The sequence below is a fragment of the Amycolatopsis sp. NPDC059235 genome, assembly GCF_042754125.1.
In the GTDB taxonomy this organism is placed as follows: domain Bacteria; phylum Actinomycetota; class Actinomycetes; order Mycobacteriales; family Pseudonocardiaceae; genus Amycolatopsis; species Amycolatopsis albidoflava.
Genome location: NZ_JBHZAG010000011.1, coordinates 55406 through 110634, shown reverse-complemented (window position 1 = coordinate 110634; position 55229 = coordinate 55406). Strand labels below are relative to the sequence as shown.

At 68.5% G+C, this 55229-nt stretch carries 54 protein-coding genes and 1 tRNA gene (2 of these 55 running past the window's edge); 17 read left to right on the top strand and 38 right to left on the bottom strand.

The genetic code is table 11. From position 1 onward, the window contains the following. Nucleotides 1-1235, bottom strand: the 5' portion of a protein-coding gene (locus tag ACFXI3_RS10730; RefSeq protein WP_344287645.1) for an MFS transporter. It extends 880 nt beyond the left edge of the window; the window shows 1235 of its 2115 coding nt (coding positions 1-1235); its start codon is at nucleotides 1233-1235; its stop codon lies off the left edge, out of view. A gap of 38 nt (nucleotides 1236-1273) precedes the next feature. Continuing rightward, entirely contained in the window at nucleotides 1274-1762 is a 489-nt protein-coding gene (locus ACFXI3_RS10725) for a MarR family winged helix-turn-helix transcriptional regulator (RefSeq protein WP_378399375.1), read from the bottom strand. A gap of 344 nt (nucleotides 1763-2106) precedes the next feature. Here ACFXI3_RS10725 and ACFXI3_RS10720 point away from each other — a divergent pair, with 344 nt between their 5' ends. Together ACFXI3_RS10720 and ACFXI3_RS10715 are read left to right on the top strand one after the other, a co-directional pair. Continuing rightward, nucleotides 2107-3285 (top strand): globin domain-containing protein, encoded by a 1179-nt coding sequence (locus tag ACFXI3_RS10720; RefSeq protein WP_378399391.1) that lies wholly within the window; start codon nucleotides 2107-2109, stop codon nucleotides 3283-3285. 35 nt (nucleotides 3286-3320) lie between these two features. After that, the gene (locus tag ACFXI3_RS10715; protein ID WP_378399374.1) at nucleotides 3321-4028 is read left to right on the top strand and encodes a dienelactone hydrolase family protein; all 708 of its coding nucleotides are present in this window, start codon (nucleotides 3321-3323) and stop codon (nucleotides 4026-4028) included. Here the strand turns inward: ACFXI3_RS10715 and ACFXI3_RS10710 are convergent. Then, a complete protein-coding gene (locus tag ACFXI3_RS10710) occupies nucleotides 4007-4705 on the bottom strand; it encodes a hypothetical protein (protein WP_344287566.1) in 699 nt (232 codons plus the stop codon). The genes ACFXI3_RS10715 and ACFXI3_RS10710 overlap by 22 nt on opposite strands. 135 nt (nucleotides 4706-4840) lie before the next feature. On the opposite strand from ACFXI3_RS10710, the gene ACFXI3_RS10705 reads away from it, so the two are divergent. Together ACFXI3_RS10705 and ACFXI3_RS10700 are read left to right on the top strand one after the other, a co-directional pair. Beyond that, on the top strand, nucleotides 4841-5899 hold the full coding sequence (locus ACFXI3_RS10705) for a histidine kinase (RefSeq protein ID WP_378399373.1): 1059 nt from the start codon (nucleotides 4841-4843) through the stop codon (nucleotides 5897-5899). Further along, nucleotides 5892-6551, top strand: coding sequence for a response regulator (locus ACFXI3_RS10700; protein ID WP_378399372.1), 660 nt, complete (start codon nucleotides 5892-5894; stop codon nucleotides 6549-6551). The genes ACFXI3_RS10705 and ACFXI3_RS10700 overlap by 8 nt, the downstream gene beginning before the upstream one ends. Here ACFXI3_RS10700 and ACFXI3_RS10695 read toward each other — a convergent pair. After that, entirely contained in the window at nucleotides 6548-7480 is a 933-nt protein-coding gene (locus ACFXI3_RS10695; protein ID WP_378399371.1) for an SDR family oxidoreductase, read from the bottom strand. The genes ACFXI3_RS10700 and ACFXI3_RS10695 overlap by 4 nt on opposite strands. An 82-nt stretch (nucleotides 7481-7562) precedes the next feature. Here ACFXI3_RS10695 and ACFXI3_RS10690 point away from each other — a divergent pair, with 82 nt between their 5' ends. Next, nucleotides 7563-8138, top strand: a complete 576-nt coding sequence (locus tag ACFXI3_RS10690; RefSeq protein ID WP_378399370.1) for a TetR family transcriptional regulator — start codon at nucleotides 7563-7565, stop codon at nucleotides 8136-8138. A 286-nt stretch (nucleotides 8139-8424) separates the two neighbouring features. Here the strand turns inward: ACFXI3_RS10690 and ACFXI3_RS10685 are convergent, their stop codons facing one another. From ACFXI3_RS10685 to ACFXI3_RS10655, 7 genes are all read right to left on the bottom strand, one after another. Continuing rightward, nucleotides 8425-8859, bottom strand: a complete 435-nt coding sequence (locus ACFXI3_RS10685) for a heat shock protein transcriptional repressor HspR (protein ID WP_116199398.1) — start codon at nucleotides 8857-8859, stop codon at nucleotides 8425-8427. Between the two features lie 5 nt (nucleotides 8860-8864). Next, on the bottom strand, nucleotides 8865-10049 hold the full coding sequence (gene dnaJ, locus ACFXI3_RS10680; RefSeq protein WP_378399369.1) for a molecular chaperone DnaJ: 1185 nt from the start codon (nucleotides 10047-10049) through the stop codon (nucleotides 8865-8867). 33 nt (nucleotides 10050-10082) lie between these two features. Then, nucleotides 10083-10781 (bottom strand): nucleotide exchange factor GrpE, encoded by a 699-nt coding sequence (grpE, locus tag ACFXI3_RS10675; RefSeq protein ID WP_344287579.1) that lies wholly within the window; start codon nucleotides 10779-10781, stop codon nucleotides 10083-10085. Beyond that, nucleotides 10778-12652 carry a molecular chaperone DnaK gene (gene dnaK / locus ACFXI3_RS10670; protein ID WP_378399368.1) on the bottom strand — a complete coding sequence of 625 codons (1875 nt, stop codon included), beginning with the start codon at nucleotides 12650-12652 and terminating at the stop codon, nucleotides 10778-10780. The genes grpE and dnaK overlap by 4 nt, the downstream gene beginning before the upstream one ends. Nucleotides 12653-12839: 187 nt before the next feature. Next, nucleotides 12840-14246, bottom strand: a complete 1407-nt coding sequence (locus ACFXI3_RS10665; RefSeq protein ID WP_378399367.1) for an alpha/beta hydrolase — start codon at nucleotides 14244-14246, stop codon at nucleotides 12840-12842. Beyond that, complete coding sequence (locus ACFXI3_RS10660) at nucleotides 14243-14461, bottom strand: hypothetical protein (protein WP_378399366.1); 219 nt, start codon at nucleotides 14459-14461, stop codon at nucleotides 14243-14245. The genes ACFXI3_RS10665 and ACFXI3_RS10660 overlap by 4 nt, the downstream gene beginning before the upstream one ends. Before the next feature lie 19 nt (nucleotides 14462-14480). After that, a complete protein-coding gene (locus tag ACFXI3_RS10655) occupies nucleotides 14481-15257 on the bottom strand; it encodes a DUF4097 family beta strand repeat-containing protein (protein ID WP_378399365.1) in 777 nt (258 codons plus the stop codon). A 162-nt stretch (nucleotides 15258-15419) separates the two neighbouring features. Here ACFXI3_RS10655 and ACFXI3_RS10650 point away from each other — a divergent pair, with 162 nt between their 5' ends. Further along, complete coding sequence (locus ACFXI3_RS10650) at nucleotides 15420-15959, top strand: YbhB/YbcL family Raf kinase inhibitor-like protein (RefSeq protein ID WP_378399364.1); 540 nt, start codon at nucleotides 15420-15422, stop codon at nucleotides 15957-15959. Nucleotides 15960-15967: 8 nt separating this feature from the next. Next, complete coding sequence (locus ACFXI3_RS10645; protein WP_378399363.1) at nucleotides 15968-16483, top strand: NUDIX hydrolase; 516 nt, start codon at nucleotides 15968-15970, stop codon at nucleotides 16481-16483. Here ACFXI3_RS10645 and ACFXI3_RS10640 read toward each other — a convergent pair. The 7 genes from ACFXI3_RS10640 to ACFXI3_RS10610 form a co-directional block, all read right to left on the bottom strand. Next, nucleotides 16435-17397: an alpha/beta hydrolase family protein gene (locus ACFXI3_RS10640; RefSeq protein WP_378399362.1), complete on the bottom strand. Its 963-nt coding sequence runs from the start codon at nucleotides 17395-17397 to the stop codon at nucleotides 16435-16437. The two genes, ACFXI3_RS10645 and ACFXI3_RS10640, sit on opposite strands and share 49 nt — an antisense overlap. Before the next feature lie 202 nt (nucleotides 17398-17599). Beyond that, on the bottom strand, nucleotides 17600-18580 hold the full coding sequence (locus tag ACFXI3_RS10635; RefSeq protein WP_378399361.1) for an ABC transporter permease subunit: 981 nt from the start codon (nucleotides 18578-18580) through the stop codon (nucleotides 17600-17602). Then, nucleotides 18577-19461, bottom strand: a complete 885-nt coding sequence (locus ACFXI3_RS10630) for an ABC transporter ATP-binding protein (protein ID WP_378399360.1) — start codon at nucleotides 19459-19461, stop codon at nucleotides 18577-18579. Before ACFXI3_RS10630 ends, ACFXI3_RS10635 begins: the two co-directional genes overlap by 4 nt. Beyond that, nucleotides 19458-19862, bottom strand: a complete 405-nt coding sequence (locus ACFXI3_RS10625; protein ID WP_378399359.1) for a GntR family transcriptional regulator — start codon at nucleotides 19860-19862, stop codon at nucleotides 19458-19460. Before ACFXI3_RS10625 ends, ACFXI3_RS10630 begins: the two co-directional genes overlap by 4 nt. Before the next feature lie 55 nt (nucleotides 19863-19917). Next, nucleotides 19918-20346, bottom strand: coding sequence for a GNAT family N-acetyltransferase (locus ACFXI3_RS10620; protein ID WP_377871228.1), 429 nt, complete (start codon nucleotides 20344-20346; stop codon nucleotides 19918-19920). 22 nt (nucleotides 20347-20368) lie between these two features. Next, entirely contained in the window at nucleotides 20369-20929 is a 561-nt protein-coding gene (locus ACFXI3_RS10615) for a TetR family transcriptional regulator (RefSeq protein WP_344287595.1), read from the bottom strand. Next, nucleotides 20926-21252, bottom strand: a complete 327-nt coding sequence (locus ACFXI3_RS10610) for an SMR family transporter (RefSeq protein ID WP_344287597.1) — start codon at nucleotides 21250-21252, stop codon at nucleotides 20926-20928. Before ACFXI3_RS10610 ends, ACFXI3_RS10615 begins: the two co-directional genes overlap by 4 nt. Before the next feature lie 169 nt (nucleotides 21253-21421). On the opposite strand from ACFXI3_RS10610, the gene ACFXI3_RS10605 reads away from it, so the two are divergent. After that, nucleotides 21422-23713 carry a (Fe-S)-binding protein gene (locus tag ACFXI3_RS10605; RefSeq protein WP_378399358.1) on the top strand — a complete coding sequence of 764 codons (2292 nt, stop codon included), beginning with the start codon at nucleotides 21422-21424 and terminating at the stop codon, nucleotides 23711-23713. Between the two features lie 79 nt (nucleotides 23714-23792). Next, nucleotides 23793-24785 carry a cation diffusion facilitator family transporter gene (locus ACFXI3_RS10600; RefSeq protein WP_378399357.1) on the top strand — a complete coding sequence of 331 codons (993 nt, stop codon included), beginning with the start codon at nucleotides 23793-23795 and terminating at the stop codon, nucleotides 24783-24785. Here ACFXI3_RS10600 and ACFXI3_RS10595 read toward each other — a convergent pair. The 4 genes from ACFXI3_RS10595 to ACFXI3_RS10580 all read right to left on the bottom strand — a co-directional run bounded on the left by ACFXI3_RS10595 (nucleotide 24779) and on the right by ACFXI3_RS10580 (nucleotide 32827). After that, on the bottom strand, nucleotides 24779-25189 hold the full coding sequence (locus tag ACFXI3_RS10595) for a CAP domain-containing protein (protein WP_378399356.1): 411 nt from the start codon (nucleotides 25187-25189) through the stop codon (nucleotides 24779-24781). The genes ACFXI3_RS10600 and ACFXI3_RS10595 overlap by 7 nt on opposite strands. A gap of 376 nt (nucleotides 25190-25565) precedes the next feature. Beyond that, nucleotides 25566-28157: a rifamycin-inactivating phosphotransferase gene (gene rph, locus ACFXI3_RS10590; protein WP_378399355.1), complete on the bottom strand. Its 2592-nt coding sequence runs from the start codon at nucleotides 28155-28157 to the stop codon at nucleotides 25566-25568. A 140-nt stretch (nucleotides 28158-28297) separates the two neighbouring features. After that, complete coding sequence (locus tag ACFXI3_RS10585) at nucleotides 28298-32293, bottom strand: hypothetical protein (protein ID WP_378399354.1); 3996 nt, start codon at nucleotides 32291-32293, stop codon at nucleotides 28298-28300. A 63-nt stretch (nucleotides 32294-32356) separates the two neighbouring features. Then, nucleotides 32357-32827 (bottom strand): MarR family transcriptional regulator, encoded by a 471-nt coding sequence (locus ACFXI3_RS10580; RefSeq protein ID WP_344287606.1) that lies wholly within the window; start codon nucleotides 32825-32827, stop codon nucleotides 32357-32359. A 71-nt stretch (nucleotides 32828-32898) separates the two neighbouring features. Here ACFXI3_RS10580 and ACFXI3_RS10575 point away from each other — a divergent pair, with 71 nt between their 5' ends. Next, on the top strand, nucleotides 32899-34095 hold the full coding sequence (locus ACFXI3_RS10575; RefSeq protein WP_378399353.1) for an FAD-dependent oxidoreductase: 1197 nt from the start codon (nucleotides 32899-32901) through the stop codon (nucleotides 34093-34095). Here ACFXI3_RS10575 and dcd read toward each other — a convergent pair. Both dcd and ACFXI3_RS10565 read right to left on the bottom strand, forming a co-directional pair. Further along, nucleotides 34092-34673: a dCTP deaminase gene (dcd, locus tag ACFXI3_RS10570; protein WP_344287610.1), complete on the bottom strand. Its 582-nt coding sequence runs from the start codon at nucleotides 34671-34673 to the stop codon at nucleotides 34092-34094. The genes ACFXI3_RS10575 and dcd overlap by 4 nt on opposite strands. Continuing rightward, the gene (locus ACFXI3_RS10565) at nucleotides 34660-35868 is read right to left on the bottom strand and encodes an oxygenase MpaB family protein (RefSeq protein WP_378399352.1); all 1209 of its coding nucleotides are present in this window, start codon (nucleotides 35866-35868) and stop codon (nucleotides 34660-34662) included. The genes dcd and ACFXI3_RS10565 overlap by 14 nt, the downstream gene beginning before the upstream one ends. 109 nt (nucleotides 35869-35977) lie before the next feature. Here ACFXI3_RS10565 and ACFXI3_RS10560 point away from each other — a divergent pair. Next, nucleotides 35978-36048 (top strand) — tRNA-Gly (locus ACFXI3_RS10560). A 56-nt stretch (nucleotides 36049-36104) separates the two neighbouring features. On the opposite strand, the gene ACFXI3_RS10555 is transcribed toward ACFXI3_RS10560, so the two are convergent. The 4 genes from ACFXI3_RS10555 to ACFXI3_RS10540 are packed head-to-tail and all read right to left on the bottom strand — an operon-like array spanning nucleotide 36105 to nucleotide 39510. Next, nucleotides 36105-36611 (bottom strand): hypothetical protein, encoded by a 507-nt coding sequence (locus tag ACFXI3_RS10555; protein WP_378399351.1) that lies wholly within the window; start codon nucleotides 36609-36611, stop codon nucleotides 36105-36107. Between the two features lie 37 nt (nucleotides 36612-36648). Then, on the bottom strand, nucleotides 36649-38169 hold the full coding sequence (locus tag ACFXI3_RS10550) for an amino acid permease (protein WP_378399350.1): 1521 nt from the start codon (nucleotides 38167-38169) through the stop codon (nucleotides 36649-36651). A gap of 19 nt (nucleotides 38170-38188) precedes the next feature. Then, on the bottom strand, nucleotides 38189-38839 hold the full coding sequence (locus tag ACFXI3_RS10545; RefSeq protein ID WP_378399349.1) for a hypothetical protein: 651 nt from the start codon (nucleotides 38837-38839) through the stop codon (nucleotides 38189-38191). 2 nt (nucleotides 38840-38841) lie between these two features. Then, nucleotides 38842-39510 (bottom strand): hypothetical protein, encoded by a 669-nt coding sequence (locus tag ACFXI3_RS10540; protein ID WP_378399348.1) that lies wholly within the window; start codon nucleotides 39508-39510, stop codon nucleotides 38842-38844. Between the two features lie 114 nt (nucleotides 39511-39624). Between ACFXI3_RS10540 and ACFXI3_RS10535 the strand changes: the two genes are divergently transcribed. Together ACFXI3_RS10535 and ACFXI3_RS10530 are read left to right on the top strand one after the other, a co-directional pair. Then, nucleotides 39625-40002: a nitroreductase family deazaflavin-dependent oxidoreductase gene (locus ACFXI3_RS10535; protein ID WP_378399347.1), complete on the top strand. Its 378-nt coding sequence runs from the start codon at nucleotides 39625-39627 to the stop codon at nucleotides 40000-40002. 8 nt (nucleotides 40003-40010) lie between these two features. Beyond that, nucleotides 40011-40541 carry a GNAT family protein gene (locus tag ACFXI3_RS10530; protein ID WP_344287622.1) on the top strand — a complete coding sequence of 177 codons (531 nt, stop codon included), beginning with the start codon at nucleotides 40011-40013 and terminating at the stop codon, nucleotides 40539-40541. A 1-nt stretch (nucleotide 40542) separates the two neighbouring features. On the opposite strand, the gene ACFXI3_RS10525 is transcribed toward ACFXI3_RS10530, so the two are convergent. The 4 genes from ACFXI3_RS10525 to mug form a co-directional block, all read right to left on the bottom strand. Next, a complete protein-coding gene (locus ACFXI3_RS10525; RefSeq protein ID WP_009085047.1) occupies nucleotides 40543-40818 on the bottom strand; it encodes a GlsB/YeaQ/YmgE family stress response membrane protein in 276 nt (91 codons plus the stop codon). A 158-nt stretch (nucleotides 40819-40976) separates the two neighbouring features. After that, entirely contained in the window at nucleotides 40977-42821 is a 1845-nt protein-coding gene (locus ACFXI3_RS10520) for an acyl-CoA dehydrogenase (RefSeq protein WP_378399346.1), read from the bottom strand. Between the two features lie 157 nt (nucleotides 42822-42978). Beyond that, complete coding sequence (locus tag ACFXI3_RS10515; protein WP_344287626.1) at nucleotides 42979-43767, bottom strand: response regulator transcription factor; 789 nt, start codon at nucleotides 43765-43767, stop codon at nucleotides 42979-42981. A 245-nt stretch (nucleotides 43768-44012) separates the two neighbouring features. Beyond that, a complete protein-coding gene (gene mug / locus ACFXI3_RS10510) occupies nucleotides 44013-44591 on the bottom strand; it encodes a G/U mismatch-specific DNA glycosylase (protein ID WP_378399345.1) in 579 nt (192 codons plus the stop codon). Nucleotides 44592-44619: 28 nt separating this feature from the next. Here mug and ACFXI3_RS10505 point away from each other — a divergent pair, with 28 nt between their 5' ends. After that, nucleotides 44620-45258, top strand: a complete 639-nt coding sequence (locus ACFXI3_RS10505; RefSeq protein WP_378399344.1) for a class I SAM-dependent methyltransferase — start codon at nucleotides 44620-44622, stop codon at nucleotides 45256-45258. A gap of 183 nt (nucleotides 45259-45441) precedes the next feature. Here ACFXI3_RS10505 and ACFXI3_RS10500 read toward each other — a convergent pair whose 3' ends face one another. Beyond that, nucleotides 45442-46083, bottom strand: a complete 642-nt coding sequence (locus tag ACFXI3_RS10500) for a VanZ family protein (protein WP_370932969.1) — start codon at nucleotides 46081-46083, stop codon at nucleotides 45442-45444. Between the two features lie 103 nt (nucleotides 46084-46186). After that, on the bottom strand, nucleotides 46187-46312 hold the full coding sequence (locus ACFXI3_RS10495) for a hypothetical protein (protein WP_344287632.1): 126 nt from the start codon (nucleotides 46310-46312) through the stop codon (nucleotides 46187-46189). A 169-nt stretch (nucleotides 46313-46481) separates the two neighbouring features. Between ACFXI3_RS10495 and ACFXI3_RS10490 the strand changes: the two genes are divergently transcribed. Both ACFXI3_RS10490 and ACFXI3_RS10485 read left to right on the top strand, forming a co-directional pair. Then, the gene (locus ACFXI3_RS10490; protein WP_378399343.1) at nucleotides 46482-48170 is read left to right on the top strand and encodes a bifunctional metallophosphatase/5'-nucleotidase; all 1689 of its coding nucleotides are present in this window, start codon (nucleotides 46482-46484) and stop codon (nucleotides 48168-48170) included. Between the two features lie 106 nt (nucleotides 48171-48276). Next, the gene (locus ACFXI3_RS10485; RefSeq protein ID WP_370932965.1) at nucleotides 48277-48618 is read left to right on the top strand and encodes an MmcQ/YjbR family DNA-binding protein; all 342 of its coding nucleotides are present in this window, start codon (nucleotides 48277-48279) and stop codon (nucleotides 48616-48618) included. Here the strand turns inward: ACFXI3_RS10485 and ACFXI3_RS10480 are convergent. Genes ACFXI3_RS10480 through ACFXI3_RS10470 form a run of 3 tightly spaced genes read right to left on the bottom strand, consistent with a single transcriptional unit; the run spans nucleotide 48608 to nucleotide 52667 of the window. Next, nucleotides 48608-50446: a VanW family protein gene (locus ACFXI3_RS10480; RefSeq protein WP_378399342.1), complete on the bottom strand. Its 1839-nt coding sequence runs from the start codon at nucleotides 50444-50446 to the stop codon at nucleotides 48608-48610. The genes ACFXI3_RS10485 and ACFXI3_RS10480 overlap by 11 nt on opposite strands. 24 nt (nucleotides 50447-50470) lie before the next feature. After that, nucleotides 50471-50803, bottom strand: coding sequence for a co-chaperone GroES (locus tag ACFXI3_RS10475; protein ID WP_116199430.1), 333 nt, complete (start codon nucleotides 50801-50803; stop codon nucleotides 50471-50473). Nucleotide 50804: 1 nt separating this feature from the next. Beyond that, nucleotides 50805-52667: a thioredoxin-like domain-containing protein gene (locus ACFXI3_RS10470; protein WP_378399341.1), complete on the bottom strand. Its 1863-nt coding sequence runs from the start codon at nucleotides 52665-52667 to the stop codon at nucleotides 50805-50807. A gap of 137 nt (nucleotides 52668-52804) precedes the next feature. Between ACFXI3_RS10470 and ACFXI3_RS10465 the strand changes: the two genes are divergently transcribed. Then, nucleotides 52805-53377 (top strand): hypothetical protein, encoded by a 573-nt coding sequence (locus ACFXI3_RS10465; RefSeq protein ID WP_378399340.1) that lies wholly within the window; start codon nucleotides 52805-52807, stop codon nucleotides 53375-53377. A gap of 283 nt (nucleotides 53378-53660) precedes the next feature. Here the strand turns inward: ACFXI3_RS10465 and ACFXI3_RS10460 are convergent, their stop codons facing one another. Further along, nucleotides 53661-55229, bottom strand: the 3' portion of a protein-coding gene (locus ACFXI3_RS10460) for an oxidoreductase (RefSeq protein WP_344282863.1). It continues 735 nt past the right edge of the window; 1569 of the gene's 2304 nt are visible here — the last part of the coding sequence; its start codon lies beyond the right edge, outside the window; the stop codon is at nucleotides 53661-53663.

Here is a 55229-nt window from a genome sequence, read left to right as displayed (position 1 = left end):
CCGAGCGCGGACACGCCGGCCGCGCCGCCGAGCGACCGGAAGAACGTGACGACCGAGGACGACGAGCCGATGTCCTTCATCGCCACCGTGTTTTGGACTACCAAAACCAGGTTCTGCATCAGGAAGCCCAGCCCGATGCCGACCAGCGCGAGGTAACCGCCCATCAGCGTCAGGTTCGTCGCGTGGTCCACCGTCGAGAGCAGGAACAGCCCGGCCAGCAGCGAAATCCCGCCCGCGACCATGAACGGCTTGGTACGCCCGGTGCGGGAAATGATCTGCCCGGCTCCGGTGGAAGCGACCGCCAGACCGAGCACCATCGGCAGCGTCATCAGACCGGCGTGCGTCGGCGAGAAGCCGCGCGCGATTTGGTAGTACTGGCCAAGGAACACCGAACCGCCGAACATCGCGGTGCCGACCGCCAGCGAGGCGAGCACGGCCAGCGTGAAGGTGCGGTTGCGGAACAGCCGCAGCGGAACCACCGGCTCCGCGACCCGCGATTCGACGAGAACCGCCAGCGCCAGCGCGACAATCGCCCCGCCGACATACGCGGCGCTCGACCACGAAACCCAGCCGAAGCTGCCGCCCGCCAGCGAAACCCAGATCAGCAGCAGCGCGACGCCGCCGACCAGCAGGGTCGCGCCCAGCCAGTCGATCCGCACCTTGCGCTTGAGCACCGGCAGCTTCAGCGTCCGGCCGAGCACGACGAACGCGATCACCGCGATCGGCACGCAAACCCAGAAGCACCAACGCCAGCCGAGCGGGGAGTCCACGATCAGGCCGCCGATCAGCGGGCCGGAAACGGTGGCGACGGCGAACACCGCGCCGGTGTAACCCGAGTACTTGCCGCGGTCGCGCGGCGCGATCATCGCCGCGATGACGACCTGGATCAGCGCCTGCAGCCCGCCGAGCCCGATGCCCTGCAACGCGCGGTAGGCGATCAGCTCGGGCATCGACTGCGCGATCCCGCCGAGCGCCGAGCCGACGGTGAAGACGACGATCGCGATTTGGTACAGCAGTTTCTTGCTGAACAGGTCCGACAGCTTGCCCCAGATCGGGGTGGTCGCGGTCGACGTCAGCAGCGTCGCGGTGACGACCCAGGTGTACTCGCTCTGCGAACCGTGCAGATCGGCGAGGATCGTCGGCAGCGCGTTGGACACGATGGTCGACGACAGCAACGCCACCAGCAGGGCCAGCAGCAGGCCGGTGAAGGCCTTGAGGATTTCCCGGTGCGTCATCGGCTGCCCGGAAGCGGTGGTTTCCACTATTCGCTACTTCACTTTCCCGCGTGCGGGGCCTGGCCGGCGCAGTACCCGGACGGGCCGAGCGTCGCGCGCAGACCTTCGTTCAATTCGGCGAGCTGGGAGGTGAGGCCCTCGATCCGCGCCTCGTCCCAGCCGCCCAGTGCCGTCTCGAAGAACTCGAGATACTGCTTCCGCCACAGTTCGAGCCGCTCGAGACCGGCTTCGGACACGCTGATCAGCGACGCGCGCCCGTCCTCGGGGGCGGGGCGGCGCTGGATCAGCCCGGCGGCCTGCAACTGGGCGATCTGCCTGCTGATCACCGACAGGTCGACCAGCCTGCGCTTGGCGACCTCGGACGGACGGGCCTCGCCGTGCTTGGCGAGGTCGGACAGCAGCATCGCCGAGGCCGGGTGGAGCCCGGGCTCGTTCTGCCACGCCTGCATGATCCACAGGTGCTGGAGCTGGGCGGACGCCTTCAGCTCCCGCAGCAGTTCGAGCCGCACGTCGTCAGCTGGGCTCATCGTTCCTCCCGGGCCGGTGCCCACTTGCTTGTATTCTACAAGTTTAAGACCAAAGGTTGCGTAGGACAACTATCTAACTGGTGAGCTGCCCCACGTCCCGACCGGCCGGTAACCCGACCGGAGCAACGATGCGGGCATTCCGCCTCAGTGCGGCTACTCTGCGGACCAGACGCCCCGCGGAGCCGACGCGGCGAGCACGTCCAAGGACAACGAGGAGCAGGAGTGGCGAATTCCCCCGCGCGACCGCGCGAGCCGAATCCGACAACCGCGACTGCCCTGCACTCGTGACCATTCCCTCCCAGCCCCCCGGCCTCCGGTCCCGACCCATGAACGACGACAGCCCGATGACAGCCGATTCGATCAGCCCGCTCCCGCGGACCTCGGCCGCACCCCGGCAGGCGCCGGCGGCCGTCGTCGCGATGGTGCAGCTCATCCGTGACACCTGGGCGAAATCGGAGCCGTACGCCCCGGAGATCTCGCAGTTCTTCTACGGGATGCTCTTCACCCTCGCGCCCGCCACGCGCGATTTCTTCCCGATCAACATGGAAGTGCAGGGCGGGCGGATCATCCGCGCGCTGGCCCGCGTGGTGCAGATGGTGGACCGGCCGGACGACCTGCTGCCGTTCCTGCGCCAGCTCGGCCGCGACCACCGCAAGTTCGGCGTGGCCCCCAAGCATTACGAGGCTGTCGGCACCGCGCTGCTGACCGCGTTGAAGAACCACCTCGGCCCGGAGTGGACGCCGGAGGTCGAGCGCGCGTGGGCGGAGGCGTTCACCATCGTCGCGCGCGCGATGCAGGAGGCCGCGGCGGCGGACGAGAACCCGGCGTCGTGGTCGGCCACCGTGGTCGAGCACCGGCGGCTCACCTGGGATCTCGCGCTGGTGCGGGTGATTCCGGACCAGCCGGTGCCGTATTCGCCGGGCCAGTACATGAGCGTCGAGGTGCCGCAGCGGCCGCGATTGTGGCGGTATCTGTCGCCGGCGAACGCGCCGCGCGAGGACGGCGGCATCGAATTCCACGTGCGCGCGGTCGACGGCGGCTGGGTGTCGCGGGCGATCGTGAGCCACACGCAGGCGGGCGACGTCTGGCGGCTCGGCCCGCCACTGGGCCGGATGAACGTCAACCGCGAGCAGTCGCGCGGCGTGTTGATGGTCGCCGGCGGCACGGGAGTCGCGCCGCTGCGGTCGATCCTCGACCATCTCGCGTTGTGGGGCGAGAACCCGAAGACGCGGCTGTTCTACGGCGGGCCGACCCGCGAAGACCTCTACGACCTGGAAGAACTGCGCGCGCTCGCGGCGACCAACCCGTGGCTCACCATCACCCCGGTCGTCGAACGCGGCGACCACCTGCCCGGGTGCGAACACGGCACGCTCGCCGAGGCGGTCACGCGGTACGGCGCCTGGCCGGACCACGACATCCTGGTGTCCGGTTCGCCCGCGATGATCCGCGCGACGGTGTCCCGGATGCTGGTCGCGGGAAGCGCGCTGGACCAGATCCAGTACGACCCGTTCACCGCGGACTGAGGCGGTTCTCGGTTCGCGCGGCTAGGGTCGGGGCCATGGACATCCGGATTCCGGTGGCGGACGGGGAAATCGACGGCTATCTGGCGGTGCCCTCCGGCGAGGGGCCTTTCCCGGCGGTCGTGCTGATCCACGACGTGTTCGGGCTGAACCAGGACGCGCGCGAGATCACCGACCGGTACGCCGCCGCGGGTTATCTCGCGCTGAGCCCCGATCTGTATTCGCGCGGCGGCATGATCCGGTGCGTGAAGCGGACTTTCCAGGACCTGTTCGCTCGCGAGGGCCGGGCGTTCGCGGACATCGAGGCGGCGCGCGTGCTCGTCGCCGGGCGGGACGAGGCGACCGGCAAGGTCGGCGTCGTCGGTTTCTGCATGGGCGGCGGGTTCGCGTTGGTGGCCGCCTCGCGGGACTTCGACGCTTCCGCGCCCTACTACGGACAACTGCCGAAGGATCTGTCCGTTTTGGACGGTGCCTGCCCGATCGTCGGCAGCTTCGGCGGCAAGGACTTCTCCCTGCGCGGTGCCGCGGCCAAGCTCGAAGCCGCGCTCACCGAACGAGGAATCCCGCACGACGTCAAGGAATACCCGGACGCCGGGCACGGCTTCGCGAACCACTACCGGCCCGCGCCGCTGGCCGCGCTCGCGAAGGTCACCGGCATGGGCTACCACGAACCGTCCGATTCGGACGCCTGGCACCGCGTCATGGCGTTCTTCGAGGAGCACCTTCAGCCCAGCGTGCTCAAGTAACCGAGCGCGCCGACCGCGACCATGCCAAGGCACGCCAGGCCGATGGTGCGGCGATCGGCGCGCTGTGCTTGGGTCAGTAGTCGGATTCCGGAAGGCACGAAGGCCACGCACAGTCCGGCCGCAGCGGCGATCGACCACATCGTCGTTCCTTTGAGGACTCCGAGCGGCATGACGGTCGCGGCGGCGAGGGCTGCTGCGCGTACCGGGCCGAGCGCTCCGGCGCGGTAGGCCGCGAAGCCGAGCAGCGGCCAGCCGAACATGATCGTGAACGACAAGAAGCTGAACAGGTGCAGGTCGCCGTACGCCTCAGCGACGAACGCGGTCGCGTAGTCCGCTCCGCGGTGCCGGGCAAGATCCGTTGCGGCTTGGTCGAATCCGGCATGGAAGACCCGCTCGACCAGACCGATCAGCACCAGCGCGCCGGACCACGCCGCCCAGCGGGGCTTCGCCGCCGCGATCTGGCGGACCACTGTGGACACTGCGAAGAGAAGAACCACCTGACCGGCGAGGAAACAGGTGGCGGCGGCGGTCATTTGTACCGGATGCTGCACGGTCGCGGCGAGTTGGTGCGGAAAGAAGAACGGGTACGGCAGGCGCAGCAGCACGCCGGTGAGCACGAGCACCGGACCGAGGACGAGCGCTGCCCCGCCGAGGCGAGGGCCGGGAAAGGTCGACATGCCGCTCACCGTGCCCGTCCGGACACGCCGCGCACATCGGTCCGGGGCGGACAGTTCCACGCCACGGAACTAAACCAGGGGATGACCCACCACAGCACGATGTGCGTGCCCGCCGCACTGGCTAACGTTGGTGCTATGTCCCCTCTGCGAGTGAGCGACGTCGCGCTGGCGGCAGGTCTCCTCGTCACGGACGTCGGGCTTGCCGGGAACCTGCTGATCGACGAGGAGCCCTGGCGGCTGCCGGTGTCCGCAGTCGTCGCGACGCTCATCGCCGCCGCGGTGCTGCTGCGACGGCGGGCTCCGGTGCCGATCTTGGTCGGCACCGTGGTCGTTTCCGCGTCCGCCGCGGCTTTCGGGTTGCTGTGGGATCCGTTCGTCGGGGCGGCTCTCGTGCTCTACCTCGTGCGTCCGCCGCGTGCTTTGCCTGCTGCCTCCGGGGTCGCGGCGATGTCGGCGGCCACTGCGGTCGTGGGGCAGTGGTGGTACGCGTTCGGTATCCCGCTGGCGTTGCTCACCTGGGGGCTTGCCGAAGCGGTGCGGTCCCGGCGCGAGCAAACGGCGCGGCAGGAACGGCAACGCGAGCATCGGATCCTGGTCGACGAACGCGTCCGGATCGCGCGCGAACTGCACGACGTCGTCACGCACGGGATGGGTTTGATCGCGGTGAAAGCGGGCGTCGCCAACCACGTCGCGGACAGCCGCCCGGAGGAAGCGCGCGACGCGTTGCGGGTGATCGAAGCGACCAGCCGCGCGGCGCTCGGCGAGATGCGGCGGCTGCTGCACGTGCTGCGCGACGACGGCGACGAAACTCCGGCCGACCCGCTGGCCGCGTTGCCGGAGCTCGCCGAACGCGCGCGACAGACCGGTGTTGACGTCGAGCTGTCGGTCCTGGGCACCGCTCAGGTACCGGAACCTGTTGCGCTGGCGGCGTACCGGATCGTGCAGGAAGCGGTGACGAACGTGGTGAAACACGCCGCGCCCGCCCGCTGCCGGGTGGTCGTGGCAGCGGGCGTTGACGAGATCCGGATCCAGGTCACCGACGACGGCGCGGCGCCGATCGGCGAACTGCGGCTCGGCCACGGGCTGACCGGCATGCGCGAACGCGTCGCCCTCTACGGCGGCGAACTCGTCGCCGGACCTGGTCCGGACGGCGGATTCCGTGTCTCCGCCACTCTCCGGTGCGCCGATGCCTGACCAGATCCGCGTCGTCGTCGCGGACGACCAAGCCTTGCTGCGCGGGAGTTTCCGGCTGTTGCTCGACAGCGAGCCGGACTTCACGGTGATCGGCGAAGCCGCGACCGGTGCCGAGGCGGTCGGGCTAGCGCTGGCCGAAAAGCCGGACGTGGTGCTGATGGACGTACGGATGCCGGTGATGGACGGCATCGAGGCGACCCGCTTGATCGGCGAGCGCGCCCCGGACGTGCGGGTGCTGGTGCTGACCATGTTCGACCTCGACGAGCACGTGTTCGCCGCGCTTCGCGCCGGAGCGACCGGATTCCTGCTCAAGGACACCCGCCCGGCCGACCTGTGCACCGCAGTGCGCGTGGTCGCTTCCGGAGACGCGTTGCTCGGCCCGTCCATCACCCGACGACTGGTCGCGCAGTTCGCGCGGATTCCGGACTCCCCGCCGCGCGCGGACGTCGCCGCCTTGGCCCCGCGAGAGCGCGAGGTGCTCACGCTGGTCGCGAGTGGACTGTCCAATGTGGAAATCACGGAACGGATGCAGCTGTCGATGGCGACGGTGAAGACCTACGTCGGACGGCTGCTGGCGAAACTCGACGCCCGGGACCGTGCGCAACTGGTGATCGTCGCGTACGAATCCGGCTTGGTGCGGGCGCGGAACTAGCGCCACACCGCCTCGGCGCGTTCGCTGGCTTCCGGCGTGAAGTAGTCGCCCGTCTCCAGATCTTCCGACAGCGTGGGGTGGTTCGGCTGCCAAGCCAGCAACTGCTGGGTGTGCGTGCTGGAGGCGGGCACGTCGAGCGAGAAGAACCTTGCCAGGAAAGGGTTCCCGAGGTGTTCGGCGGCTTCTTCGAGCGTCAAAGATGCCGTGGGGATGTCCAGCAGCTGCGCGATCTTCTCCGCGACGCTCTTGATCTCGACGGTTTCCCCGACCCCGTGCAGCACGCTCCCCGCAGGCGCTTTCTCCAGTGCCAAGCGGAAAAGCACCGCCGCGTCATCGCGATGGACGGCTGGCCACCGGTTCGTGCCGTCGCCGATGTACGCCGAAACCCCGGCCCGCCGCGCACCTGCGATGAGCGCCGGGATGAAGCCGTGGTCGCGCGGTCCGTGCACGGTCGGGGCGAGCCGCACGACGCTGGCCCGGACGCCCTGGTCGGCAAACCCGAGACAGGTCTGCTCGCCGGGGATCCGGAAGTAGGCCACCGAGCCGGGATCGGCCGGGTCGAGTTCGGTGCTGACCTGGTCGGCCTTCATCACCAAAGTGCCGGACGTGCTGACGAACGGTTTTCCGGTACCGACCAGCGCCTGGCCCAGCGCGTCGATCGCCTCGCAGTCGCGGCGGATTAGGTCATCGGGATCGGCGTAGCTGCCGCCTTGCGCCATGTGCAGGACACCGTCGGCGGCTTCCGCACCACGGCGCAGGCTGTCGAGATCGTCGAGCTCACCGGAATGCGGCGTCGCGCCGAGCGACTCCAGCCGCGCGGCGGCAGTGTCCGAACGAGCCAGGCCGGTGACCCGATGCCCGGCCCTGACCAGCTCGGCGACGACGGCGGGGCCGGTCTGGCCGGATCCGCCGGTGACGAAGACATGCATGAAGACTCCTTAGTGTCAGTCACTGACCCTACAGGTAGTGACAGTGACTGTCACTAGCGCAGGCGGCGGGTAGGCTCACGAGGTGCCACGGAGCGGAGCAGAAGCGCGCAGCCGCCTCAAGCAGGCGGCGCTGGAGCTGTACCGGGAAAACGGCTTCGACAAGACGACCACCGCGGAGATCGCCGCCCGGGCCGGCGTCACCGAGCGCACGTTCTTCCGGCACTTCCCGGACAAGCGCGAGGTGCTCTTCGACGGCGAAGCCGACCTGCGCGCGGACCTCACCCAGTCGGTCTCCGAAGCCCCGGAAGGCCTTGCGCCGCTGGACATTCTGCTGCGCGCCTTCAAGAACGCCGGGCGGATCATGGAGCGCAATCTCCCGTTCGCCGAGCCCCGGCGCGACCTGATCGCGGCGACGCCGACCCTGCGCGAACGCAATCTCGCCAAGGCCGCGACGCTCGCCGAGGCACTCGCGGAAGCGTTGCGGGAGCGAGGTGTCGAGGACCGGCTGGCGCGGCTGGCCGCGCATGCCGGGTGGGCGACGTTTCAGCACGCCACGCAAGCCTGGATCAGCGATCCCGCGCGGGGGCTGGATGACTATCTGGATGAGGCGTTCGCGGATTTGCGGACGCTCGGCGCGGGAGTCCAGTTAGGACAGTAAGGTCCTCCCGCGGCGGGGAGGGGGGCGTAAACACTCACGAGAACCCAGCCCAAGATACGAGGCTCGCGGACCGGCCGTCCGAAGACTGCCGCGCGGAGGGGTTTCGGGGCGGGGTACCGGGGCGTTCTGGGGCGGACGGCCTTCCGGAGCGGGGCCGTACGGAGCGGACGGCCTTCCGGGGCGGGCCAGCCAGGGCAGCAAAAACCCCCTCCGGCTGCGGCGGGAGGGGGTTGGGGCTCGTGCGTGGCGAGCACGGTTCTCACCGTGCTCGCCACGCACGACACAGTCAGCGGCGCTTGGGTTTCCAGACCACCAGCGCGGTGTTCTGCTGCAGCGGCACCAAATCCTTGCGATAAGAAGCGTGCACCGCCGCGGCAGCCCGCTCGGCGGCCACGTAGGCGGCGGCGAGTTCTTCGGTCAGCTCGTGCACCCGGGATTGCAGCGCGTCGACCTGGTTCTCCAGCTCGATGATGCGCTTGATGCCGGACAGGTTGACCCCGTCCTCCTGCGAGAGGCGCTGGACCTCGCGCAGCAGGGCGATGTCGCGCATCGAATAACGCCGTCCGCCGCCGGCGGTGCGGCCTGGCGAGACCAGGCCGTGCCGGTCGTAGGAGCGCAGCGTCTGCGCGTGCAGCCCGGAAAGCTGGGCCGCCACCGAAATCACGAATACCGGGGTGTCCTCGTCCGCGCCGTGCGGGAGTCCCGGATTGCCGCCGAACATCGACCTCACCTGCCTTCGAGCAACTCGGTGATCTCAGGCCGCGGGTCGTGGCCCTTCATCGCCTCGGCGTAGGCCTCGAGTGCGGACCGCGCCTTGTCGTCGAGCTTCTCCGGGACCGCCGCCTCCAGCGTGACCAGCAGGTCGCCCTGCGCGCCGTCCCGCTTCTGGATGCCCTTTCCGCGCACTCGCAACACTCGGCCGCTCGCGGTACCCGCGGGCACCTTCAGCGACACCTTGCCTTCGAGGGTCGGCACGGTGACCGTGGTGCCCAGTGCGAGTTCGGTGAAGTCCACCGGAACGGTGAGCGTGAGGTTGAGGTCCTTGCGCCCGAACAGCTTGTGCGGGGCCACGTGCACGCGCACGTACAGGTCGCCCGCCTGCGCACCGCCGCGCCCGGGTTCGCCTTGCCCGGCCAGCCGGATCCGCTGGTCGTCCTTCACGCCCGGCGGAATGCGCACGGTGAGCGTGCGGGTGCGGGTGCTGATGCCCTCGCCGCCGCACTCCGGGCACGGGTCGTCGATGATCTTGCCCCGGCCGCGGCAATCCTGGCACGGCTCGGAGAACGCGAACGCGCCCTGGCTGCGGCTGACCAGCCCGGATCCGCTGCAGGTCGGGCAGACCCGCGGCGCGGTTCCCGGCTTCGCGCCGTTGCCGCCGCACGTGCTGCAGGTGGCCGGGCTCGACAGCCGCAACGGCAGCGTCGCGCCCTTCACCGACTCGAGGAAATCGATCCGCACGTCGGTCTCGACGTCCGCGCCGCGCTGCGGCCGGTTCGCCGTCGCGCCGGCGGCACCGCCCCGGCCTCGGCCGAAAATGCCGCCGAGGATGTCGCCGAGACCGCCGAATCCGCCCTGCTGGCCCTGCGCGCCGGCTTGGTTGAACAGGTCGCTCATGTCGAAGCCGCCCGCGCCGCCACCGCCGGGGAAGCCGCCGAACCCGCCCGCGCCGCCGGAGCCGAAGAGCGTGCGCGCCTCGTCATACTCCTTGCGCTTGGCCGGATCGGACAGCACGCCGTACGCCTCGGACACAGCCTTGAACTTGTTCTCGGCCGCGGTGTTGCCCGCGTTGGCGTCCGGGTGGTTTTCCTTCGCCAGCTTGCGGTAAGCCTTCTTGATCTCGTCCGCGGTCGCGTCGGAGGAGACACCCAGCTCTTTGTAGAAGTCCTTGCCGATCCACTCCCGAGCACTCATCGGGTGTCTCCTCCTTTCGCTGCAAACCGATTGTTACTGCTGGCCGGACTCATCGACCGAACCGTCGAGCGGCAGTTCGCCGCCGACCGACCCGTCCACCGGCGGTTCCGCCGGAGCCTCGCCGGGCTCGTGGTCGGTCACGCCGACCAGCGCCGCCCGCAGCACCCGCTCGCCGAAGCGGTAGCCGCGGCGCATGACGAGGGTGACCGTCGGGCCCTTCACGTCCGGGGACGTGCTGTGCTGCACGGCCTCGTGGACGCTCGGGTCGAATTCCTCGCCCTCGGTCCCGAACGCTTCCAGGCCGGACCGCTCCAGGCTGCTGACCAGCTTGTCGGCCACCGCCTTGAACGCGCCGGTGAGGTCGCCGTGCTGCTCCGCGCGCTGGAGGTCGTCCAGCAGCGGCAGCAGATCGCCGACCACGGACGCCTTCGCGCCCTGCACCACGGCCTCGCGGTCGCGGTCGACCCGCTTGCGGTAGTTCGCGTACTCCGCCTGCAGACGCTGCAGGTCGGCAGTGCGCTCGGACAGTTGCTTCTCGACATCCGAGGTGGCTGAAACGGCCTCGTCCACGGAATCGCCCAGCGAGGGGCCCGAGGGCTCCTCGCCGGCCGGAGTCTCCTCCGCGGCGGGCGGGCGGACCTCGCCGGTCTGCGGGTCCACCCGTCGCCGATCCCGCACGACTACCGGTTCCTCGGGGCCAGGACCCTCGGTCTCGGAGTGGCGGGGGGTCACTTCTTCTCGTCCTCTTCCACGATCTCGGCGTCGACCACGTCGTCCGCCTTCGACTTCGGAGCGTCGCCCGCGGCACCCGCGGCACCCGCGGCGCCGGCCGCGCCCTCAGCGCCCGGGGCGCCTTCGGCTCCGGCGTTCGCGTACAGCGCGCTGCCCAGCTCCTGCGAAGCGGTGTTCAGCTTCTCGATGGACTCGCGGATCTTGGCCGAGTCGGTGCCCTTGAGCGCCTCGTTCGCCTCGTCGATCGCGGACTTCACCTTGCCCTTGAGGTCCTCGGGCAGCTTGTCCTCGTTGTCCTTGACGAACTTCTCGGTCTGGTAGACCAGCGTCTCGGCCTGGTTGCGGGTCTCGGCCTCGTCGCGGCGCTTCTTGTCCTCTTCGGCGTGCGCCTCGGCGTCCTTGACCATGCGCTCGATGTCGTCCTTCGGCAGCGCGGAGCCGCCGGTGATCGTCATCGACTGTTCCTTGTTCGTGCCGAGGTCCTTCGCGGTCACGTGCACGATGCCGTTGGCGTCGATGTCGAAGGTGACCTCGATCTGCGGCACGCCGCGCGGAGCGGGCGGAAGACCGGTCAGCTCGAACATGCCGAGCTTCTTGTTCGCCGCGGCGATTTCGCGCTCGCCCTGGAACACCTGGATCTGCACCGACGGCTGGTTGTCGTCCGCCGTCGAGAAGATCTCGGACCGCTTGGTCGGGATCGTGGTGTTGCGCTCGATCAGCTTGGTGAAGACGCCGCCCTTGGTCTCGATGCCCAGCGACAGCGGGGTCACGTCGAGCAGCAGGACGTCCTTGACCTCGCCCTTGAGCACGCCGGCCTGCAGCGCGGCGCCCACGGCGACGACCTCGTCCGGGTTCACGCCCTTGTTCGGCTCGCGGCCGCCGGTCAGCTCCTTGACCAGGTCGGACACGGCCGGCATGCGGGTGGAACCGCCGACGAGGACCACGTGGTCGATGTCGCCGACCGCGATGCCCGCGTCCCGGATCACGTTGTTGAACGGCTGCCGGGTGCGCTCCAGCAGGTCCGAGGTGATCTTCTGGAACTCGGCGCGCGACAGCGTCTCGTCGAGGAACAGCGGGTTCTTGTCGCCGTCCACCGTGATGTAGGGCAGGTTGATGCTGGCGGAGTTGGAGCTGGACAGCTCGATCTTCGCCTTCTCGGCCGCCTCGCGGATGCGCTGCAGCGCCATCTTGTCCTTGGTCAGGTCAATGCCGTTGGTGGCCTTGAACTTGTCGACCAGCCAGGTGACGATGCGCTCGTCCCAGTCGTCGCCGCCGAGGTGGTTGTCACCCGAGGTGGCGCGCACCTCCACGACGCCCTCGCCGATCTCCAGCAGCGAGACGTCGAACGTGCCGCCGCCGAGGTCGAAGACCAGGATGGTCTGTTCCTTCTCGCCCTTGTCCAGGCCGTAGGCCAGCGCGGCCGCGGTCGGCTCGTTCACGATCCGGAGCACGTTCAGGCCGGCGATCTGGCCGGCCTCCTTGGTGGCCTGGCGCTGCGCGTCCTCGAAGTACGCCGGGACGGTGATCACCGCGTCGGTGATCTCCTCGCCCAGGTAGGCCTCCGCGTCGCGCTTGAGCTTCATCAGCACGCGGGCGCTGATCTCCTGCGGCGTGTAGCCCTTGCCGTCGATCTCGGTCTTCCAGTCGGTGCCGATGTGCCGCTTCACGGACCGGATCGTGCGGTCGACGTTCGTGACGGCCTGGTTCTTCGCCGGCTGGCCCGTCAGCACTTCGCCGTTCTTGGCGAAGGCGACGATGGACGGGGTGGTACGGGAGCCTTCCGAGTTGGCGATGACCGTCGGCTCGCCGCCCTCAAGGACGGCGACGACCGAGTTGGTCGTGCCGAGGTCGATGCCGACCGCTCGCGCCATGGTGCTTCCTCTCGTGTTCTGTCCAGTACTGATGCTATGTTCGTGACCTGCGGTTTCGAGGCACTCTTGAGTACCTTCTTAGCAGGTTCCGCCGGTCTCGCGCTCGGCCCGGTCCCTCAGACTTGAGCCGACCGCACTCAACCTTGCTCTCAGGATAACGGGCAACCACCCGAACTTGTTCCCGGGTTCACCCGCAGAATTCGCCCCGCCGGGGTGTGACGCCACTCACCAGATACCTGGCCTCGGCACGCCGCACGCACTCGGAGTTGAGCAGGCCGGTGTGGCCGTCCCCGAGGTACGTGAGCAGCGCCGATCCGTCGATGCTCGCGGCCAGCCCGTGCGCCCACGGCAACGGCGTCGCCGGGTCGTGCGCACCGCCCACGACGAGGATCGGCGGTGCCCCGTGCACGGGATGCGGCTGCGGCGGGTTCAACGCGGGAACCGGCCATCCGGTGCAGCCCGCGGAGAGGTCCCAGTACTCGGTGTAGCGCCAGCTGTGCGGGGCGGCCGCGCGGATCGTCCTCGCCGCCGCGCGCAGGTCCGCCGGGCCGGTGAACGGCGACGGGAAGTCCTGGCAGCCGATCGAGCGGTACGCGCCGTAGGTGTCGCTGGCGAACGACGAGTTGGTCGCGAGCGCGCTCGCGTCCGGGTCCGCCAGCGCGCGGCTCAGGGCCGGCCATTCGGCCGGAAGATAGAGGTGGCCGTACGCGCCGGAGGCCAGTTCCTCGCCGGTTGCCTTGCGGCCCAACGCTTTCGCGTACGCGCCGTGGGTGACGAGGTCGTCGTAGCGGGCGAGCGCGTTCTTGCCGTGCAGCGCGCAGTCGGCCGAGCGGTCGCACCACGCGGCGAATCGCAGCAAGGAGTCTTCGGTCGCGGCGGCTTCCTCGATCATCGCCTGCCACGTCGGCCGGGCATGGTCCACCGCGCCGTCGAGCACCATCGTGCGCACCCGGTCCGGATGCTTCGACGCGTACACCGCGCCCAATTCGGTGCCGTACGAGACGCCGAGCCAGGAGATCTTCTGCTCGCCGAGCGCACCGCGGATCCCGTCGATGTCCTCGGCGGCGCTTTGCGTGTCGACGTGCCCGAGCATCGGGCCGGTCTTGGCGAGACAGTCCTCGCCCGCCGCGCGGTTGTGCGCGACGAAGGCGTCGTACTGCTGGTTCGTGGCTGGGAAGAGACCGATCTTCGGGTCGTACAGCTTCGATTGGTCGCAGCTGATCTTCGGATCGCTGAACCACACGCCGCGCGGGTCGAAGCCGATGATGTCGAAGCGGTCCCGCAACGGTTTCCGCGCCGATCCGATGACCTTGGTGTCGAGTCCGCCGAAGCGCACGAAGCCGACCCCGGATCCGCCCGGCCCGCCCGGGTTGACCAGCAGCGAACCGATCCGGTGTTTCTGGTCAGCCGCGGGCAGCCGGGTGAGCGGGATGTGCGCGACCCCCGTCTCCGGATGGGCGCGGTCGATCGGCACCTCGATCTGGCTGCACTGCGCGGTCGGTTCCTGTTCGGTCCCGCACGGCGTCCAGGTCAACGCCGGTGTCGGTGCGCTGACCAGCGGAAGCATGGTCAGCACGGCAGCGGCGAGGTTCATGCCCGGCGCACCTGCGCGGCCCGGTCCTCGGCGGCCGTACGAAGCACGACGGCCTCCGCGTTCCGGACGACCCCCTGCTGCACCGGAACTTCCACCACCGCGACCGGAGTCGTGGCCTGCGGCTCAGGCGAGTGGCCGATCGCCGCGGTGATCGCGAACGCCCCCACCGCGCCCGCCAGCACCGCGGCCAGCAGCCGCGTTTCGAGTTTGCGCATGATGTGTCTGCTCTCCCCTTCAGACGGCCTTGACGGTGACGCTGCCGCTGTCCGTGTTCAGCTCGAGCGTCTTCGTGTCCGGGCCGGAGTTCTGCGGAATGTCGATGCTGCGGTGGCCGTTCTCGCTGTTGCCGGTGACCTGGTAGGACCCGTTACGCGGCACGGTCAGCGCGATCCGGCCGGAGTCGGCCTGCGCCTTGACGGTGTTCGGCTGGGTGAGCGCGAGCTCGATCCGCCCGCTGCCCGCGGAAACGTCGACCGGCCCGCGCAGTCCGTCGCCCTCGATCCGGCCGGACTGGCTGTGCACCTGCACCTCGCCGACGTTGTGCAGTTCGGCGGCGCCGCTGTCCAGCCTGAGCTTGACCAGCCCGGGAACGTCCTGCACCTGCGCCCGCCCGGAATCGGCGGTGACGTCGACGCTGCCGACGCCCGCGAAGTCCAGCGTGCCGGAGTCGGAGCTGCCCGTGACCGGGACGCCGGCCGGGACGATCAGCTCGAGGTCGGCGGTGCAGTTGCGGCCGCAGTCGACGATGACGAGCTGGTCGCCGTCGACGCGGTAGGCGTCGCCGGGCTGGCCGCTGAAGTGGTAGCGAAGGGTCTGATGCACCCGGGCCGCGCCGGGCGCGGTGCGGATGCGCACGTCGCCCGAGCCGTTCTCCAGCTTCACCGAGCGGATCTCCTGCGTCAGCGTCGCATCCCGCGAAACCGTGGACCCGAACCCCCACCCGCCGAATCCGATCGCCACCCCAACGCCGATCACCGCGATGCCGGCCAGTGCCAGAAGCGGGCGTGCCATGTCTGTTCCCCTCAGTACCACTCTCGGCTGTCTCGAGAGACGTTAGAAGGTGCGGACCCCTGGGGACATCCGGTAAACCCCCCGAAACATCCCTGAGGCGGCGTCGCTCAACCCAGGGTCCTAACCTGGCGATCGGAGAGCCCCGTGGATCAGGAGGAACCCATGCCCCAGCCGCCCAATCCGTACGACTACCTGCCGTCGGTTCCCTCGTTCACCCTGCGCAGCACGGACATCGCCGACGGAGAGACGCTGGCCCAGCCGCAGCTGTCGGGCATCTTCGGCGCCGGCGGGGAGGACCGGTCGCCGCAGCTGGCGTGGGAAGGCTTCCCGGAAGGCACCCGCAGCTTCGCGGTGACGGTGTACGACCCGGACGCCCCGACGGCCAGCGGTTTCTGGCACTGGGCGGTGTTCAACCTCCCGGCCTCGGTGACTTCGCTCGAGGGCGGTGCGGGGGATGCCGCGGGGTCGGGACTGCCTTCGGGCGCGGTCACGCTTAAGGGTGATGGCGGGGTGAAGCAGTACCTGGGGGCCGCGCCGCCTCCCGGGCACGGGCCGCACCGGTATTTCTTCGTGGTGCACGCGCTGGATGTGGAGACGCTGGAGATTCCGGAGGACGCTACGCCCGCGTTCCTGGGGTTCAACCTGTTCGGCCACACGCTGGGGCGGGCCACGCTGGTGCCGGTTTACGAGAACAAGGGCTGAAGGTTTCGATGGGGGAGAACGAGGTCGCGGTTGCGGAGGGGGTTCGCCTTCCGCAACCGCGGCCGGATGTGGTCGGCGCGGTCGTCCTGAACGCCGAAGGACGCGCGTTCGTCCAGCTCCGCGACGCGGACCGGCGGCTGTTCCCGAACACGTGGGACGTCGTGAGCGGGCACGTCGAGGACGACGAGACGCCGGTGGCGGCGCTGGCGCGCGAGGTCGCCGAGGAAACCGGATGGCGGCTGCGCCGGATCGTGCGAAACCTCGGCAGCTACCGCTGGCCGGAGCAGGACGGCGTCGAGCAGACCAGCGTCTACTTCGTGGTCGAGGTCGACGGAGATCTGTCCCGCCCGGTCCTGGAATGGGACAAGCATTCGCGTTACGCCTGGGCCGGCGCCGAGGATCTGGACATATTGCTGGAGAACTGCACACCGGACGACACCTTGATCAGGGACGTCGTCGCCCGGGCGCTGGATGTTCACCGGCAGCCCGGCGGCTCCACCGAACAGAACAGCACCTCCGGATAACGCGGTGAAGGCCGATCCAGCACTGGGTCCGGCCGGTGCCGCAGATGCTGGTCGAAGAACGCCCGTACATACGCGCGGGTGATGTCCATCGTCCGCGCGCCCGGCTGCTCCGCGCCGAAATCGAGGCCGAGCTGGTCGCCGAGCAGGACGAGGTCGGTGAACGACTGGTGCACCACTCCGGTCACCAGCAGCCAGCGCTTCCACCCGGTCAGGCGCTTCCAGTCGTTCTCCCAGCTGATCGTCTCGGGACGGCCGCTGCCCGGCGTGTACGTCTCCGTCTTGCCGAGGAACAAGAACGGCCTCGACAACGCCGTGCCGTCCGGGATCGGGTCGTCGGTCGTGCCGTCGATGTCGATTCCGGCGCGGATGCGCGGATCCGCCAGCATCGCCGGGATGGCGCTCGCGCCGCCGACGGAGTGTCCGGCCATCGCGATCCGGGACGGATCGATCAGGTCGGCACCGCGCCATCTCGGACTCGGGCCGGTCAGGCGGTTCAGCACGAACGAAACGTCCGCGGCCCGGCTCCGCTCCAGTTTCTGCCAGAACTCCGGGCTCCGGGGATAGTCGCAGGCGACGCAGGTGGTCAGGCGACCGTCCGGAAAGGACTGTCCGACGTTCTCGTAGGTGTGGTCGATCGCGGCGACGACGTAGCCGTGGCTCGCCAGGTCCTCCGCCAGCCCGGTCAGCGTGCCGCTCTGTTTCTTGAATCCGGGCGAGAGCACGATGAGCGGCAGGCTCCCGCGCCGTCCCGCGGCCGGGGCGTCGACGGAGGCGTTGGTCCGCGTCCGGCTCAGGATGTCCGGCGGCACGGTGGTGATTCCGCCGTCTTCGAGCAGGAGCCGGGATTCGTCGGGAGTGAGGTACGCGGCGTGCCGTCCGGTCGCCGTTTTCGCCGGGTACCACAGAGAAACCATCAGTTCCCGCGCGTTCACCCCGCTCGCCCACGGGTCGGGGCGGGAAGTGTCCTTGAGGTACAGCGAAGTGGTGCCGACGGGGACTGGCCGGTCGGCGCGGGCAGTGCCGCCGGCGCCGGATCCGCAGCGGCAGTCACGAGCGGCACCAGGGCAGCGACCGCCAATCCGTAGAGCGCTCTTTTCATGAAGTTTCCTTTTCGGTTCAAGAAAGACGAGTGCGGATCCAGCGGACGCCGAGCCCGGCGAGCAGCACGGAGGCCGCGAGGAAGAGCGCCGTCTCGATGCCCTGCAATAGCCAGAACCGCTCTTCGGGCTGGTAGACGATCCGTTGCCGGTAACCCTCTCCGGCCAGTTTGACGAAGCACTCCGCGGACGGCAGCGGACGCTGCGGCGCCAGCCCCGGCGGGGGAAGGCACTCCGCCAGCCAGGCCGGGGGTTTGACCGCCTGGCCGCGACCGTCGACAGTCTCGTTGGACAGCATCCACGCGCCCTTCGGACCGGACACGGTCAACAGCTCGAACTCGCCCTTGTCCGTGAGACCCATCCGCGCGATGTTCGACGCAGTGATCGGCACGGTTTGCTCGGTCGCGGGCAGGACGTACGGCCGCACGAAGAACGGCACCGCGAGCTGCACGACCGCGAAAATCGCCAACGTAGCGGCCATCGCCACCAGTGTCCGGCGCACCAGCACGCCGAGCACAACCCCGAGCACGAAAGCGAAAACGGCGTAGCCGATGGGCACGATGGCGCGAGCGCCGAAGACCGCGGGCGAGAGACGCACGGAGTAAGAACGCGTGCCGGTGACCACGCTGTCGACCGAACTCGACCACCACGTGACGGCAAGACTGAGCGCCCCGGCCGCGATCGCAGCGGCAAGCGCGCCCGCGACGAGCTTCGTGCCCAGCCACCGCTTCCGGGTGACGGTCTGGTTCCACACCAGACGGTGGGTGCCCGCCTCCACCTCGCGGGCGACGAGCGGCGCACCCCAGAAAACACCGATGACCGCAGGCAGCGCGTACAGCACGACAAGCCCGCCGTAATACAGCAGGCCTTCCGTTTGCGCGAGCCCTCCGTCGCCGGGACTCGGCCTTCCGACGACCACTAGGACCGCCGCGAGAACACCGAGGAGGCCGTACAACGCGAGCGCTTGAAGCCGGAATTGCCGCCAGGCCAGCCAGATCATCGGAGCACCGCCAGCGCCGGGCGGCGAACGGCATCGCCGCTCAGATAGGCGAGCACGAGGTCTTCAAGGCCGAGTTCGCTGACCGTCCACTGTGGATCAAGAATCGGCGCTTCGGTGCGGACGAGCACGGTGGACTGCCGGTCGGTGTGACTCGCGGAGACGACGTGCTGATCCACGGGCAGCGTGGCCACGTCGCGCCGGGGCCCGGTCAGCCTGCGGTGTGTCGCCAGGATCTCGTCCACCTCGCCGTCCAGCCGCACCTCGCCGCCGACGAGCACGACCAGGTGGTCGCAGACGCGTTCCAGATCGGCCACCAGATGCGAGGACAGCACGACGCTGACGCCGTCCTCGGCGACGATTTCCATCAGGCTGGCGAGAAACTCGCGCCGGGCGAGCGGGTCGAGCGCGGCCACCGGTTCGTCCAGCAACAGCAGTTCGGGGCGTTTCGCGATGCCGAGGGTGAGCGCGAGCTGGGCCCGCTGCCCGCCGGAAAGCTTTCCCGCCCGCCGGCGCGGATCGAGTCCCCAGCGCTCGATCCGGGCGCGTGCCAGCGCGTCGTCCCACCGCGGATTGAGGCGTGCGCCGAGCCGCAGGTGCTCGGCGACGCTCAACCCCGGGTAGACCGGCGTTTCCTGGGCGACGAAAGCGACCTTCGCCAGCTGTTCGGGCCCGCTGCCGGGCACGCCGCCGCACACCTCGACGGCACCGGTCGTCGGCGTCAGCATCCCGGCCGCGAGGTTCAGCAGCGTCGACTTCCCGGCGCCGTTCGGGCCGACCAGCCCGGCGACCCGGCCGGCCGGGATGTCCAGCGTGCAGCCGGACAATGCCCAGTTCCGGCCGTACCGTTTGCCCAGCGCCCGTGCCCCCAGTGCCGCGGTCACGCCGTTTCGCCTTGGGAAGCGCTGTGCAAAGTCGTCGTGAACAACGCCTCGATGCCTTCGCCGTCGAGACCGGCCAGCCGGGCTTTGGCCAGCCACTTCCGCAAGTCCCGCCGCAACGAGCCGACGACGGCGGGCGGCGGTCCGGCGAGCGTGGCCGTCACGAAGGTACCGACGCCGGGGCGGGCCGCGACGAGTCCGTCGTGTTCCAGCTCCCGGTACGCCTTGAGCACCGTGTTCGGGTTGATGACCAGCTGCGCCACGACGTCCTTGACCTTCGGCAGCTGGTCGCCCTCGCTCAGCAGCCCCAGCCGCAGCGCGTGCCGCACCTGCTGGACCAGCTGCTGGTAGGGCGAAAGCCGCGACGCGGCGTCCAGATGGAACTCGATCACTAGTTCCTCCATTTATCTATCTAACTAGCACTATAGGTAAATGGAGGAACGCTGTCGACCGGCCCGGCTACCCGCGGACTGCCTCGCGTTCCAGATACCGCCCCTGGGCGTGCTCGGCGAAGCCGAACTTCCGGTAGAGCTCGTGCGCGTCCGAGGTGTGCAGCATCCAGCGGAAGTTCGCCCCCGGCCCGTTGTCGATCATCTCCCGCACGATCTCCTTGCCGAGCCCCGCGCCGCGCGCGTCCGCCACGACGAACACGTCCGCGAGATACGCCATCGCGACCCCGTCCGAGAACGCCCGCGCGAACCCGACCAGACGGCCGGTCGCCGCTTCGTACGCCCCGACTACCCGCCAAGCAGTCCGTACTTGCTGCTCGACCTGCTCCCGGTTCCGCCAGCGGGCCCAGTACGCCTCGGCGGACAGGAACTCCCACACGACATCCAGGTCCACCCGCGCGACGTCGTCATCCAGCTCATAGCCACCCACAGTCCTCATGGCGGCAAGGCAATCAGCCAGGTCAAGCGGGTTTGAGGAGATAGTCCACCACCGGCCGCAGTTCCTCCGCGGACGGCGGTTCGTCGTCGATCAACCCCTGGATCAGCAGGCCGTCGATACCCGCCAGGAACACCCGGAACGCGACCTCGTCGTCGTGCCGGACCATCGACGTCAGGACATCCAGCCAGCGTCGCGCGGCCGGGCGCAGTTCGGGTTTGCGCGCGGCCAGCAGGTACAGCTCGTACTCCGCCATCGTGCGACCACGGCGCGGACCCAGCGCCTCGGCGAGCAGGCCGGCCACCTCTTCGGCGCCTCGGCTGCCGCGCGACCGGGCGCGGTCGATCATCCAGTACACCTCGGTCGCCATGTCGCGCGCGCACGAGATGAGCGTCGCCACGAGCAGGTCGTCCAGCGAGGAGAAGTGGTAGGTCGTGGACGTCGTCGGAACCCCGGCTTCCAAAGCGACCGTGCGGTGCGTGACCCCTGCGACGCCGTCGCGTTCGATCACGCGCAGGGTCGCTTCGATGATCTCCGTCCGCCGCTTCTCGCCGCGGATCTTGCGGCCGTCGGTCTGGATTTTCACGACTGGCTCCCGACCTCGATGAGCACCACCCCGCCGACCACGAGCACCAGCCCGGAGATCACCGCGAGGTTGATCGGTTCCTTCAAGAACAGCACGCCGACCAGCGCGACCAGCGCCACGCCCGCCGCCGCCCAGATCGCGTAGGCCACCCCGATCGGCAGCCCGAGCTTCAGCACCCGCGACAGCGCGAAGAACGCCAAGCCGTACCCGACCACCACGAGGATCGACGGCGTCAGGCGCGAGAAACCCTCGGAGAGCTTGAGCGAAACAGTGGCGGTCACTTCTGCGGCGATGGCCAAAGCGAGGTACAAGTAAGCACCCATAGCAAAACAAAGTACCTGAACGATCGTCCCACTTGCTAGCGAGGCGTGCACCACATCGGTGGGACTTGGGACCGTCGGACCGGTTACCCATCAGTAAGAAGCGTTACCCTGCTCGGCACCGGCGCGCTCGCGCGGCGGCACCACCACACCGGACGAAAGGCACCCGACGATGGGCGCTGTACAGCTGACGCTCGGGGGGATTTCCGTCCTCCTGGGCATCGTCGCCTGGGGAATGTTCATCGCGACCATTGCCCGCTTCGTGCGGGTGATCAAGCTCGGCCAGCCGGACGCGACGCGCAACGGCCCGTTCATGGCGCGCTTGATGACCCTGGTCAAGGAGTTCGCGGCGCACACCCGCATGGCGAAGTTCCGCCAGGTAGCGCCCTGGCACTGGCTCGTCATGTGGGGCTTCCTGATCGGGTCGCTCGCGCTGTTCGAGGCCTACGGCGAGGTGTTCGTCCCGACCTGGGGCTGGCCGATCCTCGAGGACTGGTCGCTGTGGAGCCTCCTGATGGAGCTGCTCGGCGTCGGCACGGTCGTCGGCGGCGTCGCGCTCGCGATCATCCGGCAGCTGAACCACCCGCGCCGGGCCGACCGGCTGTCGCGCTTCGCGGGCTCGAACTTCAAGTGGGCCTACTTCGTCGAGGCCGTGGTGATCGTCGAGGGCATCGGCATCATCGGCGTGCGCGCCGGCAAGGCCGCGATGCACGTCCACGAGACGCCGACCTGGGCCGCGTTCGTCTCGAACCCGCTCAGCGAGCTGCTGCCTTCCAGCGCGGCGCTGGTTTCGGTGTTCGCCTTCATCAAGCTGATGAGCGCGACGGTCTGGCTGATCGTCGTGGCCCGCACGATGACCATGGGCATCGCCTGGCACCGGTTCAGCGCGTTCTTCAACATCTACTTCAAGCGCGAGGCCGACGGCGGCGTCGCGCTCGGCGCGGTCAAGCCGATGATGAGCAAGGGCAAGGTGCTCGACCTCGAAGAGGCCGATCCGGACGAGGACACCTTCGGCGTCGGCGCGATCGAGGACTTCAGCTGGAAGGGCTGGCTGGACTTCTCCACCTGCACCGAATGCGGCCGTTGCCAGTCGCAGTGCCCGGCCTGGAACACCGGTAAGCCGCTGTCGCCGAAGCTGCTCATCACGCAGCTTCGCGACCACGCCTACGCGAAGGCGCCGTACCTGCTCGCGGGCGGTAAGCGCGACATGGCCGGCGACGAGGTCGGCTTGTCCGGCGACAACATGTACGCGGGCATCGACGTCCTCGCGATCGCTGAGTCGCAGAAGGCGCTCGTCGGCGACGACGGCGGCGTCATCGACCCGGACGTCCTGTGGTCCTGCACCTCCTGCGGTGCGTGCGTCGAGCAGTGCCCGGTGGACATCGAGCACGTCGACCACATCGTCGACATGCGCCGCTACCAGGTGATGATCGAGTCGTCGTTCCCCACGGAGCTGAACGGCATGTTCAAGAACCTGGAGAACAAGGGCAACCCGTGGGGCCAGAACGCCAAGGACCGTCTGCAGTGGACGGAGGACCTCGACTTCGAGGTTCCGGTCTTCGACGGCGACCTGGGCGACGCGGAGTACCTGTTCTGGGTCGGCTGCGCCGGCGCGTTCGAGGACCGCGCGAAGAAGACCACTCGCGCGGTGGCCGAGCTGCTGCACATCGCGGGCGTGAAGTACACCGTGCTCGGCTCGGAGGAGTCCTGCACCGGTGACCCGGCTCGCCGCGCGGGCAACGAGTTCCTGTTCCAGATGCTGGCGCAGCAGAACGTCGAGGTGCTGAACTCGGTGTTCGAGGGCCGGGAACGCAAGGCGCGCAAGGTGGTCGTCACCTGTGCGCACTGCTTCAACACCCTCGCCAACGAGTACCCGGAGCTGGGCGGCCAGTTCGACGTCGTGCACCACACGCAGCTGCTGAACCGCCTGGTGCGGGAGAAGCACCTGACGCCGGTCGCGCCGGTCGCCGAGGACGTCACCTACCACGACCCCTGCTACCTGGGCCGGCACAACAAGGTCTACGACGCTCCGCGCGAGCTCGTCGGCGCGTCCGGTGCGCAGCTGCGCGAAATGCCGCGGCACGGCGACCGGTCGATGTGCTGTGGCGCGGGCGGCGCGCGGATGTGGATGGAAGAGAAGATCGGCAAGCGGATCAACGTCGAGCGCGTGGACGAGGCGCTCGGCACCGCTCCGTCGAAGATCGCCACCGGCTGCCCGTTCTGCCGCGTGATGCTCACCGACGGCGTCACCTCGCGCCAGAGCGACGGGCTGGCGAGCGAGAAGGTCGAGGTCGTGGACGTCGCGCAGCTGCTGCTCACCGCGGTGAAGCGCAAGCCGGAGCCGGCGCTGGTCGCCTCGGGCGCGCCGTCGCTCGACGAATCGGACGCGGAGCTGTCGGCCAAGCCGGACGTCCCGACCGACGAGAAGCCGACCGGAACGCCGTTGCCCGAGGGCGACGACTGACTCGGCCAGCACTGAAGACGGCCCTTCCAGCCTCGCGCTGGAGGGGCCGTTTTCGTCTGGGGCCATTAGGCTTTCCCGGGTGAGCGACGAATCCGAGAGCGGCGGCGAAAGCACTCTCACCGTGGTTCTGGCCGGCGGCGTGAACCTGGCCATCGCGGTGCTGAAGCTCGTCGCGGGCATCGTCACCGGATCGGGCGCGATGCTGTCGGAGGCCGCGCATTCGGTCGCCGACACCATCACCGAGGTGCTGCTGCTCACCGCGTTGAAGCGGTCGGAGCGACCAGCCGATCGCCGCCATCCGTTCGGATACGGCAAGGAGCGGTACTTCTGGTCGCTGCTGGCCGCGGTGTCGATCTTCGCGTCCGGTGCGGTTTTCGCGCTGTACGAAGGATTCGCGACCGTTTTCGGGGAAGGCGGGGAGCAGACCAAACCGATCGTCGGCTACATCGTGCTGGCGATCGCGTTCGCGCTCGAATCGGTGTCCTGGACGCAGGCGGTCCGGCAGGTCCGGCGCGACGCGAAGGCCGAGCAGCGGCCGTTCTTCGCCTACCTGCGGATGATCGACGACCCGGCCCCGAAGACAGTGCTGTTCGAGGACTCGGCCGCGCTGGTCGGTCTGCTGCTCGCGTTCGCCGGGATCGGGCTGCACCAGCTGACCGGTTCGGACGTGTGGGACGGCACCGCGTCGATCCTCATCGGCGTGCTGCTGGCGTGCGTCGCGTACCTGCTCGGCAGCACGAACCGCGGTCTGCTGGTCGGCCGTCAGGCGGATCCGCGCCTGGTCCGCGGCATCCGGGACCACCTCGGGGACGCGCCGGAGATCGACGCGCTGGTGGATCTGCAGACCATGCTGATGGGCACCGACCACGTCCTGGTCTGCGCCCGCGTGGACTTCGACGACGCTCTCGGCGCCGCCGACCTGGAACGCGCGTGCGTGCGGATGGCGGACGAACTGAGCGAGCGGTTCCCGGACGTCGCGGAGGTGTTCATCGAACCGGTGCCGCGGACGGATCCGAAGCTGCGCGCGACCGTGCTGGCCCGGTACGGCCTCCCGCCGCGGCCGACTCAGTAGCCGAAGTCCTGCGTCCAGTACCAGCCGTCCGTCGCGACGCCGACGCCCAGTTTCGTCAGCGAGCAGTTGAGGATGTTCTTGCGGTGCCCGCTGGAGTTCATCCACATCTGCATCACCTGGTCCGCGCTGGTCGCGCCCTTGGCGATGTTCTCCGCGCCCGGCTTGGAGTATCCGGCGGCGGTGATGCGGTCGGCGAAGCTGTCGCCTTCCGGGGTGTCGTGGGAAAAGTAGTCGCGGTTGGACATGTCGTCGCTGTGTCCCTGCGCGGCTTTGTCGAGGTGCGATTCCTCGGTCACCGGGTCGCAGCCCGCCTTGCCCCGCTCGTCGTTGACCAGGCTGATGACCTGACCGGCCAGCGTCGGCGAGCTGCGCGGCTTCGGCGACGGCTTCGCGCTGCTGCTCATCGGAGTGTCCTCTTTGGACTCTTCGGTGGGCGGAGGCTGCGGCGCGGGCTTGGCTGACGTCGACGGGGTCGTCGTGGTCGCGGGTGCGCTGGAGCTCGGTGTCGCCGACGTGGAGGACGCCGGCGACACCGCGAAGGGCCGCAACGCACCCGCGGACAGCCCGTCGTTGCGCGTTTCCGGGACAGCGACGCTCAGTGTTTCGAGGTGCCCGGAGCGCAGCGCAAAGGTTCCGCCAGCTGCTCCGAGCCCCCCGAAGAGAACACTGAGAGTCACACTCACGACCCGGACGCGCACACTAATGGAGGACACAGCCGCGGAAACTATCACGAACTGATTACGATGGTTACCTCCAAATGGCGCAGCGGCCGGAGACCCACTAACCAGCGTCGAGAACCTCGATGTACCCGTCGGTCCCGTTGACCCGGATCCGCTGGCCGTCCTTGATCAGCCGCGTCGCGCCTTGGACCCCGACGACCGCGGGCAAGCCGTACTCCCGCGCGATCACCGCGCCGTGCGTCATCAGGCCGCCGACCTCGGTCACCAGGCCGGTGATCGCGACGAACAGCGGCGACCAGCTCGGGTCCGTGTACGCCGTGACGAGGATGTCGCCCGGTTCGAGGTCCGCGTCGGCGAGGTCCAGGATGACGCGGGCGCGTCCTTCGATGGTCCCGGCGGACACCGGCAGCCCGACCAGCGCGCCTTCGGGCAGATCGTCGCGCCGGTAGCTTCCGGAAACCGCGTCGCCGTCCGAGGTCAGCACCCGGGGCGGCGTCAGCGATTCGTAGGACCGGAACGCTTCCTTGCGCTGCTGGATCAGCTCGCAGTCCACCTCGTTCGTCCGTACGACCTCCTGGAATTCCTGCAGCCGCAAGAAAAAGACGTCCTCCGGCTCGTCGAGCACCCCGGCCCGCACCAGCCGCGCGGCCTCGCCCAGCAAGGCCTGCTTGTACACGAAATAGCGGCTGACCATGCCGTACTTCGGGTACTCGCGGTATCCGGTGAACGTCCGGACGCGCTCGATCATGCGCTCGGTTTCTTCGGCCTTCGCCTCGCCGTCCGGCAAGGCGCGCAAGCGTTCCAGCACTTCCTGTGCCTTGTCCAACGCTTCCCGCCGCCCTTGTTCAAAGCGGCGCTGTCCGGCTCCCGGCTCGAAGTTTTTGATGTTGGACAACAACATCGGCACCAGCGCGACCGGCTGTTCGCTCCAGCGCGGGCGGGTAATGTCGATCTCGCCGACGCAGCGCATGCCGTACTTGTCGAGGTACCCCTGGATCGCCGCGCGCGATTCCTCCCCGCCGGCCAGCTTGGGCAACTCGTCAAGGAAGCCGTTGTCCTCCACGTCCTGCAGGAACGCGACGACCTCGGGATGCGTCCGCAGCACGTCCGCGACGTCGAGGAGCGCCAGTCCCATCTCCGCGGTGATGTTGTGCGGAACTGACTGCGTGAGCGTGTCGGCGACGTTCTTCTCGCCGAGCCAGTCCTGCAGGTGGTCATTGAGCCACCAGGACGCCTGCATCGCGGCGGTGAACACCTCGTGGCTGCGCGGATCGAAGAGAATCCGGCGCAGCTCCTTGAAATCATCGAAGACGAAGTCGAGCAACTCGCTGCCGGACTTCGTCGCGATTTCGCACTGCAGCTCGGTGATCGAAGCCTCGTTGTGCTGGATCAACTCGGTGACGACGGCCGGATCGGTCTCGATGGTGGCCGGTGCGGCACCGGGGACCGGCTGGCCGGGTCCGTCGTCCTCGGCCAGCGGGATGAAGCCGTCGCGGGAGAGAACGGTCTCCAGCGCGTCGCCCATCAGCGGGTCGGATTTCCCGGCCATCTCAAGGAAACTGGCGCGGCTCTTGGGCACGGTCAGCAACGCGGTGGCGTCCGCGAACAGCCGTCCGCCCGCCTCGGCCATCGGCCGCGGGGTCGTCAGCTGCCAGACCGACAGGCCGAGCGGCTTCATCGCGTCGGTCATCATCTGCTGGTGGCCGACGGAAACGTAGACGTGGTTGCCCTCGTCGCCGGCCTCCGGGATCGGGAACAACGTCGTGATGGGGCGGCTTTGGACGATCTGGAACTCGTCGTCGGCCAGGCACCATTCGATGTCCTGCGGACGGCCGAAATGCGCTTCGATCGTGCGGCCGAGTTCGACGAGCCGGAGCACCTGCTCGTCGGTCAGCGCGGCCTGTTCCTGCTGGTCCGCGGCGATCAGCTGCTCTTCCGTGCCGCCGCCCTCGACGGCCAGGATGGCGCGCTGTTTGGCGGCGATCGCCTTCTCGATGATCGCACCGTCGCGCACCTGGTAGCTGTCGGCGTTGACCAGGCCGGACACCAGCGCCTCGCCGAGGCCGAAGCTGGCCTCGACGGTGGCGATCTTCCGGTTGGACGTCACCGGGTCGGCAGTGAAGGCGACCCCGGCCACCTGCGGGAAAACCATCTGCTGCACGACCACGGCCATGTGGACTTTCCGGTGGTCAAAGCCATTGCGCAGCCGGTAAGTCACCGCGCGTTCGGTGAACAGCGACGCCCAGCACCGGCTGACGTGCCGCAGCACCGCCTCCGCGCCGATGACGTTCAGGTAGGTGTCCTGCTGACCAGCGAAGGAGGCTCCCGGGAGGTCTTCCGCGGTCGCGCTCGACCGGACCGCGTAGGCACGGCCGTCCACCAGCGCGTCGGTGATCTCCGCCGCCAGATCGTCCGGAATGGCGATGGCTTCGAGCGCCTGCCGGACCTCCGCGCTGCCTTCGCTGATCGCGTCCCGGTCGTCCGGATTCAGGTTCGACAACCGCTCCAGCGGCTTCGCCAGTTCCGGCGCGTTCTCCATGATCCGCTCGAACGCGTCCGTCGTCACGCAAAAACCGGGCGGCACGCGGACCCCGTCGATCCGCGCGAGTTCGCCAAGATGCGCGCCCTTGCCTCCGACGATCGCGACCTGCTCCTGGTCGATCTCCTGGAGCCCGAGCACGTAGCTGCCCATTCGTTCGTTTCCCCCGTCTGTGGTCGTTCTCGGCTGGAGATTCTGCGGTACCACCCGGGTCTTGCGGCAAGCCCCCCGATGCGTTATAAGTTAAATACGGCAGGGAGACGAGTTCTCTTCTGCCTTTTCTTTTTCCCTCATCACCGGCTGACCTTCGTCGTCGTGACGGCTTCCTTCGTCACCGGGCGGCCGGTCTGGTCCGTCGCGGTCGCGGTGGTCGTCGTGGTCACGTCCGCGCGCGCCGAGAGCGTGCAGGCGCGCGTGGCCTGTTCGCCAGGGGCCAGCTGGGTGACAGTGAACGAGCACGCCGGGTCGGCGTCGCGAACGGTCACGTCGTGCAAGGGCGCGTCCCCGGTGTTGCGGAGGGTGCTCACGTACGTCACCGGGTCGCCCGGGCGGATCGGCTGCTGCAGGTAGTCGCGCCGCAGGTCCAGCGCCGGATGCAGCACCGTGAAGTCCGCCTTTCCGGTCGCGGTGACGGGCGGACCCCACGGGGCGGCGGCGGTCGCGGTTGTCGGGGTGGCGGTTGCCGGAGCGACGCACTGGTAGCGCTGGGTTCCGCCGACCGGCAGCTCGGCGAAGGTGTGCCCGCAGGCGGGGTCCGTCACCCGGACGTCGTGCAACGGCTGGTCGCCGGTGTTGGTCAGCACGACCTCGACCGGCACCGAGTCGTCGGCTCGATACGCGCTGCCGGCGGCGTGCTTGGCGACGGTGAACGCGGGCTTCTTCACCTTGAACGACGCCTGTCCGATGGCGCTCACCGTTCGCTGCGTCGGGTCGGTGCCGGTCACCGTCGCGGTGTTCGTGAAGCCGGCCGCGCCCGCGGTGATCGTGCACTGGTACTCGATTTGGGCGTCCGGGGCCAGGCTCGGGATCTGGTGCGCGCAGGCCGGGGTGCGATCGTCCACAACGGACACCGCGGTCAGCGGGACGTCGCCGACGTTGCGGACCAGCAGCGAGAACGTGACCTTGTCGCCCTGGCGCACCTCGTACGGCTGGGCGTCCTTCATGATCGCGATTTCCGGGTGGATGACGTCGATCTTCGCCGAGCCGGACGCGGTGACCGGGCGGTTCGTCGTGTCCGCGCCGGTCAGGGTGGCGACGACGGCGAAGTCGTCCAGCTTGGCCTTCACGGTGCACTGGTAGCTCTGCGCGGCGCCGGGTTCGAGGCGGTCGAACTTCTTCGGGCAGGCGGGATCGTTGCTGGTCACCGCGGTGAGCGGGACGTCGCCGGTGTTGGTGACGGCGACTGTCACGGTGAGGGTGTCGCCAGCCCGCGCGACGGTCGGGTTCGCGGAGGTCATCACCGTGAGCGCGGGGTGGATGACGTCGATGTGCGCGTCGGCGGACGCGGTGAGCGGCTGGCCTACCGGCGGGGTGCCGGTCACGTGCGCGGTGCTGACGGCGTCGTCGGCTGGGGCGGGGATGGTGCAGTCGTAGGTCTTGTTCGCTTTCGGAGCGAGGGTGTCGAGGGTTTTCGCGCACGGGCCCTGGTCTTCGACCTTGACGGCGGTCAGCGGGGCGTCGCCGGTGTTGGTGACCGTGATGGTGAAGGTGACCGGGTCGCCTGCGCGGAACGGGCCGCCGTGGACGGTCTTCGTCACCGCCAAACCGGGGTGCACGACGGTGAACGCGGCGTCCGCGCTGGCGGTTACGGTGCCGCCGAGCGGGTCTGCGGCGGTCACCTTGGTGGTGCTCGAGTAGCCGTCGTGACCGGCCTTGGTGGTGCAGGTGTAGTGCTGTTCTTCTCCGGCAGCCAGGGTGGGGAAGTCGCGGGCGCACTCTGGAGTGTTTTGGTCCACAATGGACACCTTGGTCAGCGGCACGTCTCCGCTGTTGCGCACGGTGACGGTGAAGGTGACTTGGTCCCCTTCGCGCACCTGCGCCGGATCGACCGTCTGCGTGATCTGGACGGCGGGGTGGATGACGTCGACGTGTGCGCTGGCGTTCGCGGTCACCGGACGGCCGGACGGATCGGTGCCGGTCACTGTCGCGTCGCTGGTGAGGCCGTCGGTCGCGGGATGAGCGCAGGTGAAGGTCTGCTTTGCTTGCGGGGCAAGGGTTCCCAGTCGCTTTGCGCATTCCGGGACGGCAGGGTCGGCGACCTGGGTGTCGTGGAGTTCGGTGTCGCCAGCGTTGGTCACGGTCAGAGTGAACGTCGCGGACTCGCCCGGGTGCACGACGGTCGGCGTCACGCTTTGCGCGAGCGTGATGAGCGGGTGGATCACGTCGATCGCCGCCTCGGTCGCCGCCGTCACCGGTGCTCCAACCGGCGGTTTCGCGGTGACCTGCAGTGCCTCGGTCACGTCGGTACTCGGCGCGATGGTGGCGCAGTCGAACGTCCAGTTGGCTCCGGGTGCGAGGGCGTCATCGTGTTGCTGCGTACAGCCTTCGGCGCGGGCCATCGAGCTGACCGCCAGCCCGGTGAGCGGCACGTCACCGGTGTTCGCCACGATTACGTGCACCGCGACGGCGTCGTTTTCGCGGAACGGTCCACCTTGGACAGCCGCGGCCAGGGTCACCGCTGGGTGCTGCACGGTGAAGGCTGCGCTGGCTTTGGCGGTGACCGGGCGGCCGGTCGGATCGGTGCCGGTCACGGCTAGGTCGTTCGTGAAGCCTTGCGCTCCGGCGACCGTGGTGCAGGTGAAGGTCTGTTTGCCTTGTGCGGAAACGGTTCCGAGAGTTCGTGCGCATTCCGCGACCCGGTCGTCTGCCACCGCGACGTCACGGAACTCGGCGTCACCGGTGTTGCTTACCGTGACGGTGAAGGTGACACGGTCCCCCTCGCGCACCTGCGACGGCGCAGCCGCGACAGTGGCCTCCAGCGTCGGGTGGACCACGTCGACCCGCGCTTCCGCGGTTGCGCGCTGTGTCGTTCCAAGCTGATCTTTGCCAGTCACGACAACGGTATTGGTCACGTCGTCCGCTGGAGCTAACTGTTCGCACTTGTACGTCTCGACCGCGTTGGGAGCCATCGTGCCGAAGTTGCGGACACAACCGGGCACGCTGTCGTCCGCCACCGCGACGTCGTCGAGCGGCACGTCGCCAGGGTTGCGCACCGTGACCGCGAAGGTGACGCGGTCCCCTTCGCGCACCTGCGCGGGAGACGCGGCCGCGGTGACCGCCAAGGCCGGGTGGATCACCGTGACAGTGGCCGAGGACTTGGCCGTGACCGGTCGGCCGGTGCCGTCAGTGCCCGTAGCGGTGATGGTGTTTGTGGTGGTCGACGCAGGTTTCGCGGTGCAGGAGTAGGTCTGCTGAGTCCCGGGCGTGAGCACGCCGAAGGACCGCGAGCACGCCGGGTTCGTGTCGTCGGTGACGTCGACCGGATTGAGCGGACTGTCGCCGGTATTGCTCACGGTGACAGTCCAGGTGACCTGGTCCCCGCCGTGCACCACGGGCGGGACGGCCGCCTTCGAGACGGACAACGCGGGCGTGATGAGGGGGACTTTCGCGTCGACTGTCGACGAGACGACCTTGCCGAGCGGGTCGATCCCCTTCACGGTCGCGCTCGCTCCGTCCGGCAGCGGAACCGTCGCCGTACAGGTGCCCACCACCGATTGTCCTGGCGCGAGAGACCCGACAGCGCGAGCGCACGAGGGGACCCCTGAGCCGTTGATGGTCACGTCGTGCAGCGGAACGTCGCCGGTGTTGGCGGTCTTGAGCGTGAAGGTCGCCTGATCGCCAGCGCGGTAAGCCGGTTTGTCGACCTGCTGACTCAACGTCACGGCCGGGCGGAGGACATCGACGTTGCTGCCCGCCGAAGCCGAGAGCGCTTGCCCGCCGGCGCCCACGCCAGTCACCTTGACCGTCGAGACGAAACCCTTCTCCGGCGCGGCGAACGTGCAGTGGTAGCGCGTGGCGGCACCCGGAGCCAGGGAACCGATCTTCTTGCCGCACTGCGGGTTCTGCTCGTCCACGACGTCCACATCGGACACCGGGGTCGCGGCCGGATTCGTCACGCTCACCGTGAACGTCACCTGGTCGCCGGCGTGCACCCGATGCGGTTCCGCGACCGCCGTGACCTGCAGATCCTGCGCCGGCCGGGCGGGCACCGCGGTCGCGGGCGCGGCCGGGGGCAGCAGAGTGGCCGTCAGGCCGAGGACTAAGAGCAGACGTTTCCCGGCCGAAACCATGCGCGCAAGTTTTCCACCATCCGGTGACGTCGCGGCGATTTCCTACCCGGCAGTGGGATTACCTCACTCCGCTGAGCGATGAGTGAGACGCACGGTTGACTCGTGGGTGATCGCCGCTGCCTGATCGAGGAAGCCGATCACCGTTTGGAGTTGCTCGTCGGAGTAGCCGGCCGCCAGCGATTTCATCGCCGCGACGATGTCGTCCCACAGCGGGGCGGCGCGCTCGACGTTCGCCTGGCTGATGCCGACGAGGACTTTCCGCCGGTCGTCCGGATGCGGCATCCGGTTGACGACGCCCTTGCGTTCGAGCCGGTCGACCAGCGCGGTGACGGACGCGGGCGCGAGCCCGGCGTACTCGGCCAGTTCCTTCGGCGTGAGCGGACCGAGCCGGGCGAGGTAGTCGGTGACCTTGCTCTCGACCGGCGAGAGCCCGTTCTGCTCGGCGAGCGCGGTGTGGAACATGACCGTCTCGGTCGACAGCACCCGGGAGCGAAGCAGCAGCTCAGCGACCAGATCCTCGCGTTCGCTTGACATGCCCGGGAGTCTAGCCGACTATTTAGTTCGACAGAACGAATTACTTTCTAAGATATTCGAAGGGGCGAACCATGACACGAGTTCTGATCGCGGGCGGGGGCATCGCGGGGGCGATCACCGCGATCGCGCTGCACGAGGTGGGCCACGAACCGGTGCTGTACGAGGCGTACGACCGCAGCGCGGAGGGGGTCGGCGCGTTCCTGACGCTCGCCGTGAACGGTCTCGACGTGCTGACGCCGCTAGGGCTGAAACCGCTGGTCAAAGACCTGGGATTCGATACGCCGCGGATGTCGCTCGGGCTCGGCAACGGCCGGCGGCTCTCCGAGTTCCCGCTCGGCGGACCGCTTCCGGACGGCACGGTGAGCCAGACCGTGCTGCGTTCCGACCTCTACGTGGCGCTGCGCGACGAAGCGGTCAGACGCGGCGTGCCCACAGAGTTCGGCAAGCGCCTGACCGACGCCGAGCAGACCGCGGACGGCGTCACCGCGACCTTCGCCGACGGCACGAAAGCCGACGGCGACCTGCTGATCGGCGCCGACGGGCTGCGGTCGGCAGTCCGCGGGATCCTCGATCCCTCCGCACCGTCGCCGCGATACGTGCCGCTGCTCAACACCGGCGGCTTCGCACGCGGCCTCGATCTCGACGACGAGCCGGGCATCATGCACATGGTGTTCGGCCGCAAGGCGTTCTTCGCGCACGTGCTCGCTCCGGACGGCGCGATCTGGTGGTTCGCGAACGTGCCGCACGCCAGCGAGCCGACGGAATCCGACCTCGCCGCGATGCGCGGCGCCGCCTGGCGGAAGCGGCTGCTCGGCCTGGTCCGCTCTGACCGCACTCCGGCCAAGGCGATCATCGAGGCCAGCGAAAACATCTACGAACCGTGGGCGACCTACGACTTCCCGACGGTCCCGGTGTGGCACCGCGGCCGGATCGGCCTTATCGGTGACGCCGCGCACGCGACGTCACCGGCGGCCGGTCAAGGAGCGGCGATGGCGATCGAGGACGCGGTGACGCTCGCGATGTGCCTGCGCGACGTCTCCGACCCGGCGGCCGCGTTGAGCACCTTCGAGTCTTTGCGCCGCGAGCGAGTGGAAGCCGTTGTGGCCCAAGGCAAACGCAACGGCGACGCCAAAGCCCTTGGCCCAGTTGGCCGGGTGCTGCGAGACTTCTTCATCTCGCGCGCCGTGCGCAAACCGGCCACCGACGACCCGAACCGGTTCATGTGGGACCACCAGATCGACTGGGCGACCCCGGTGAAAGCGGCTTAACGCCAGGTGTCGACGCGGTGGAAGTTCTTGTACGCCCGGCTCGGCGTCGGCCCGCGCTGCCCCTGGTAGCGGGAGCCCGCTTCGCTGGAGCCGTACGGGAATTCCGCCGAGCTGGACAGCCGGAAAATGCACAGCTGGCCGATTTTCATCCCGGGCCACAGCGTGATCGGCAGGTTCGCGACGTTCGACAGTTCGAGCGTGATGTGCCCGGAGAAGCCGGGGTCGATGAAGCCCGCGGTGGAGTGGGTGAGCAGCCCGAGGCGCCCGAGCGAGGACTTGCCCTCGAGCCGCCCGGCGAGGTCGTCGGCGAGCCGGACCTGCTCGAACGTGGACCCGAGCACGAACTCGCCCGGGTGCAGCACGAACGGCTCGTCGCCTTCCTTTTCGACCAGCGAGGTCAGCTCGTCCTGCTGCAGCTGCGGGTCGATGTGGGTGTACTTGCTGTTGTCGAACACCCGGAAGTAACGGTCGAGCCGGACGTCGATGCTGGACGGCTGGACCATGTCAGGGTCGAAGGGGTCGATGCCGAGACGATCGGCGTCGAGCTCTTTGCGGAGGTCACGGTCACTGAGCAGCACGGATGCAGCCTATCGGGCGGGCAGGCGCGGCTGGGGCACCCCTCCGCTCGAAGACGGCGTTCATCCGCTTGAGGTACCTCCGGCGCCCGAACGCCCCCAGCGCTTCCTGCAGCGCAGTCGCGCCGGGGACAAGCTGGCGGACCGTCTCCGCCGCGTAATTCACCCCCGCGGCGGCGAGCACCGCGGCCTGCGCGACCGGGTTGTCCGGCAGCCCGAGGAAGTCGGCGTTGTCCCGCCCGAGCACGAGCCGGCTGATCGCGGAATGCACGCCGACGTTCACCTGCGCGAGAACTTTGCCGGCGGCCCCGCGCCCCTCGCCGATCGCCGCGTGCGTATCGACGAGGGCGCGGGCGAGCCGTTTGGAGTCGTCGTCCGGGATGAATTCGGTGGCGGCCAGCATCCAGAGCAACCGCCAAGCGTCGTCCTCGTCGGCGGGCAGCAGCTCGTCGGCGACGCCCATCAGCCAGCCGACGTAGCGCCAGAGGTGGAGGATGTCGGCCTTCTCGCGGGCGGTGTAGCGGAGGCCGAGGAGCTGCGTGCCGAAGACGTAGACGAGCGAGAAGAGGAGGAGCGTGCCCGCGGTCTGGACCTGATTGACCGGCCGGTCCCACCGGTCGTAATCCCAGTCAGGCCGGTTGTTCATCGCGCGCCGGACGTGCGCGTGCACCAGCCGGATCCGCAGCGCGGCCTGATACCCCGTGCCGTGTTTCTCGAGCGCCCCCGGAGTCGTGACATCAATCCACCACGCCGCGGTCTCCACCAGCCGCCGCGGCGCCCGATACTCGATTTCGCCGGTGCCGACCAGGGATTTCGTCGCTCGGGAGGCTAGGTAGCCGCCCATGAGCGACATGTCGCCGAGCGGAAAGAGCCCGAGGAGCCCGGCTCTCGTAATCGCCTTCGCTCCGCTGACGAGCCGCTGGTGATCGACCCAGTACGGGGTGGCCTCGACGTGCTCGATGAAGGTTGTTAGCTCGGGCGGGGCTTGTTGCCCGGCGAGCGCTTGATCGACTCTCGCCTGGTTGTGGGGTTCGCGGTGCAGCCACTCGACGACTGCGTCGGCTAGGGCGTCTTCCTGCTGTGCGAACGTCCGGAGTCGCTTGAGCTGGTCGTCATCGGCGGTGGCGCCTCTGGTTCGGGCAGCCAGCCGGAACCCGCCTTGGCGGAACATCTCGGGGGGCATCTCGGGGTCGTCCATCGCGCACCTCCGTGGGTCGACAACAAGTGTTGTCACTTCGAGGCGGAGGCGTCAAGGCGTGGCCCGCTGGACATGGGGGTGCCGTGGTTGTGTATGCTGGCCGAGTACTGCGGATGTAGTTCAATGGTAGAACATCAGCTTCCCAAGCTGAATACGCGGGTTCGATTCCCGTCATCCGCTCTCTTGAATGTTTTCGCAGCTCATAAGGGGCGCTTTCCGAATTCGGGAAGCGCCCCTTATGGCTTTTTCAGTGACCGCCAAGCGAAGGCGGGCCGACCAGGAGAACGACACGGTCCGCACTCGGGTCGAACCCGAGCAGCGGGTGTCCTGATCCGCCTTCCGCCGTCAGCAGCACCGGGTTTCCCCAGTCTCCGGCCAATCGTCCGGAGAAGGTCGCACAGAACGTCCACGCCCCGCTGTTCCCGCAACTCGCGCACATCGACGTCGAAGTCGATCTGATCTGCCGAGTAAAGCCGGAAAATCGCCATCACACCCGCGGACGGCCACACCCGCAGCTCAGCCAGCTCCGCATCAGCGGGACGCGCCAGCGCTTCGGCCGCCGAGGGCAACGGCGTGACCACGTCGCCCACCCGGTACTCCCACGCCCACCCGCGGGAACGGACGAGATCGAACACAGCCTGCCAGTCCTCGGTCGAGGCGTCGTCCACCGACACATCAGGAAGAGCGCCCATCAAGTCGGGATCGAAGAGGCTTCTGATCTCATCCCACCGCAGATCCGGCATCGCCCCATCCTGCCCGGTCTTCCGTAAGCCGGATAGCTCATCGCGCCTCGGTCATCGCATCTGTCGCCGATGAAGCCGTTGCCCTGCGGTGGAACCAAAACAACCCGCACAACACCGCCAGCCACACGACCCCGACCACCAATGCCAGGCGGGTGTCCTCAGCAAACGCCATCACCACGAAGATGAACACCATGAACACCATCGTCAAAACCTGACCCACCGGCCAGAACGGCACCGGGAACTCCCGGGCTGCCAAATCCGAGGGAGACAGGCGGCGGCGGGCGCGGTAGTGCGTCAGCAGGATCATGAACCAAACCCACACCGTCGCGAACGTGCCCACCGACGCGATCAGCAGGAAAGCGCTGTCCGGCAACAGATAGTTCAGAACCACAGCAAGGCTCAAAGCAGCAGCGACGACCAGGACGGTCATCCACGGGATGCCATTACGCGTAACCCGGGCCATGGCCGCGGGGGCTTGGCCGCGTTGAGCCAGGCCGTAGATCATCCGGCCGGCGCCGAAGATGTCGCTGTTGATCGCGGACAACGCGGCTGTCACCACGACGATGTTCAGAACCGTTGCGGCGGAGTGCAATCCAAGACCGGCGAAGATCTGGACGAAGGGACTCCCGGAGGTGCTGATCGTGTTCCACGGGTTCAGCATCATGATGATCGCCAGGGTCGCCACGTAGAAAAGCAAGACCCGCACGGGAACCGTGTTGACCGCCTTCGGCATAGCGGTGCGCGGGTCTTCTGACTCGGCGGCGGTGAGACCCAGAATCTCAGTGCCGCCGAAGGCGAACATCACCAGGGCGAACGAAGCGATGAAACCGCCGATGCCATTGGGGAACCAGCCGCCGTGGGACCACAGGTTGGTGACGCTGCCGGAATGAGCACCGAGACCGAAGATCAGGATTGCCGCGCCGCCGAGGATCATTGCGACAATCGCGACTACCTTGACCAGGGTGAACCAGAATTCCAGTTCACCGTAAACCCGCACGCTGACCAGGTTCGCGGCGGCGATGACCAGGATCGTCAGCACTACCCAGATCCACCGCGGCACGTCGGGGAACCAGAATCCCATGTACACAGCCAAAGCCGTCACATCGGCGACGCAGACGATCACCATCTCGAACGCATACGTCCAGCCGGTCAGGAAGCCGGCAAGCGGGCCGAGGTGTTTCCGCGCGTATTCGCCGAACGAACCGGGCGCTGGATCGTTGACGGCCATCTCGCCCAACGCCCGCAGGACGAAGAAAATCGCCGCGCCGCCGATGAGATACGCGATCAGCACTGACGGGCCCGCTTTGGCGATCGTGTCCGAGGAGCCGTAGAACAATCCGGTGCCGATCGCCGAGCCCAAGGCGATGAAGCGGATGTGCCTGCCGTTCAAGCGGCGGCTCAAACCATCCCCGGACTTCGTCGTCATCGACGGAACCTCCCGAATTCGGCGGCCCGCGAGCGCATCGGCGCGCGAGCGGGTCGGCACAGTAGAACCGATCCGGCCGGGACCGCCCAACCGACGACTGCCGGAAAGCGTCTGCGATTTCAGACGGTCCACATAGGACCGTTAAAGACCCTCAGCCTTCAACCAATTCCCACGGCGCACCGGGCTCGGCGCGGTCGAACACCTGGCCCGGCGCGGCGAGCAAGGTCGACACGACGTCCGGGTACAGCTGCACGACGTGTTCCAGTTCCAGGCCCTCCACCTCGAAATCCTCCGCCTCGGGGACCTCGAAGCCGACGAACAGCCACGTGCCGTCCTGCTCCCGGACGACCTGGCGGACCGCCCGTGATGGCGCTGCGGCGGTGGTGCCGATTTCGGTCAATCCGGTGCTCAGCTGGACTTCTTCCAGCGGCGAACCGGGGTGCGTCCAGGCGGCGATCCGGGCGTCGCGGTGCGCGAGATCCTCGTCCAGGTCATCGGAATCCGATACCGAGCTGAGCAGCCAGGTGAGGCGTTCCGGGTCCCAGTCCGCGGCCATCCCGGCCGGCACGTCGGCCAGCGCGACCAGGTGCGGCAGCAGCGCCACCGCCTCGCGCAGGACCATCGCGCCGAACAGCTGGCGGTTGACCTCCATGTCCTCTTCGAACTCGGCCCCGTCGCTGATGAACCAGTCGTCGTCATCGTCGAGGACGACGAAGGCCAGTTTCTCCGGGTGCTCCACCAGTTCGTGCGCGATGATCACCGGGGATTCCGGGTCCTGTCGCAGCGGCCATTCCTCGGACATGTTCACTCCCCGTCGTCGATTACCTGCAACCACTCGGCATCCGGCGCCTCGCGGAAGAACACCTCGCCCGGCTCCGCGTCCAGCAGCTCGACCACGTCCGGGTACAGCTCCGCCACGTGCCCGAGCTCCAGGGTGTCAACCTCGACCTCGGTCTGCTCGTCCGGGTCGGGCACCTCGAAGCCGACGAACATCCACGTGCCGTCCTCTTCCCGGCTGACGTAACGCACGCCGCGGGCCGGAGCGTCCGCCGCCGTGCTGATCTCCATCAACCCCAGGCTGAGGTTCACCTCGTCCATCGGCGACCCGGCATGCGGCCAAGCCGCGGCACGGGCCTCTCGGTACGCGCGCGCTTCGTCGTCATCGCTCGGAACGAGCGGCGAAATCAGCACCCAGGTCCCGTTGCCCGCATCCCACTCCGCGCCCATCCCGGCAGGCAGCTTGGCCAGCGCGGTCAGCTGCGGCAACAGCTCCACGACGTCGTGCAGGCACACCGTGGCGAACTGCTCCCCGTCGAGTTCCGGGTCGTCGCCGAACTCCGAACCGTCGCTGACGAACCAGCCTTCCTCGTCGTCGAGGAGCACGTGATCCAGGTTTTCCGGATGCTCGATCAGGCCTTGCGCGACGAGCACCGCCGCATGCGGTTCCTGCCCCATCGGCCAGTCTTGCGACATACCCGCTCCCCACCTCGCGTTCGGCTGCGGGCCCATCCCACCAGACCCGCCCGCCCCGGTGCACAGCGCGTCTCCGGCAGGAAATTCCACACTCGTTGGATTAGGCTTGGCGGCATGGTGCTGCCCGAACGTCTCGCCCGGTTCAACCGCGTGGTCACCAACCGGGTCACGAAACCCTTCGCCGACAAGCTGCCCGGATTCGGGGTGGTCGTGCACCGCGGACGCAAGTCCGGCCGCGAGTTCCGCACCCCGCTGAACATCTTCCGCACCGACGACGGATTCGTCGTCGCGCTCACCTACGGGCCCGATGCCGATTGGGTCCGCAACGTCCGCGCGGCGGGCGAGGCGGAGGTGCTCACGCGCGGCCGTAAATACCGCGTGCGTGATCCGGAACTCGTGCATGATGAATCGCGCCGGCCGATGCCACCTGGGGTGCGGCAGTTCCTTGGACTGGTCGGCGTCACGGATTTCCTTGTGCTTAAACGAGAATAAGGGGCCAGATGCTCACGGGGAAGCTAGTGCGGCTGCGGGCGATCGAACCGTCGGACGCCGAGTCGATCTATCGGTGGATTCACGACCCCGCGGTCGGCCAGTACATGACCGGCGATTACCCGCGTTCGCTCGCCCAGTTGCGCAAACGGGGCGAGGACCGCCCGGTGAATACCTACGAGAACGTCGTGCTGGGCATCGAATCGATCGAAGCGGGCAAGCTGATCGGCGTCGTCGATTTGCGCGACGCGCGCCCAGAGATCGGCCGCGCCGAGCTGGACATCTACATCGGCGAGACCGACCACTGGGACGGCGGATACGGCACTGAGGCGCTGAAACTCATGTGCCGCTACGGATTCAACGTGATGCGGCTGCACCTGATCGCGCTCTGGGTGGTCGCCGAGAACGAGCGCGCGCGGCACGTCTACCGCAAGGTCGGGTTCGTGGAGGACGGCAGGCACCGCGAATGCCATCGCGGGCCCGACGGCCAGTACCACGACATGTACCTGATGAGCCTGCTCGAGCCGGAGCTGAACGACTGAGCTAGCTCTTGACCTGCCGCTTGCCCCACAGGCTCGCGGCCAGCGTCACGCCGATCGCGGCGAGCACGACCTGGGTGATGATCTCCAGCCAGTCGATGCCCTTGGTGTCCGCGTAGCCGAGCCCGCGCGCGATGGCGGTGCCGACGAACGCGGCGACGATGCCGACCAGGATCGTCAGCCAGATCGGGATCGCTTGCTTGCCAGGTGCGACCAGCTTGCCGAGCAGGCCGAGGATCAGGCCGATCACGACCGCGCTGATGATGCCGGAAACCGCCATGGCGAACTCCTTCTGCCGAGAGGATCGGGCCCGACCGGTTTATCCCGGAACCCGAGGCGCCAAACCCGGCTTACCGCCCACCTTCGGCCACCGCCACCGGAAGCACGAAAAATGCCCCGGTCCGGGTGCGGACCGGGGCATTTTTCCAGCCAGTGCGATCAGAAAGCGGCTTCGTCGATCTCCATCAGCGCGTTGTCCGCGGCCTCGACGATCGCGCGCCGCGAGGTCAGCTCCGGCAGCACGCTCTTCGCGAAGAACGACGCCACCGCCAGCTTGCCCTCGTAGAACGGCTTGTCCTTGGCCGACGCGCCGTTGTCGAGCTTGGCCAGCGCGACCTCGGCGCCCTGCAGCAGCTTCCAGCCGACCAGCAGGTCGCCGACCGACATCAGCAGCCGCACGGTGTGCTGGCCGACCTTGTTGATGTTCTGCGGGTCTTCCTGCGACGAGGTCAGGTAGCCGATCAGCGAGCCCAGCATGGCCTGGGTGTCCTCGAGCGCCTGCTTGAGCAGCGCGCGCTCGTTCTTGAGCCGGCCGTTGCCCGCCTCAGACTCGATGAACTTGGTGATCTCGCCTGCGACGAACGCGAGCGCCTGCCCCTTGTCGCGGACGATCTTCCGGAAGAAGAAGTCCAGCGACTGGATGGCCGTGGTGCCCTCGTACAGCGAGTCGATCTTCGCGTCGCGGATGTACTGCTCGATCGGGTAGTCCTGCAGGAAGCCCGAACCACCAAGGGTCTGCAGCGACTGCACGAGCTGCTCGGTGGCGCGCTCGGAGCCGACGCCCTTGACGATCGGCAGCAGCAGGTCGTTGATGCCGTGCGCGAGCTTCAGGGCTGCTTCGTCACCTTCGCCGGTCCACAGCTGGTCCTGGAAGGACGCGGTGTACAGGTAGATCGCGCGCAGGCCTTCGGCGTACGCCTTCTGCAGCATCAGCGAACGACGCACGTCGGGGTGGTGCGTGATCGTGACGCGCGGCGCGGCCTTGTTCAGCATGTTCGGCAGGTCAGCGCCCTGCACGCGCTCCTTGGCGTACTCCAGCGCGTTCAGGTAACCGGTGGACAGCGTGGCGATCGCCTTGGTGCCGACCATCATCCGGGCGTACTCGATGACCTGGAACATCTGCGCGATGCCGTCGTGCACCTCGCCGAGCAGCCAGCCCTTGGCCGGGGTGCCGTGCTGGCCGAAGGTCAGCTCGCACGTGGTGGACACCTTGATGCCCATCTTGTGCTCGATGTTGGTGACGTAGGCGCCGTTGCGCTCGCCGAGGTCGCCGGTCTTCGAGTCGAAGTGGAACTTCGGGACCAGGAACAGCGACAGGCCCTTGGTGCCCGGCTTGGTCTCGATGCCGGGCCCCTCGGGACGGGCCAGCACCAGGTGCATGATGTTCTCGACCATGTCGTTCTCGGCCGAGGTGATGAACCGCTTCACGCCGTCGATGTGCCAGGAGCCGTCCTCCTGCTTGACCGCCTTGGTGCGGCCCGCGCCCACGTCCGAACCGGCGTCCGGCTCGGTGAGCACCATGGTCGCGCCCCAGCCGCGGTCGATCATCAGCTGAGCCCAGTGCTTCTGCTCTTCGGTGCCGTTCTTGTCCACGATCATGGCGAAGTTCGGGCCCGCCAGGTACATGAACAGCGGGGCGTTCGCGCCGAGGATCAGCTCGGCCGCGGCCCACTGCACCGTCGGGGGCAGGCCGAAGCCGCCCAGGTCGTTGGTGAGGCCAAGACGCCACCACTCGCCGTCCATGAGCGCCTTGTAGCTCTTCTTGAACGACTCGGGGATCGTCACGCTGAACGTCTTGGGGTCGTACACCGGCGGGTTGCGGTCCGCGTCGGCGTAGGACTCGGCGAGCGGGCCGGTGGCGAGCTTGTTCAGCTCGGACAAGACGCCGCGGGCGGTCTCCTCGTCCGATTCGGCGAGCACGCCCTTGCCGAGCCGTTCCTGCACGCCGAGTACCTCGAAGAGGTTGAACTCCAGGTCTCGGACGTTGCTCTTGTAGTGGCCCATGTCGTCACTCCGTGTCGTGTTCGGCTTTCCGGCCGGGCACTGGTTCCCTTACTCGCCGGTAACATCAGGATATTACCTACGAGTAACCAGAGCAAGCGAATCCGCCCTTCCAGGGGTGGCAATTCGCTCGGAATGACGGGTCGACCAGGGGCCCGCCTCATCGCGTGCTGCGCGCCACGGCCTCCTGCACGGCCGGGGGACCGGCGCTGTCGTCAAGCTGGGGGACGAGGATGCCGCTGCGGAACGCGATGGTCACCGCGTGTGTCCGGTCGCGAGCGGAAAGCTTGCGCAGAATGCTCTTCACGTGGGTCCGCACGGTTTCCACGGACAGGAAAAGCAGCTTCGCGATTCCGGAGTTCTCCAGCCCTTCGGCGACGAGCTGCAAAACCTGGTACTCGCGCCGCGAAAGCGGCATGGCGCCCTTGGGCTGCACGAGGTGCCCGTCCACCGGAGCGGCTCTTGGCGACGGTTCGCGCTTGGGCCGCGCGGTGAGCGCGGACAGCGCCGGGTCGATGTAGCGCCGGTCGTGGTGCGCGCGCCGGACCGCCTCGGCGAGCCGCCGGGAATCGACCGCGCGCGGCACGATGGCGTGCGCACCAGCGCCGATGGCCGCGGCGAGGTACTGCTGGGTGCGGTTGGTGTCGCGCACGAGGGTGACCAGCACGAGTGCCGGGTCGCCCGCGTTGAGCAGTTTCGCGAGATGGCAGTTGGGGTCGAGCGCGGAGTCGAGGATCACGACGTCCGGGCGGACCTGCTCGCACAACTGCATCGCCGCGTGGTGGCTCGCCGCCTGGCCGGACCAGTGCAGGCCCAGCGTGCGGTGCACCATCGCCGCGATGCCCTCGCGGAAAATCGGGATGGGGTCGACCACTGCGACTCCCAGGCTTCGACCGCCGGCTGGCTGACCGGCCGACATGGGCGTTCGGTGGGGCTCGATGCCACGCATCTCGGGCCTCCGTCCTCGAGGTCGCTCCCGGTGACCGGCACGCCCCCTCGGCGTGCCCGCCGGTCCCCCCTGCCGGAACCGGCCGGGAACGACACCTTGTCCCTGGTTCGACTCCGCCGAGAGCGGCTTGTGACGCGGTTTCCCCCTCATGGCCGTAACGGCTGGTCGCAGCAAACTCTCAGTAGAAAAGCGGCCCCGAAATGCGGGAGGACGGCGCAGCGCGGGTCCGCCCAAGTGGGTTAGCTCTACTGAGGGTTTAACTGCTCGGGTGAATCTCCGATGACCGCCCGTGCGCGCAGCCGACCGAACTCCTCGGCGAGGGTTTTCGGGGTCCAGTGCGCGTTCAAACCGCTCGGATTGGGCAGCAGCCAGACCTTCGTTGTCCCAATTGTCCGGTCTTGCGGCCCGACGGCGGCCCGCCGATCCCCGAACGCGACGCGGTAGGCGGTGATTCCGACCACTGCCAGCCAGCGCGGGCGGTACTTCTTGACCTTCTTGGCGAGGATTTCGCCGCCTTCGCGGAGTTCGTCGTCGGACAACTCGTCGGCGCGGGCGGTGGTTCGGGCCACGACGTTGGTGATGCCCAGGCCCAGGTCGAGGAGCTGGTCCTGTTCGCTCGGATCCAGCTGGCGAGGGGTGAAGCCGCTGGCGTGAAGGGCGGGCCAGAAGCGATTGCCGGGGCGGGCGAAGTGGAGGCCGAGCGCGCCGGAGTAGAGGCCGGGGTTGATGCCGCAGAAGAGCACGTTCAGGTTGGGGGCCAGGACGTCGGGGATCGTGACCCCGTGCGCGGCGGCTTGTTCGGCCTTGGTGGGTTTCGCGGGCATGGGGTCAGTTTCCGGCACGATGGGAGGCGTGAGCGTGACGCCTGACGGCTGCCCGGTCGATCTCTACCTGGAGCTGCCTTCCGCCGGTGAGCCGGAGGTGATTCACGGCGCGGTCCCGGCGGGCGCCGCGGTGCTCGAACTCGGCTGCGGATCAGGGCGCGTGACGCATCCGCTGCTCGCACTGGCGCATCCGGTGGTGGCGGTCGATGAATCGGAGGAGATGCTCGCGCACGTCCGAGGCGCCGAGACCGTCTGCGCGCGGATCGACGAGCTGCGGCTGGAGCGGCGATTCCCGGTCGTCGTGCTCGGCAGTCATCTGGTCAACGGACCGGACCGCCAGGCGCTGCTGGCGGCGGCGCGGCGGCATCTGGGACATGGCGGACAGCTGCTGGTCGAATGGCATCCGCCCGCCTGGTTCGACCAGGTCGCCGACGGTGCCGGCGGACAGCTGGGCGACGTGCGCATCGCCCTCGAAGGCGTCCGCCGGGAGGGCGACCGGCTCTCCGCCACCGTCCGCTACGCCCTTGGCGGCCGGACCTGGAAACAGCCCTTCACCTGCGAGAACTTCCCTCTCGAACCCGCCCTCGATGAGGCCGGGCTGAGGTTCGATCGCTGGCTAACCGCTGAGCGGGACTGGTTCTCCGCACGATCTCCCGGCGCGGGGTAGCCAACCCGCCGCCCCGATCGGTAGCCTGTGTGATCTCTCGCACAACGGCGTCGATGAGGAGAGCACATGCAACTGTGGCTAGTGCTCGGCCTAGTAGCACTGATCATCGCCATAGCCTCGCTGATCGTGATCCTGGAAGACCGCCGCGCGGCGCGCCAAGCCGCGATCGCGAGACGAGCCCGGTTAGCGCGTCTTGGCGAGGTCGATCCGCTCGCTCCGGGCAGGCTCCACGCGGAGGGTTGAAGAGATCGGCCGAAGAGCGAGCAGCAGCGCCCCGGCCAGCCAGCCGAACCCGGCCCCGACGGTGTTGGTCATGAGGTCGTCGACGTCGAAGATCCGGTAGACGAACGGCGCGGTCCCGAAGTTCGCCGTGAGCTGGGTGATCTCGACGGCCAGTGAGGCCGCGAAGCCGATCGCCACCGCGCCCACCAGGCCGCGCCGCCACAGCACCCGGGCGAAGAACCCGAGCGGGACGAACAAGAGCACGTTCATCGCGGCCTGCTGGAAGGTCTGCGTGGTGAACCAGTCCGCCGCCGAGAGGCCGTGTTTCACCAGCTCGGTGTGGATGTCCGCGATCCACTGGAACGGCTCCAGCTGCACGGTCTGCTCCAGCCGGCGGCTGTTCGGGCCGGGCAGCGGCAGGAAGACGACCGCCAGCGCCATGCACGCGTAGAAGACGACCGCCGCGGTGGTCACCAGGCTGCGCAGCCGCAGCCGGCCGTGGCGCGCGAACTGGAGTACGAGCTGCGGGATCAGGATCGTCGCCCACACGGCGAGGAACCCGATGAACCCGTACTGCAGGGCGGTGACCTGTGCGTTCGTCATACCCAGAACGCTATGGATCTTCCCGCGCGCGCACTTCGGTCGAAGAGCCCGAGGCACCGGGGCGGGGATCGGCCAGATGGCCGAGTACCCGCCGACCGATCGGTCAGCGCTCGCTCGAAGGCGGTTCGTCGTCCCGTTCCGCCCGCTCCGAGCGCCAGGCCGCGAAGACGGTGCCCGCGATCAGCAAAAGGACCACGCCGAGCACCAGCACGACGAGCTTAAGTTCCATTTGTCCCCCTCCGCACCCAACGCACAGATCGGCGGGAGCGGACCGAACGTTACCGAAACTTTCATCCGGCACCGGCCGTTCTGCCCTGGTCAGGACCGTCCGATTTGGGCAGACTGCTTCGCCGGGCGTCCGCATCAGGGGTCAAGCGGGCGCGAACACCGGAGGAAACATGAAGCTCTTCACCCGGCTCGCGGCCACCGCCGCGGCCGCACTGGCCACCGTGGCCGTCACGAGCGCGCCCGCCGAGGCCGCACAGACCGCCGACGTCCGGATCATCGCGTTCAACGACCTGCACGGGAACCTCGAACCGCCGTCCGGATCGAGCGGCCGGATCACGCTGCCGGACGGGTCCAAGGTGGACGCGGGCGGCGCGGCCTACCTCGCGACGCACGTCAAGCAGCTCGAAGCGCAGGTGCGCAATTCGATGGTGCTGTCCTCGGGCGACAACATCGGGGCGTCGCCGGTGATCTCGGCGCTGTTCCACGACGAGCCGACCATGGACTTCCTCAACGAACTCGGCGTGAAGGCGTCCGTGGTGGGCAACCACGAGTTCGACGAGGGCTACCAGGAACTGCTGCGCATGCAGTTCGGCGGCTGCAACAAGACCGACGGCTGCCAGTTCCGCAAGAGCTACGACGGCGCGCGCTTCCCGCTGCTCGGGTCCAATGTGTACTTCGACAACGGGCTGCCCGCGCTGCTGCCCTTCAGCATCCAGTACTCCGGCGGCGTTCCGGTCGGCGTCATCGGCGCGACGCTCAAGGACCTCCCGTCGGTCGTGACGCCGGAAGCCATCAAGGGCCTCAAGTTCGGCGACGAGGTCGAGGCGATCAACCGCACCGCGAACATCCTCGACCGGCTCGGCGTGAAGGCCCAGGTCGTGCTGCTGCACCAGGGCGACGAGGCGCTGCCCGGCGCGGGTCCGAACGACTGCAAGGTCCAGCCGGACGGCGAAGCCGGAACCATCGCGAAGAACGTGACGCCGAAGGTCGACGCGATCTTCACCGCGCACAGCCACCAGCAGTACAACTGCGTGATCAACGACCCGGCCGGACAGCCGCGGCCGGTGATCCAGGGCGCGTCGTTCGGCCGGCTGCTGTCGGTGGTGGACCTGAAGATCGACCGCCGCACGCGCGACGTCGTCCGGTCGCAGACCAAGGCGCACAACGAGATCGTCACCCGCGACGTCACGCCGGACCCGGCCGTGACGAAGCTCGTCGACGAGGCCAAGACGAAGGCCGCGCCGATCGCGAACAAGCAGGTCGGCACCATCACCGCGGACCTGCCCGCGGCGGGCGGACCGTCCGGCGAATCGCCGCTCGGCGACGTGATCGCCGACGCCCAGCTCGAAGGAACCAAGTCGAACAACGCCGTGATCGCGATGACGAACCCGGGCGGCATCCGCGCCGATCTGACGTACAAGTCGTCGTCGGCCGGTGAAGGCGACGGCGTCGTCACCTACGGCGAGGCGTTCACCGTGCAGCCGTTCTCGAACATCATGCAGACGATCACGCTCACCGGCGCGAACCTGAAGAACGTGCTGGAACAGCAGTGGGGCCAGCCCGGCGGTACCAAGATCCTGCAGATTTCGAAGTCGCTGCATTACACGTACTCGGCGGCCGCTCCGGTCGGCTCGCGGGTTTCGAACATCACGGTCAACGGCACGGCGATCGACCCGGCGGCCAAGTACCGGGTGTCGGTGAACAACTTCCTCGCCGCCGGCGGGGACGGGTTCACCGAGTTCAAGAAGGGCACCGACCTGGCGGGCGGGCCGGTGGACCTGGACGCGTTCATCGCCTACCTCGGCGCGCACCCGGGCATCGCTCCGCCGCCCGCGGACCGGATCACCGCTACTCCGTAAGCAAGGTCCGTGAAGGACTCCTTGAGGGAATCTGATTCCCTCAAGGAGTCCTTCACGGCTTTTCAGCTCTCGTTTCTCCAAGACAGGGGTGAACCGGCGGGGGAGGATGGTCGGCATGACGATGACCTGGGACGACGTGACCGCGTGGGCACAGGAGGAGCTGGCCGAGACCGAGGTGGCGACCTGGTACCGCACGCCCGCGCTGAAGGTGGCGGGCAAGGGTTACGCGCGGCTGCGCAGCGAGGCGGAGGGCGGCCTGGTGCTGTTCGTCGGCCTCGACGAGAAGGCCGCGCTGCTCGCCTCAGGCGATCCGGCCTTCTTCACCACGCCGCACTACGACGGCCACGGCTCGATCCTCGTGGACCTCGACCGCGTCGATCCGCAGCAGCTGCGGGAACTGCTCACCGAATCGTGGCGGTCGAAGGCCCCGGCGCGGCTCAGCAAATGACGATCGGCTGCGGCGAGTACGTCGTGCTGCGGCTTTCCTCGCGGACCTCGCCGCCGCTGGCCAGGTCGTAGAACACCCGGGTGTCGCTGACGGTGAACCCGGACGCGCCCGGCGAGGCGTGACACTGGCCGTCGGGACCAGGGCCGAGCTGCACCGTCGGCGGCACCTGGTTCGACGGCGCTCCGCTGCGGCCTTCGACGCGGAAGTGCTTGGTACCCCAGATCTTCACCGTCACCGACCCGCCGCTGGCGCTCGCCTGGATCGCGAATCCGGTCGGATCGTTGTTGGCCAGTTTGAGGTCCACGGCGTTGCCGGAACTGTCCACCGCCACCGCGTCGCGGCCCGCTGGGTAGCGGTTGATGAAGTGGTCGTGCGCCGCGTGCCCGCCGTCGCCGAGGCCGGCTAGGTAAGCCGCGTTGTACAGAGTGGACGAGAGCTGCGACAGCCCGCCGCCGGTTACCGCCGGACCGGTGCCGTCCTCGTCGACCGGCGCGGACGCGTAACCGCCGCCGCGATAGTCGTTGAGGCTGAACGATTCTCCCGGTTTCACGAGAACGCCGTTGATGCGTCCGGCGAGCGTGGCGACGTTGTCTGCTGCCGGACCGCTGAGCCCGCCGGTGGTGTACTCGCCGATGACCTCCTTGACGCCCAGCGCGTTCGCACCGTCGGTAGTCAAGTTCGGGTGCTTCTGGTCGTAGGCGACCGGCAGATCGCGGCCGGACGGCTTCGCGAGCACGTCGGCGAGGGACTTGAAAGTGTTGGCCCAGTTGATCTTTCGCCCGTCTTCCGACGGCGTGACGGTCGGGACGCCGGAGTCGAGGCTGATCTGCGCGTCCTTGCCGTTCGCCTCGGTGGACGCCAGGTCCGGCTGGACGGCCTTGCGCAGTTTCTCCTGATCGATCCGCAGTTCGAGACCGCCGCCGCCGTTCGGCTGGAACTGGAACGACGACGCGATCGCCGACGGCTGCAGTGTGGTGTCCTTGCCCTGTCCGTGCAGCACGACCGGCGCGGCGACCGCGGGCGCGACCACGGTGTCCAGCAAGCGGTGTACGTCGGCAGAGGTGGTCTTGGCCGGGGTCACGGCCATCTTCAGCGTGACCCCGCGCGGCGAAAGCCAGTCCGCCACCACGGTTTGCACCGCGGCCGGGACGTCCGCCAGCTCCTGGCCCTGGCGCGGTTCGACCGCATAGGCGGTGACGCCGTCCGACTCCTTCGGCGTGAACCCGATACTGCCCTCGACCAGCGGATGGTTGAGCTGCTTCCCGGCGAGCTGCTGCACCGCGTCGGCCACCTCGAGCTGGTCGCTGCGCGTCACGACGCCCACCTCGCGGGTGGTGAAGAACGACAGCAGCCGCGTGACCGGGCTCCACGGCTGGTGCCCGGCCTGGGCGAGCGTGCCCGGCCAGTCGAGGCCGAGGCCGGAATCCGCGGGCACGAGCGTGCCGGTGACGTCGCCGGCGTGGATCGCCACCGGACGGGTCAGCCGGGGCTGGAGTTCGCTGTGCAGCTTGGCTTCGGCCTCGGCGTAGGACAGGTCGCCGACGTCGATGCCGGCCACCTGCACACCGCGCGGCACGTCGCCGGCGCTGGTCATCAGGTCGATCGTGTACAGCAGCACGAACAGCCCGAGCAGGCAGCCGACGATCATGAACGAGCGGCCGACGCGTTTGCGGAAGCGGCGGAAACGCGTGTTGGGCGGCGGGGGCGCGTCGGCCACCGCGAAGATCTCCGTGGCCAGATCGGATTCGCCGGCCAGGGCGGGGTCGTTCAGCAGCTCGTCGCTCAGCAGGTCGTCGGCGAAAGCCGACGAACGGTCTTCTTCACGCAACGCCTGCCTCCCCTGGTACGGGAGCTACAGGTACAGCCCCGTGCCGTGTTCGGTCCGCTCCGTGGCCACCGCGTGGATGTCGCGTTCGCGCATCACCAGGTGGCCCTCGCCCTGGATCTCGACCTCGAGCTGGTCCTCCGGATTGAAGAGCACCCGGTCGCCATGCTTGACGTTCCGCACGCTGTTGCCGACACCCAGTACATCACCCCACACCAGCCTGCGCGCGACTTGCGCGGTGGCGGGAATCACGATGCCGCCGCTGCTGCGACGCTCGCCTTCCTCCTGCGACAACCGCACGAGGACGCGGTCGTGCAGCATCTGGATCTCGAGCTTGGGCGTGTCCGGCACGCCAGCCATGCTACTGACCGGGTGCCGGAGCCTTGGGCTCGCCCGCCATCATCAGGCTCAGCGCCTTCCCTCCTCCGCTCTCGAAACGCACCGGGACGCCCCAGTCCTGCCGGGTGATCCGGCACGCCGGGTGCTCGCCGCCGTCATCGCAGCTCGCGGCCTGCGCCACTACCTGCAACACACCTTCGGTCGCGCCCTCGGCGAACTTGATCCGCCGAACGAGATCAGTTCCGACTCCGGCTCCGTCGGCGAGCAGTTCCGGCGGCGACGCGGTGATCTCCAGCCGCGTCGACGGCCCGTAACGCTCGTCGAGCTTTTCGCCGGGAGGCGGGGTGAAGACGACGGAAAACTCGACCTCGCCGGGCGCGAGCACCGTCGGCGGACGCCGGACGGCCTGGCGAGTTCCCGCGACCGCGGTCGCCTGGCCATTGCCCCCGAGCGGGGTAACCCGGTTGCCCGCCGACTCCACGACGTACAGCTCGCCGTCGTGGCGCACCAGGCCTTGGGGTTCGGCGAACCCGGTCGCGAGCGTCGTGACGTCGCGGGTGAACGGGTCGTAGCGGCGGATCGCGCCGTTGTAGGTGTCGGCGATCGCGACCCGGCCGTCGGACAGCACGGCGAGGCCGAGCGGATGCTGCAGCAGCGCCTGGTCAGACGGGCCGTCGGCGTGGCCGAAGGTGAACAGGTCCGTGCCGACCGCGGTGTGCACGGCGAACGACTCGCCCGCCGGTTCGATCCAGCGCAGGGCCGAGGTTTCCGCGTCGACGAACCACAGTTTCTGCCCGTCCACGGCGAATCCGGACGGCTGGGCGAAGAACGCCTCGTGCACGTCGCCGTCGCGCAGGCCCTCGACGGTGGTTCCGGCGAACCGGCGAATGGTGCCCGAGGCCGGGTCGAACACGCTCAGCGTGTGGTTTCCGGCCATCGCGACGACGACACCGCCCGCCGGGGCCCACCACGTGACGTCCCACGGGCTGGTGAGGTCGGTGTCCAGCGCCTTGCCGGTGTCGGTGCCGTCGCGCCACTGGTTTCCCGTGCCGGCAATGGTTTTCACCTCGCCGGTGTTGAGGTCGAGGCCGCGCAGGCGGTGTCCCGCGGTGTCCGCGACGACGGCGTGATAGCCGGCCCGCTGCGCGACTTCGTTGGGCAGCAACGCGATTCCGGACGGTTCGGAGAACTGGGCCAGGTCGAACGGCCCGTCCTGCGTCCCGCGGACCCCGCTGCCGAAGCGGCGGATGACGGTCTCGCCGTCGGAAGCGAACTCGACGATGGAGTGATGTCCGGTGTCCGCCACCAGAATCCGGCCACCCGCGGTGACGACGGCCTTGCTGGGGAAACGCAGTTCGGTGCGCTGCTCCTCGACCGACACGTACGGGCTGCCGCCGCGCCGGAGCGTGCCCTTCGCGTCGTGCTTGGCGACGAGGTCGGCGATCACACGGCGTAGCGCTTCGCCGTGGCCTTCACCGGCCGCGACGTGCACGACGTACCCCTCGGGGTCGACGACGACCAGCGTCGGCCAGGCCCGCACGGCGTACTGCGACCACAGCTCCATCTTCGGGTCGTTGACCACCGGATGGTGCACCTCGTACCGGCGCACCGCGGCCTCGATCGACGTGCGCTCGCCCTCGCGGCTGAACTTCGGCGAGTGCACCCCCACCGTGACCAGGACATCCGCGAATTCCTGTTCCAGCGGACGCAGTTCGTCGAGAACGTGCAGGCAGTTGATGCAGCCGCTGGTCCAGAAGTCCAGCAGCACCACGCGTCCGCGCAGTTCCGCCAGAGTGAGCCGGCGTCCGCCGGTGTTGAGCCAGACGTCGCCGGTCAGCTCGGGCGCGCGTACGCGGGCTTGCCGGGCTTGCGGTGAGGAAGTCACGGGAGGAGTGAACTACATCCGGTCACGCGGTGTTCCGTCAACCACGGCCGGAGAGAAGAACCTCACCCCGGCGAGGGAGCCCATTCCGGGCAAAAAAGGACGCGCGGACGCGGCCGGGCGCTACGTACGCTTCGGGCATGGCACACGTTCAGCCGGCCGAAGCCTTCACCGTGGAGGAGGCCCGCATCCTGCAGCAGAATCTCGGCGAGCCCTTGCGGCCCGGCCTCACGCCCGCCGAACTGAGCGACGTCGAGGACCAGTTCGGCTTCACCTTTTCCGACGACCACCGAATTTTCCTGACCGCGGGCGTCCCGGTCGGCGACCGCTGGCCGGATTGGCGCCACGGCGACCCGGACCAGCTGCGCAAACGCCTCGACTGGCCGGTCGACGGCGTCCTGTACGACGTGGAGAACAACGACCTGTGGCTTCCCGAATGGGGCACCCAGCCGCGATCGATGTGCAACGCGCTGGCGGTCGCGCGACGGCATCTGGCGGCGGTGCCGCAGCTGGTGCCAGTGTGCGGGCATCGGTATTTGCCCGCGACGGCCGGGGAATCCGGGTATCCGGTGCTGTCGGTGTATCAGACCGACGTGGTCTATTACGGCTGGGACCTGCGCAGCTACCTACGGCACGAGTTCGGCGGGGAGCCACTGGGGGAGGAACCCGCGAACGTCCGAGTCGTGGAATTCTGGTCGCGATTCGTGGAATGAGTTGTGTTTGATGGCTGTGTCTTTGGCTGTGTCTTTGGCGCCGGCTTCGCCGTCGCGTGCGGGATCGCCTTCAAGTCGGCGATCCCGCCGTTCGGGTCAAGTCGGCGTCGGACCTGGTCTGCCCCAAACCGGCCAAAGACCACCACCCAACCCAACCCGAACGCGGGATCGCGTCGGCGTCTGGCGGGAGCGGCGTGCACGGCCCCCGGGCCGGGTGCGCCGCTCCCGCCAGACGCCGACTTGAAGGCGATCCCGCCGCGACGGCGGAGCCGGCGCCAAAGACTCACGACTCTCGGCGCAGCATTCGGCTGACGCCTGCTGCGACGGTGGTCGCGAGGATCCAGCCGGACGCGGTGAACCCGGCCGCCACCCAGTTGTCCGCGCCGTGCATGTACCAGCGCGACTTGTTGCCGAAGTCGACGATCGGGACCAGCAGGTCGGCGGTGTAGATGACCGGATTCCACTGCAGCCCGGAGTCTTGCTGGTTGACGAGGCAACGCGGGCCGCTGGTCATGTAGCGGCCGGTGTGGTCGTTGACGCAGTCGTCTTTGCCGAGGCCGAACCAGAGGCTGCCGAGCACCAGGAGCGTGAGCAGCCAGCCGAGCGCGCGCACCGGACGGAAGCCGTAGCCGACCATCGACCGTTGCAGCCAGCTCCATAGCCGGACGCCGGGGCCGAAGAACTTGAAGCCCTTGGCGAGTGCTTCGTAGCGGAACTGCTGCTTCCGCAGGGCGACCGTCGAGGCGTGCTCTTCGTTTCCGGCGGCGCGCAGGGTCGCGGCCAGCTGGTCGTACGGTCCTGGGCGGTAGCCGCGCATGGCGTTGCGAAGCAGGTCGATCCGATGGTCCAGCGCGTTGTCGTCGTCGAGCGCGATGCCGTGTTTCAGTGCGTCGTAACGGAAGTCTTCGAGTTCGAGACCGTCGGTGGCCTTCCAGATCTCCTCGTTGTCGGCCAGTGCGCCGCAATGCGCCCGGCGCAGGCGTACCGACCCGGTCGGCGGCTCGGCGGGAGACAGGATGAACTCGTCCGCCGTGACGTCGCTTGCGTCGAGCGCGATGTCATGCGGGGCAAGCGATCCCAGCTTCGCGCCGTTCATGTCGAGCCGCCGGGCGATCTGCGCCCCGTCGAGGTTCACACCGCCCTCGGCCAGGAACGGACGATCCTTGTCCTCGGTCAGGACGACGTCTCGCCCGATCCGCGCGGTGCGGATGTCGAGGGAGAAACTGCTCGATTTCCGTTGCCCTGGCTCGGTGAGCAACGTGCCGAACATGTTCACGCTGCCGCCGATTTCCGCCCCTTGCAGCCGCAGAGTGCCCTGCAGGGTGGCATCGGTCAGCTGGAAATTCCCGGAGATTTTGGCCCTCCGGGCGGAAAACACGTCTCGCCCTGGGTGGAGGAACATCGAATTCCAGGCAAGAAAGTTGCCCCCGACCGTGACGTCCGCGAGCCTGAGCTGCCCGATCGGCACCCGGAGGTTGGTCGCCTCGATGTCGCCGCCGATCGTGGACCCGTCGAGGTGCAGCGCCCGGTCGTAATACGGCGTCGCACGGCCGCGCACCATGGTGATCTCCGCGCCCGCGAGCCTGAGCGACCCGCCGATCCGCGCGTTGACCATGCGCAGCGTGCCGAATGCCCGGAGCCCGTCGGACAGTTCGAGATTGCCGTCGACCTTCAGCCGATCCGCGACCAACGCCGGTCGCGGATCGAGGTACGGGTCTCCGGATTTCCAGGCGTCCACGACGATCGGCCCGCGCTGGTCGACCTGAAGCCGCGCCTCGCGCAGGACGATGTCACTGTCCACAGTGGCGCTTGGGAGATAGAGAACACCCTTGGCGGAGAACCTTTTCCGCTC

Coding starts and splice junctions, on each gene's coding strand:
- ACFXI3_RS10645 (WP_378399363.1), top strand. CDS start 15,968: ATGGGGGAGAACGAGGTCGCGGTTGCGGAGGGGGTTCGCCTTCCGCAA.
- ACFXI3_RS10585 (WP_378399354.1), bottom strand. CDS start 32,293: ATGGTTTCGGCCGGGAAACGTCTGCTCTTAGTCCTCGGCCTGACGGCC.
- ACFXI3_RS10500 (WP_370932969.1), bottom strand. CDS start 46,083: ATGACGAACGCACAGGTCACCGCCCTGCAGTACGGGTTCATCGGGTTC.
- ACFXI3_RS10720 (WP_378399391.1), top strand. CDS start 2,107: ATGACAGCCGATTCGATCAGCCCGCTCCCGCGGACCTCGGCCGCACCC.
- ACFXI3_RS10620 (WP_377871228.1), bottom strand. CDS start 20,346: ATGAGGACTGTGGGTGGCTATGAGCTGGATGACGACGTCGCGCGGGTG.
- ACFXI3_RS10575 (WP_378399353.1), top strand. CDS start 32,899: ATGACACGAGTTCTGATCGCGGGCGGGGGCATCGCGGGGGCGATCACC.
- ACFXI3_RS10685 (WP_116199398.1), bottom strand. CDS start 8,859: ATGTTCGGCGGCAATCCGGGACTCCCGCACGGCGCGGACGAGGACACC.
- rph (WP_378399355.1), bottom strand. CDS start 28,157: ATGGGCAGCTACGTGCTCGGGCTCCAGGAGATCGACCAGGAGCAGGTC.
- ACFXI3_RS10625 (WP_378399359.1), bottom strand. CDS start 19,862: ATGGAGGAACTAGTGATCGAGTTCCATCTGGACGCCGCGTCGCGGCTT.
- ACFXI3_RS10610 (WP_344287597.1), bottom strand. CDS start 21,252: ATGGGTGCTTACTTGTACCTCGCTTTGGCCATCGCCGCAGAAGTGACC.
- ACFXI3_RS10555 (WP_378399351.1), bottom strand. CDS start 36,611: ATGCCGGATCTGCGGTGGGATGAGATCAGAAGCCTCTTCGATCCCGAC.
- ACFXI3_RS10650 (WP_378399364.1), top strand. CDS start 15,420: ATGCCCCAGCCGCCCAATCCGTACGACTACCTGCCGTCGGTTCCCTCG.
- ACFXI3_RS10535 (WP_378399347.1), top strand. CDS start 39,625: ATGGTGCTGCCCGAACGTCTCGCCCGGTTCAACCGCGTGGTCACCAAC.
- ACFXI3_RS10605 (WP_378399358.1), top strand. CDS start 21,422: ATGGGCGCTGTACAGCTGACGCTCGGGGGGATTTCCGTCCTCCTGGGC.
- dnaK (WP_378399368.1), bottom strand. CDS start 12,652: ATGGCGCGAGCGGTCGGCATCGACCTCGGCACGACCAACTCGGTCGTC.
- ACFXI3_RS10530 (WP_344287622.1), top strand. CDS start 40,011: ATGCTCACGGGGAAGCTAGTGCGGCTGCGGGCGATCGAACCGTCGGAC.
- ACFXI3_RS10485 (WP_370932965.1), top strand. CDS start 48,277: ATGGTCGGCATGACGATGACCTGGGACGACGTGACCGCGTGGGCACAG.
- ACFXI3_RS10725 (WP_378399375.1), bottom strand. CDS start 1,762: ATGAGCCCAGCTGACGACGTGCGGCTCGAACTGCTGCGGGAGCTGAAG.
- ACFXI3_RS10580 (WP_344287606.1), bottom strand. CDS start 32,827: ATGTCAAGCGAACGCGAGGATCTGGTCGCTGAGCTGCTGCTTCGCTCC.
- ACFXI3_RS10565 (WP_378399352.1), bottom strand. CDS start 35,868: ATGGACGACCCCGAGATGCCCCCCGAGATGTTCCGCCAAGGCGGGTTC.
- ACFXI3_RS10495 (WP_344287632.1), bottom strand. CDS start 46,312: ATGGAACTTAAGCTCGTCGTGCTGGTGCTCGGCGTGGTCCTTTTGCTG.
- ACFXI3_RS10660 (WP_378399366.1), bottom strand. CDS start 14,461: ATGCGCAAACTCGAAACGCGGCTGCTGGCCGCGGTGCTGGCGGGCGCG.
- ACFXI3_RS10655 (WP_378399365.1), bottom strand. CDS start 15,257: ATGGCACGCCCGCTTCTGGCACTGGCCGGCATCGCGGTGATCGGCGTT.
- ACFXI3_RS10515 (WP_344287626.1), bottom strand. CDS start 43,767: ATGCGTGGCATCGAGCCCCACCGAACGCCCATGTCGGCCGGTCAGCCA.
- ACFXI3_RS10465 (WP_378399340.1), top strand. CDS start 52,805: ATGGCACACGTTCAGCCGGCCGAAGCCTTCACCGTGGAGGAGGCCCGC.
- ACFXI3_RS10700 (WP_378399372.1), top strand. CDS start 5,892: ATGCCTGACCAGATCCGCGTCGTCGTCGCGGACGACCAAGCCTTGCTG.
- ACFXI3_RS10475 (WP_116199430.1), bottom strand. CDS start 50,803: ATGGCTGGCGTGCCGGACACGCCCAAGCTCGAGATCCAGATGCTGCAC.
- ACFXI3_RS10525 (WP_009085047.1), bottom strand. CDS start 40,818: ATGGCGGTTTCCGGCATCATCAGCGCGGTCGTGATCGGCCTGATCCTC.
- ACFXI3_RS10635 (WP_378399361.1), bottom strand. CDS start 18,580: ATGATCTGGCTGGCCTGGCGGCAATTCCGGCTTCAAGCGCTCGCGTTG.
- ACFXI3_RS10640 (WP_378399362.1), bottom strand. CDS start 17,397: ATGGTTTCTCTGTGGTACCCGGCGAAAACGGCGACCGGACGGCACGCC.
- ACFXI3_RS10665 (WP_378399367.1), bottom strand. CDS start 14,246: ATGAACCTCGCCGCTGCCGTGCTGACCATGCTTCCGCTGGTCAGCGCA.
- ACFXI3_RS10540 (WP_378399348.1), bottom strand. CDS start 39,510: ATGTCGCAAGACTGGCCGATGGGGCAGGAACCGCATGCGGCGGTGCTC.
- ACFXI3_RS10710 (WP_344287566.1), bottom strand. CDS start 4,705: ATGTCGACCTTTCCCGGCCCTCGCCTCGGCGGGGCAGCGCTCGTCCTC.
- ACFXI3_RS10490 (WP_378399343.1), top strand. CDS start 46,482: ATGAAGCTCTTCACCCGGCTCGCGGCCACCGCCGCGGCCGCACTGGCC.
- ACFXI3_RS10545 (WP_378399349.1), bottom strand. CDS start 38,839: ATGTCCGAGGAATGGCCGCTGCGACAGGACCCGGAATCCCCGGTGATC.
- dnaJ (WP_378399369.1), bottom strand. CDS start 10,049: ATGAGTGCTCGGGAGTGGATCGGCAAGGACTTCTACAAAGAGCTGGGT.
- ACFXI3_RS10695 (WP_378399371.1), bottom strand. CDS start 7,480: ATGCATGTCTTCGTCACCGGCGGATCCGGCCAGACCGGCCCCGCCGTC.
- ACFXI3_RS10595 (WP_378399356.1), bottom strand. CDS start 25,189: ATGAGCAGCAGCGCGAAGCCGTCGCCGAAGCCGCGCAGCTCGCCGACG.
- ACFXI3_RS10705 (WP_378399373.1), top strand. CDS start 4,841: ATGTCCCCTCTGCGAGTGAGCGACGTCGCGCTGGCGGCAGGTCTCCTC.
- ACFXI3_RS10520 (WP_378399346.1), bottom strand. CDS start 42,821: ATGGGCCACTACAAGAGCAACGTCCGAGACCTGGAGTTCAACCTCTTC.
- mug (WP_378399345.1), bottom strand. CDS start 44,591: ATGCCCGCGAAACCCACCAAGGCCGAACAAGCCGCCGCGCACGGGGTC.
- ACFXI3_RS10715 (WP_378399374.1), top strand. CDS start 3,321: ATGGACATCCGGATTCCGGTGGCGGACGGGGAAATCGACGGCTATCTG.